The sequence below is a fragment of the Chitinophaga sp. 01L420 genome (genome assembly GCF_056399985.1).
Window position 1 is genome coordinate 57,672 of sequence record NZ_JBFTSK010000007.1, and the last position, 57,671, is coordinate 115,342.

Annotated in this window: 33 protein-coding genes and 4 tRNA genes (2 of these 37 cut by a window edge); 20 read left to right on the forward strand and 17 right to left on the reverse strand. The window is 42.5% G+C overall.

The annotated features are described in order from the left end of the window. From AC1DP6_RS09405 to AC1DP6_RS09420, 4 genes are all read right to left on the reverse strand, one after another. A tRNA-Phe gene (locus tag AC1DP6_RS09405) sits at positions 1–34 on the reverse strand; it reaches 41 nt to the left of the window's first position. 10 nt (positions 35–44) lie between these two features. Beyond that, positions 45–130, reverse strand: a tRNA-Tyr gene (locus AC1DP6_RS09410). Between the two features lie 207 nt (positions 131–337). Next, a tRNA-His gene (locus tag AC1DP6_RS09415) sits at positions 338–410 on the reverse strand. Positions 411–421: 11 nt separating this feature from the next. After that, positions 422–494 (reverse strand) — tRNA-Ile (locus tag AC1DP6_RS09420). A gap of 841 nt (positions 495–1,335) precedes the next feature. Here AC1DP6_RS09420 and AC1DP6_RS09425 point away from each other — a divergent pair. From AC1DP6_RS09425 to AC1DP6_RS09435, 3 genes are all read left to right on the forward strand, one after another. Beyond that, complete coding sequence (locus tag AC1DP6_RS09425) at positions 1,336–1,710, forward strand: response regulator (protein WP_477054595.1); 375 nt, start codon at positions 1,336–1,338, stop codon at positions 1,708–1,710. Between the two features lie 38 nt (positions 1,711–1,748). Next, a complete protein-coding gene (locus AC1DP6_RS09430) occupies positions 1,749–2,003 on the forward strand; it encodes a winged helix-turn-helix domain-containing protein (RefSeq protein WP_477054688.1) in 255 nt (84 codons plus the stop codon). Between the two features lie 107 nt (positions 2,004–2,110). After that, positions 2,111–2,386, forward strand: a complete 276-nt coding sequence (locus AC1DP6_RS09435) for a hypothetical protein (protein ID WP_477054596.1) — start codon at positions 2,111–2,113, stop codon at positions 2,384–2,386. Between the two features lie 51 nt (positions 2,387–2,437). Here AC1DP6_RS09435 and AC1DP6_RS09440 read toward each other — a convergent pair whose 3' ends face one another. From AC1DP6_RS09440 to AC1DP6_RS09450, 3 genes are all read right to left on the reverse strand, one after another. Next, positions 2,438–2,998, reverse strand: coding sequence for a hypothetical protein (locus AC1DP6_RS09440; RefSeq protein WP_477054597.1), 561 nt, complete (start codon positions 2,996–2,998; stop codon positions 2,438–2,440). A 45-nt stretch (positions 2,999–3,043) separates the two neighbouring features. Continuing rightward, positions 3,044–3,649 carry a hypothetical protein gene (locus AC1DP6_RS09445; protein ID WP_477054598.1) on the reverse strand — a complete coding sequence of 202 codons (606 nt, stop codon included), beginning with the start codon at positions 3,647–3,649 and terminating at the stop codon, positions 3,044–3,046. 84 nt (positions 3,650–3,733) lie between these two features. Next, positions 3,734–3,973: a hypothetical protein gene (locus AC1DP6_RS09450; RefSeq protein WP_477054599.1), complete on the reverse strand. Its 240-nt coding sequence runs from the start codon at positions 3,971–3,973 to the stop codon at positions 3,734–3,736. A 218-nt stretch (positions 3,974–4,191) separates the two neighbouring features. Between AC1DP6_RS09450 and AC1DP6_RS09455 the strand changes: the two genes are divergently transcribed. From AC1DP6_RS09455 to AC1DP6_RS09475, 5 genes are all read left to right on the forward strand, one after another. Beyond that, a complete protein-coding gene (locus AC1DP6_RS09455; protein ID WP_477054600.1) occupies positions 4,192–4,404 on the forward strand; it encodes a helix-turn-helix transcriptional regulator in 213 nt (70 codons plus the stop codon). Positions 4,405–4,733: 329 nt separating this feature from the next. Then, positions 4,734–7,646 carry a hypothetical protein gene (locus AC1DP6_RS09460; protein WP_477054601.1) on the forward strand — a complete coding sequence of 971 codons (2,913 nt, stop codon included), beginning with the start codon at positions 4,734–4,736 and terminating at the stop codon, positions 7,644–7,646. Positions 7,647–7,649: 3 nt separating this feature from the next. Next, complete coding sequence (locus tag AC1DP6_RS09465; protein WP_477054602.1) at positions 7,650–13,763, forward strand: DEAD/DEAH box helicase; 6,114 nt, start codon at positions 7,650–7,652, stop codon at positions 13,761–13,763. Next, complete coding sequence (locus tag AC1DP6_RS09470; protein ID WP_477054603.1) at positions 13,760–14,848, forward strand: PD-(D/E)XK nuclease family protein; 1,089 nt, start codon at positions 13,760–13,762, stop codon at positions 14,846–14,848. Before AC1DP6_RS09465 ends, AC1DP6_RS09470 begins: the two co-directional genes overlap by 4 nt. After that, positions 14,841–15,977 carry a DNA cytosine methyltransferase gene (locus AC1DP6_RS09475; protein ID WP_477054604.1) on the forward strand — a complete coding sequence of 379 codons (1,137 nt, stop codon included), beginning with the start codon at positions 14,841–14,843 and terminating at the stop codon, positions 15,975–15,977. Before AC1DP6_RS09470 ends, AC1DP6_RS09475 begins: the two co-directional genes overlap by 8 nt. A gap of 5 nt (positions 15,978–15,982) precedes the next feature. Here the strand turns inward: AC1DP6_RS09475 and AC1DP6_RS09480 are convergent, their stop codons facing one another. Beyond that, positions 15,983–16,717 (reverse strand): HNH endonuclease, encoded by a 735-nt coding sequence (locus tag AC1DP6_RS09480; protein ID WP_477054605.1) that lies wholly within the window; start codon positions 16,715–16,717, stop codon positions 15,983–15,985. A gap of 214 nt (positions 16,718–16,931) precedes the next feature. On the opposite strand from AC1DP6_RS09480, the gene AC1DP6_RS09485 reads away from it, so the two are divergent. The 5 genes from AC1DP6_RS09485 (at position 16,932) to AC1DP6_RS09505 (ending at position 25,161) form a co-directional block, all read left to right on the forward strand. Beyond that, positions 16,932–17,474 carry an RNA polymerase sigma-70 factor gene (locus tag AC1DP6_RS09485; protein WP_477054606.1) on the forward strand — a complete coding sequence of 181 codons (543 nt, stop codon included), beginning with the start codon at positions 16,932–16,934 and terminating at the stop codon, positions 17,472–17,474. Positions 17,475–17,523: 49 nt separating this feature from the next. Next, positions 17,524–18,651 (forward strand): FecR family protein, encoded by a 1,128-nt coding sequence (locus tag AC1DP6_RS09490; RefSeq protein ID WP_477054607.1) that lies wholly within the window; start codon positions 17,524–17,526, stop codon positions 18,649–18,651. 93 nt (positions 18,652–18,744) lie between these two features. Continuing rightward, the gene (locus AC1DP6_RS09495) at positions 18,745–22,275 is read left to right on the forward strand and encodes a SusC/RagA family TonB-linked outer membrane protein (protein WP_477054608.1); all 3,531 of its coding nucleotides are present in this window, start codon (positions 18,745–18,747) and stop codon (positions 22,273–22,275) included. 20 nt (positions 22,276–22,295) lie between these two features. Next, positions 22,296–23,672 (forward strand): RagB/SusD family nutrient uptake outer membrane protein, encoded by a 1,377-nt coding sequence (locus AC1DP6_RS09500; RefSeq protein ID WP_477054609.1) that lies wholly within the window; start codon positions 22,296–22,298, stop codon positions 23,670–23,672. A 10-nt stretch (positions 23,673–23,682) separates the two neighbouring features. Then, positions 23,683–25,161 (forward strand): TlpA family protein disulfide reductase, encoded by a 1,479-nt coding sequence (locus AC1DP6_RS09505; protein WP_477054610.1) that lies wholly within the window; start codon positions 23,683–23,685, stop codon positions 25,159–25,161. A 119-nt stretch (positions 25,162–25,280) separates the two neighbouring features. Here AC1DP6_RS09505 and AC1DP6_RS09510 read toward each other — a convergent pair whose 3' ends face one another. Further along, positions 25,281–27,128, reverse strand: coding sequence for an ABC transporter ATP-binding protein (locus AC1DP6_RS09510; RefSeq protein WP_477054611.1), 1,848 nt, complete (start codon positions 27,126–27,128; stop codon positions 25,281–25,283). Positions 27,129–27,516: 388 nt separating this feature from the next. Between AC1DP6_RS09510 and AC1DP6_RS09515 the strand changes: the two genes are divergently transcribed. The 3 genes from AC1DP6_RS09515 (at position 27,517) to AC1DP6_RS09525 (ending at position 32,617) form a co-directional block, all read left to right on the forward strand. Continuing rightward, entirely contained in the window at positions 27,517–28,983 is a 1,467-nt protein-coding gene (locus tag AC1DP6_RS09515) for a serine hydrolase domain-containing protein (protein ID WP_477054612.1), read from the forward strand. A gap of 82 nt (positions 28,984–29,065) precedes the next feature. Further along, a complete protein-coding gene (locus AC1DP6_RS09520) occupies positions 29,066–30,277 on the forward strand; it encodes a glycosyltransferase family 87 protein (protein ID WP_477054613.1) in 1,212 nt (403 codons plus the stop codon). Between the two features lie 63 nt (positions 30,278–30,340). Then, positions 30,341–32,617: a GH92 family glycosyl hydrolase gene (locus AC1DP6_RS09525; protein ID WP_477054614.1), complete on the forward strand. Its 2,277-nt coding sequence runs from the start codon at positions 30,341–30,343 to the stop codon at positions 32,615–32,617. A 114-nt stretch (positions 32,618–32,731) separates the two neighbouring features. Here the strand turns inward: AC1DP6_RS09525 and AC1DP6_RS09530 are convergent, their stop codons facing one another. From AC1DP6_RS09530 to AC1DP6_RS09540, 3 genes are all read right to left on the reverse strand, one after another. After that, on the reverse strand, positions 32,732–33,820 hold the full coding sequence (locus tag AC1DP6_RS09530; protein ID WP_477054615.1) for a family 10 glycosylhydrolase: 1,089 nt from the start codon (positions 33,818–33,820) through the stop codon (positions 32,732–32,734). A 58-nt stretch (positions 33,821–33,878) separates the two neighbouring features. Next, complete coding sequence (locus tag AC1DP6_RS09535) at positions 33,879–34,997, reverse strand: carbohydrate-binding family 9-like protein (RefSeq protein ID WP_477054616.1); 1,119 nt, start codon at positions 34,995–34,997, stop codon at positions 33,879–33,881. A gap of 163 nt (positions 34,998–35,160) precedes the next feature. Next, complete coding sequence (locus AC1DP6_RS09540; protein ID WP_477054617.1) at positions 35,161–37,209, reverse strand: M13 family metallopeptidase; 2,049 nt, start codon at positions 37,207–37,209, stop codon at positions 35,161–35,163. 152 nt (positions 37,210–37,361) lie between these two features. Between AC1DP6_RS09540 and AC1DP6_RS09545 the strand changes: the two genes are divergently transcribed. From AC1DP6_RS09545 to AC1DP6_RS09555, 3 genes are all read left to right on the forward strand, one after another. Then, positions 37,362–38,546: a DUF5009 domain-containing protein gene (locus AC1DP6_RS09545; protein WP_477054618.1), complete on the forward strand. Its 1,185-nt coding sequence runs from the start codon at positions 37,362–37,364 to the stop codon at positions 38,544–38,546. 155 nt (positions 38,547–38,701) lie between these two features. Continuing rightward, on the forward strand, positions 38,702–38,959 hold the full coding sequence (locus AC1DP6_RS09550) for a hypothetical protein (RefSeq protein ID WP_133807026.1): 258 nt from the start codon (positions 38,702–38,704) through the stop codon (positions 38,957–38,959). Positions 38,960–38,965: 6 nt separating this feature from the next. After that, on the forward strand, positions 38,966–39,214 hold the full coding sequence (locus tag AC1DP6_RS09555) for a hypothetical protein (RefSeq protein WP_477054619.1): 249 nt from the start codon (positions 38,966–38,968) through the stop codon (positions 39,212–39,214). Positions 39,215–39,247: 33 nt separating this feature from the next. On the opposite strand, the gene AC1DP6_RS09560 is transcribed toward AC1DP6_RS09555, so the two are convergent. Genes AC1DP6_RS09560 through AC1DP6_RS09580 form a run of 5 tightly spaced genes read right to left on the reverse strand, consistent with a single transcriptional unit; the run spans position 39,248 to position 47,209 of the window. Further along, positions 39,248–41,140, reverse strand: coding sequence for a monovalent cation:proton antiporter-2 (CPA2) family protein (locus AC1DP6_RS09560; RefSeq protein ID WP_477054620.1), 1,893 nt, complete (start codon positions 41,138–41,140; stop codon positions 39,248–39,250). Between the two features lies 1 nt (position 41,141). After that, positions 41,142–41,747, reverse strand: coding sequence for an NAD(P)H-dependent oxidoreductase (locus AC1DP6_RS09565; RefSeq protein ID WP_477054621.1), 606 nt, complete (start codon positions 41,745–41,747; stop codon positions 41,142–41,144). 49 nt (positions 41,748–41,796) lie between these two features. Further along, positions 41,797–43,647 (reverse strand): chloride channel protein, encoded by a 1,851-nt coding sequence (locus tag AC1DP6_RS09570; protein ID WP_477054622.1) that lies wholly within the window; start codon positions 43,645–43,647, stop codon positions 41,797–41,799. A 16-nt stretch (positions 43,648–43,663) separates the two neighbouring features. Next, entirely contained in the window at positions 43,664–44,584 is a 921-nt protein-coding gene (locus tag AC1DP6_RS09575; RefSeq protein ID WP_477054623.1) for a transglutaminase domain-containing protein, read from the reverse strand. A gap of 21 nt (positions 44,585–44,605) precedes the next feature. Further along, complete coding sequence (locus tag AC1DP6_RS09580) at positions 44,606–47,209, reverse strand: NACHT domain-containing protein (protein WP_477054624.1); 2,604 nt, start codon at positions 47,207–47,209, stop codon at positions 44,606–44,608. 631 nt (positions 47,210–47,840) lie between these two features. Between AC1DP6_RS09580 and AC1DP6_RS09585 the strand changes: the two genes are divergently transcribed. Then, on the forward strand, positions 47,841–57,671 hold the 5' portion of the coding sequence (locus tag AC1DP6_RS09585) for an Ig-like domain-containing protein (RefSeq protein ID WP_477054625.1). The gene runs 4,470 nt beyond the window's last position; 9,831 of the gene's 14,301 nt are visible here — the first part of the coding sequence; it begins with the start codon at positions 47,841–47,843; the stop codon falls past the right edge of the window.

Here is a 57,671-nt window from a genome sequence, read left to right on the forward strand (position 1 = left end):
CAAACCGCTGCTCTACCATTGGAGCTATACATCCGTTTTTTTAGTGTGAGTAGCAGGATTCGAACCTGCTAAGCCTGTTAAGGCGATGGTTTTACAGACCATTGCGACACTCCCGCTTCGCCGTACTCACTTTGGGGTTTCCTGCTTCTGGGTTAACATATTTGGGGTTAACCTCTTTTCGACAACACTCTTTTAGGGTTAACGTTCTTTTTTACAACATTCTTTACTGTTAGTGCTTTGGGAGTTAACACGTTTTCCGGTTAACAAATTTGGGGTTAACGCATTTTGGATGAACAAAATTTGGGTTAACAAACAGGGTTAACAACATTGGTTCTCGGGGTGCAGGCGGGGCTTGAACCCTGATCTTCCGGTTCACAGCCGGATATTCTCACCATTGAACTACATGCACCATTTTACAAAGTTGGCCAGACCGGATTCGAACCGATAACTCGCTGCATATAAGGCAGATGCTCTACCAGTTGAGCTACTGGCCGGTTTTTTTGCACAAAAAAAACCGGTCGTTTATAACGACCGGTTTTTACGTTGTGCATAAGCAGTTACTTATGTTCGTTGACACCTGGGTCGTTGATATTTTTTTGCATAGGGATACCATATCGATAACAGTTGTTTGTTATGATCACAGTTAAATCTTATGCTATGAGTATGCGTTTGCATGCTTATTTTTTTCGTTATAAATACAAATAAAAAGCCCCGCAATCTCTTGCGGGGCTTTTGTTATATTGAATTCGTTTTATCAACTATTCTGTAGCATAACATGCCCCGCACCTTGTATAGTCCTCCACGTGACTAAACCGGTTTTTTGTTTGTATGTGTAAAATTGAGCGGTACATGTTTTATGATTTTTTTAACAGTGCAAAGATGGATATATTTTTTTAATATCTCCAAATTTTTTGAAAAATATTTTTTAGCTAGATAAGTGAGGAGAATTGGTAATCACTTTTTTTCAGGAAGATGTGATCCTCTTATTTGTAATTTTCTGATGGTTTTTGTGAATGAATTCTCAATGAAATTAGAAGTGTTATTCAACTTGTATTAAGTGTTGCTTAACAAACCATTAACCGATGGATCCCTATCGGAATAGGTGTTTCAGCGTTTTGAAGTACATAAAATCTTTTTTGTTTAAAATCCAGCCTACTTAAATAATTACTCGCTTATTTTGGGTATTGGATTATTGTTTTGATAATCTTACAGTACACCAACCAATCGTAGGAGCGTCTAAAAAGATAAGAGCGGCCACTATCCGTATAGCATTCTCCGAATTGTAAAATGTGCTTTTTGCCGGGATTCATTTCTTTTACAACACAGTAACATCTTATGAAATATCGCATCCTGCATGCAGACGATGATACCCTTTTCTCCCGTATCGTAAAACAGGTTTTACAGCAAAATGGCTTTGAAGTGCACAGTGCATTTGATGGTGAAGAGGCATGGTTGCTTTTTAACCAGATGAGCTTTGATAGTTGTTTGCTGGATATCCAAATGCCCCATCTGGATGGAATCGGTCTGGGTGAGAGAATCAGAAATGCAGATAAACAAGTGCCTATTGTGTTTCTATCGGGTGAAGATCCTGCAATAGTAGCTGCGGAAGTATTTGGAAGAGGTGGTGGCAATGGCTACTTCACAAAAACACTCAACATCAAACAATTATCTGCCCTGCTAAATCTGCATCTTAATCAAAGAATACAATGAAGGATATAGGGATATTTAAACTTGACTTAAACAGTTTAATGCTTACCGGACCTCGAACTGAAACGAAGTTGTCGCCTTATATGTGTAAACTGTTGATTTACCTTTATGATAATGTTAATCGGACACTTAGTATGGAAGATATTCTGCTGAACGTATGGGGTGGAAAGGAAGGCGCAAAGAAGTCGCTTTACGTTTATATTCCCAAGCTTCGCGAAATACTTGAAGAAGATGACGGGCTCGAACTGGATAACGAATATGGCAAAGGTTATGGAATAAGAGAGCATAGAATTTAATACTAATCGTATGTTTTCCTAACCAAATATTTTCTTATATTCGATATCTGTTTCGTAGACCCAAAAGAACCGTTAGCCATATTTTTAAAAACTAAAAAACAAATACCATGAAACTCCACAGAACATTACATCATCCTGATGGAGGGCGTTCATTAGCAGAATATGAAATCAGAGAAAACAATGTTTTTACAACCATACACCATGCAAAGGGTTCCAGCTCCCTCCCCTGGTATGAGATCAGGGACAATAAGCTATATCCTACCACACATCATCCGGAAGGTAGAAGCTCCTTTCCCTGGTTTGAAATCACTGGAAATAGTATAAGCCCGTCAATTCACCATCCGAAAGGCTGGGACGGGTTGCCCTGGTATAAGATTATGTGAAATTAAGGAAGGGTTTACTGACGAGCCTGGCATTTATTTGTCGGGCTTTTTTTATGAATTTATGATCAGGTCATGTATGTCGGGGTGAGAGATGTTTAACCATTGAATGCACTTTTCCATATTTACATCAATGCCTTCATGAACCAGATCTACAAAGAGAGCGGGTATCCATGCCAATAATATAGGACCTTCAGAAGTACTAAAGAGGTGAAACCACGTATCGATAGGTGGGCAACTGTAATCGTCGAGAAAGCCATCTGTTTCATCGGTGGCTGCGCCATCAAATAAATTCCAGCCGATCATGAAGGCGAGTATCTTCCCTTCCTTGTCGATGTCCTGGTATGCGAAGTGACTTTCCTCTTTTCGTTTAAAATCCATCTGATAGTCAAAGGCGTCCGCTATCAACATTCCGGTTTTATCGCCATATGGGTCTTTTAGCCATTGCACCAGCGGAGATCTACCTGCTTCTATGTAATAGAACAGCCGTTGTTCATTTTCTAATTTAGGATTGATGCTGCGTAAGATAGCCTCCGGACCGTGCGTAGAATTAGCCATTTGCATTTCGCAATATAACTGAGTGAGGCCCAGTTTTTCTTTTATTGCGTCCATCATGTCGTGAAGCATAGGTGGTCTTAAGTTTCTTTAGAGTGAAATTTATTATCGCATGGTATCAGCCGACATTTCCGGATCCCAAATATCTAGCCATTGAATGCATTCTTCCGGATTTACATCAATGCCGTCATTAACAAGATGGGTGAAGAAAGCTGGAATCCAGGCCAGCAACAGACAGTTTGCGGGAGCATCAATATAATGAAACCAGGTATCTATTGGCGGAAAATTGTAGCTGTCCAGGATACCTTCACTAGCCTCGCCTGCAGCACCATCTACCAGGGTTAGATCTATTCTGCAGGCTAATATTTTTCCTTCTTTGTTAATCTCATTTTTTCTCTCTCCCTCGATACATTCCTTTTTAATCTTTAATTGGTAATCAAATAATTCCTGTATTAGTGTTTCATTTCCGTTTCGTATAGGATCTCTGCCCCACTCGGGGATGTTGAAATCCCCGAAAAAGGCTTTTGTGTAAGTGAATAATGGAGCCCCTCCATATTCGGGATTAATGCTTCTGAAAATAGCGGCGTTGTCAAATGTGGAATTGGCTAATCTGAATTTGCAATACTCCTGGGTGAGTCGTAAGTTTTCTCTTATGAGCTGATAGTCATGTGGCATGCTCAAACTTAATAAATAAGCATTGACCGCTTGCATAAAACCTCAGTATTCATACTTTCCGGAGACAATACAGCTCCTCCCTGCTTTATTGCGTAGCGGCCAATGCTTATTTACCTGGTATCAGGAAGCGATGACAAGCTGCTCATTTAATTGTTGACTGGATAATTTTGTAAGGCTAAGAAGGTAACTGGCGTCGAGGAGTCTTAGGAGTTCATGGTAGAATAAAAGCAAGTCTGCCCGGTGTTGGGCATTTTCGTATTGTGTGTCTTCTGCGGTGAGGGTTTCTGAGAGCCAAAGCCAGAGGCTTTCACGTGCAGTGGCTGGAGGGAATAGTTCGCAGAAGTGGTCTATGACGAGCATGGGATCTGTGGATTCTTGCTCGGATAAGTGGGGGAAATGTTTGAGAGGTTTGCATAACAATAGATTTTCTATTATGCTCAAATATATGATTAAATAGCTTTAAAGGCAGTATTTGAACTGTTTTAGTATTAGTAATTTGCTTTTATATGTGCAATTGATTGAATTATAATGAAAGTATAATACCTAAATTGAAGAGAATATGCTTTTAAAGCTTCATTATGAGTGATAAAGTATTCAATAGAATCAAGGCTGTACTGGCGGAGAAGGGAAAAACCAATAATTGGTTAGCAGAAACATTGAAGGTGAATAGGACTTCTGTTTCGAAATGGTGTACTAATAACATGCAGCCAACAGTGGAGACATTGTTTGAGATAGCGGAGGCATTAGATGTGGAGGCTAGGGAATTGTTGGTAATTAGAAAGATTAAATAAAATTTAAGAATTTAGTATATTGTGTTTACGTTAAAACTTCTTTTCTAAGCAGGTTATCTGTCTTATGAAAGAGTCCTCATGATAACTTAATCTAATTTATAACCCATGGATGAAATCACCTCAGAATACGATTTACCAGTACTAGCATAATTAAGATACTAGGTAATTTTCCCAATGCTGTTGCATAGAAAAATCTATTTCTATATGTAGAAGCCATTTAAGCTTTCAAAATTTTATCATATCATTTAGATGATTACCCTTTTTCAAGGTGCTGTGTTTTCATAGTTCTTGTTTCCATTAGCTATTTGGTTCTATTTAATAATTTTCATGTGAAGTATTTAGAATGGAATAATATTATTGCCTCACATTTCTTTGACTCGACCAAAGCAGGGTGTGAAGTGCTTTTGTATATAACTCAAGAAGAAGTAACAAAATTAGGAAAAGAAAATTTTAGCTTTTCTTCAGATGAGGAAAGTTGGAAGGACTATTGTAGGGCCGTTAAGGTCGGTTTGCGAGGAAATGGTATGTCGAGATCATTTTCAGAAAACGTTAGATATAGTATTGAGGAATGGAGTAAATATTGTAAGTGGATTTTCGAGCTTAAGAATCAGCATCCCTTTGAAATAGATGGAGTTTATGTCACTAATAAGGCTACAAGTATAACTTATCCCATTTTTATTGGGTTTATTCCTATTTTAATAATCCCACTAACTGAAAGTAAAATTGGTATTAGGGCTAATTCATATTATGACCCGCTTAATGATTTTTTGCATGTAAATAATATTTCCAGCAAGAAGGAAGGAACAAGTACTTTTGCTCAAATAGACCCTCTTTGGCGGCAGTTGGATAAATGGAGTAAGGAGTATTTTAAGACTGATTTAGGGTTGTTTACAGAAAGACAATTTGGAAATCCTAATTGGAAATATGTTGGAAAGATTTTCTCTCAATGCCTCCTTACTCCTAAGAATATTAGAGATATTTCTAAAGTTTTTTGGGAAGCAGATATTGCCCCGCATTCATTTATATCAGATAAGCGCCTGGAAGCAATATTATTAAATTATGGTGGCAAATGCGCGGGATTCAGCAACAAGCTTATGGAGATTGTCAGAGAAGATAATCATCCATTGAAAAAAATAGTACTTGATATAGTTAGGAGCCATTTTGAGAGTTGGGAAGGAGAGGTTATTCAGTATCAAGAAGATGGATATTTGATGAAACCTAAGTCAGGATGGATTTATAGCGTTTTGCTTTCATCATTTGAATTAGATTTTAGTAATGAAGAGTTAAATCATTCATACTATTTATATTCCAAGAATGACTTTCCGGAGGATTTGACTTTGAATGATCAGTTTGTTACGTATCTCTCAAATGGATTTTCTAGTGCAATAAAAGTACCATTTGATCAGAAAATTGAATGGAGAGATACCGATAATAAATGGAGAACGACCCCGACAAAGAATGACATAATTTTATATTCATCGGGGATGAATTTTGGATTGTCTGCTGATACATATATTGAGACTGAGACAATGAGCAGGTTGGCAAAAATGTATCTTATGTGCTCTTCTAGAAAGAGGGAGTCAATTGAAGAATGGGGATTGCATTTTGAGCCTAATAATTTCAAAAGATTGGATTATGATAATATTCCTAACGGGTTTTTATTATATCGATTTAATAATCCGATAATTGAACATAGTACGGAGGATGTGTTGAAGTTTTCTCCAGATAAAAAAATTGTATTTAGAGGGGGGCTTAAAATTTCCAATCGAGATTTTCTAAATTATTTTTTACCCAATATAGCAATAGTAGGTGCAGATGGTAGTGAAAGGATTTTTTTGGAGTATACTGAGTCAAAGGATAAAGTATATCTGACAAGAAGTGTATTAGTTCTAGATGAATTTATGCTCCCATCTGAAATGGCACTTGATAGCTTTTTTACTATTGGGAGTGACAATGAAGATTTGATAGGATCCAATATACCGTACAGAATTGTTGAAAGCAAATTCAATCCAAATGATATTATTGAAAGTGACCTGGTGAAAAGAAATAATAGAGGTGAAGTTTGCACGTCAAATGTGCCTTCTTATGTAAGAGGGAGTAATACAGTATACGACAATTGGCAAAGACAGGCGATATGCTTACCATATTTTTTCCCATCAGATTATGAAATGACATTTTTTAATAATGAAAGGGAGGATTATCTATTGTCAAATGGAAATCTAGTACTTGAGTACTTGACACAAATGAAAAGCATATGCTTTGAAAAATTCTCATATGTAATTGACCTAATAGCAAATAGAAGTGAGGTTTGGAAGAATGATAAGGGCTCTTCAAACCCAAAATATATTAAGCAACAATCAATAAATTACTATGACTATCTTGGCTTTTTAGACTATGATTATTCATTAGATAGAATTACTATTAATAAGCCACAAATAATATTGATCCCTTCTTCTAAGAGTGTTGAAGCTATTTTAATAGGTGGACGTATTAAAAAGACTATAGAACAGCTATCTAGTATTTGCGTTGATGAAAAGATACGTCTCCAGATTATTCCACAGCAAGAACAGCTAAATAGCTATTTGCTCCCGGACACTATTAAACTCATACCAGCTGATTGCAAGAATAGTTCTCAGGCATGGATGAAACTAAGGCGAATAGCAGAGAAATTGCATATTCAATTTAATGAAATCCAACGGCCTTATTGTCAACCTCAGATTGTTCAATTCGGATTACAGGATTTTAGTAATACTTTGATCGACTATAAAAATTATTTGCTGAATAATGCCCAAGGTTTGGATGGCGATATCGAGTGGGCTAGAAAAACGTTTAATATTGACGAGCTGAAATTTAAAAAAGATAGTGATCTGAAAATAGACAAAGAATTGTCATTTCATGAGTACTATTTCAATTATAAATTCAAATATATTATATGGATTGGTGGACGGAGTTATCAAGTAGACAGAAGTTGGGGTAAGTTTTTATTGCTAGCAGAGATTGGGAAAAATGTTATTTTTTATTCTAAAGAAAAGGAAATTCTCGCAATTCCAATAACGATTCAGCTACCAAGATTAATTGCTGAATCGATAATGCTTTTGAGTGGACAAGCTCCATATCTGAAGAGAATAGAAGTCAATAATAAGATGCATATTTATCAATTGTATCAAAATGTGCCCAAGCTTTTTGCGGAGAACTTATTCAAGAAATTTAATCAACAGTTACAAATTCATAATAGTTTATAGATCATGCGTAATCCCATTTACTCATTCGATATCATAAAGGATAATTTTATCAGATATGTAGAAACTGCATTTGACACTAAGTTTGATAGTGTTGATAAAGAGCGAAGAGATATATTGAATAGAGATAAAGTATTGTATCGGGAGCCGTGGATCGAACCTCTTCCAGATTATAAGTCAAGTGGAAAGTATATCTCATCCTTAAGTAAAGAGGATCTGGGAGATGCTTTAAATGATTACGAACTCGACTTATTTAAAGGGCTTGTTAAAACCGGATTATTTTCAGATTCCTACCCACTACACTTTCATCAAGCAGAAATGTTAAGAAAAGTAATGGGAGGAAAACACTGTATTATTACTTCTGGTACCGGATCCGGTAAAACAGAGTCTTTTTTGCTGCCACTGTTTGCGCAGTTAAGTAAGGAATTAGCTAGTTGGGGAAATTCTAAAGGTTGCAATAGTAACAAATGGTGGAATAATGAAAGTTTGAAGGACAAAGATATCGTATCACCTGATTTAGATTATGAACTATCCATCAATGTTAGACAAAGGCCTGGAGATAACAGGCCTCAGGCCGTCAGAGCGCTAATTTTATATCCAATGAATGCGTTAGTGGAAGATCAACTTACGAGATTGAGAAAATCTCTAGATTCTGACAATACGAGAGCTTGGCTTAAAGAAAATGCAAAGAATAATGCTATATATTTTGGACGTTATAATGGTAATACTCCTACCTCTGGCGAATTATTTTATTTTAAGGATGATGGATCTAAAGCGATTAACAAATTTAAGATTGGGCAATTGCGAGAAGAATTAAAAAAGGTTGATAATGAGTCTAGTAATGTAATTGATTTTTTTAATTCAGGTAATCATACTTCTACAAGTAGAGAGGATTTGCTTTCTTTTTTTCCACGATTAGATGGTGCTGAAATGAGGTGTCGTTTTGATATGCAAGTAGCGCCACCGGATATAATGATCACTAATTACTCAATGTTGAGTATTATGTTAATGCGTGATGTTGACGATGGCATTTTTAACAAGACTAAAGATTGGCTGTATTGTGAGGATGAATTTTCAATCGAATTATCGACGGAGCAAAAAGTAGAAGAAAGAAAGAACAGAATATTTCATTTAATTATTGACGAATTACATCTTTACAGAGGAACACAAGGAACAGAAGTCGCGTATCTATTGAAGCTTATACTAAGTAGATTGGGTCTTCATCCTGGACACGAGCAATTGAAGATACTTGCATCCTCAGCATCTTTAGATAGTGAAGATGAAAAAAGCCTGGAGTTTATTCAGGATTTTTTTGGGGTTACAAATGTCAAAGAATCATTTGAAATAATAGTAGGTGTTAATAATCCAATTGAAAAATTATCTAATAATCAATCATTACTGTTGCCTGTTTCTCCTTTTAAAGCGATAAAAGATGCTTATTATGATAACTGTGAAGATTTAAATAGTGATGGTTTTAAACAAGCATGTTACTCTTCTGCGCATGAATTGATGAAGTTTTCGATGCTCTCTATTGATGATCCTGATGAGATCTCATTGCTTCTGAGAGTATTGGTTGATAGAAAGCTAAGATTACGAGAACGCCTATATAAGGCTTGTTTAATTGAGAATAATGAGAGGGCAGTATGTTCTATTAGAGCTAATGGGGACAATGAATCAACGAATATTTTATCTGAAAGTATCTTTGGTAATACATCTTCTAACGAAGATCTTCGAGATGCTTTGGGAGGTCTTTTTATTTTGCGCTCCCTTTATGATATGCCTATTTATCAATCAATTGAAGGGGAAAATATTCAATCAAAGCTACCTAGGTTTAGATTTCATTTTTTCTTTAGAAATATCGAAGGCCTTTGGGGATCGTTGAAACCGGATGATAATGATAAGAAATATAATGATGAATTGCGTACGGTAGGACGCTTGTATCCGCAAGCACAAATAAAGTCAAATAAAGGTTATCGGGTATTGGAATTGCTATATTGTGATAGTTGCGGTACAACTTTGTTTGGTGGTAGTAGATTAAGAGTTGATGATTCAACCTTTGAATTGTTGCCGCTCAGCCCCAATATTGAGGGAATACCTGAAAAAACGCCACACAAATTGCTTGAGAGAAGAACTTACCAGGATTATGCCGTTTTTTGGCCAATGGGTAAACAAGATTTTGAGCCTCATGAGAAGCCACAGAAATATTGGCATCAAACTACAGTTGGCACTTCCATAGATCAAGTTCTGTTTAGAGCTCAATGGGTGCCTGCATGTATTAATATTTATTCGGGAGACGTTAAGGAGCAGCACACAAAATTTATTGAAGAACCTAATAATTGGATTAAGGGATACTATTTTAAAATAGTATCCCTTAATCAGCCGAATTTGGATATTGCTTATAATAGAAATAGCAGTAATGAAGGGACTCATAAGGCAACTCCATGTGTTTGCCCTGCTTGTGGGATTAATCATAGTAAGTGGAATAATGACTCTCCCAAAATTAAAATATCTCCTATAAGAGGATTTCGTACAGGTTTCGCGAAGTCTAGCCAAATGTTTGCAAAGGAACTGTTGTATCAATTACCCAATAATCCTGAAGAAAGGAAGTTGGTAGTGTTTTCTGATAGTCGAGAAGATTCAGCTCAAGTTGCCAATGGGATTGAAAGAAACCATTTTATAGATTTATTAAGGGAGTTATTAATTAAAGAACTCAATTATAGTCTAATAACGAAACTTAAAATCTTGACAGCTTTTAAAGGTGGAGATGGAGTTAAGGTTGATGAGTTCAGATCTACATATTCGAATTTGGTAGCTGAAGTAGAGGAGATTTGGGAAGATGCTAATACAAAGAGTACCACTCCTAAATCAACAGATAGAAAGAATGTTGCATTAAAACAGATTAAAGAAATTGAGGCCCGAATAATAAGAGTGAGAGACTTGGTGGAGTATACAAGTGGTCAAGATCTGGCGCCTTTAATAAAAAAACTTGTTGAATTAGGAATTAATCCAGGAGGGAATGATATCCGGTTACAAACAGCCCTGCATAATAATAGCGTTATTAAGTGGTATGATGTAGTTGACTTTGAAAATATGAAGTGGATAGATGGTGTTGATCCAAATTTTGTGCAAGAAATTAAGAAAGGAACTTTTAGTAAACTGGCTACGATGTTTTTTGCATCGCTATTCTATTCGTTTGAAAGCTCCGCTTTAGGGTTTTTAACAATTAATCCTGAAACGGATAAGTTGCAAGAATACGCTGATAAAGCAGGTCTTAGAAAGAATGATTTTCTTGATATTGTTAATTCGTCAATAAGGATATTAGGGGATAAGTATAAGCACAATCAAATTGATGATGAAAATTTCCCATTGCAAATAGTTGAGTATAAAAATCTTCCCATTTTATTAAGGGACTATATCTGGCAGGTGGGCAATTCACTTGGTATTGATCCTATTCAAATTGGGCAAAATGTTTTTAATCTACTAACCTCTTTGCGTATACTTAGAAGTGATACAGGTCTCCAATTTCAGGATTTGTATATAAAAGTATCTATAGCTACAGATAAAGTTTGGATTACTTCTAAAGGGAAGAGGGCGCACTTACACTTTTCAGGAGGATTTTGTACTCAAACAAAGAAGCATTTGGACAAAGATAGTAACATAAAATGCGAAGATATTTGGGATAAAAACTATATTTCATACACGGCAATAAAATTGAATAGACAGCCGATAAGGCTTCATTGCGAAGAACTTACTGGTCAAACAGATAATCAATTTCAAAGACAACGGCACTTTAGAAATGTTGTATTACCAAATGAAGGAAATGCATTGGTTAAGCGTATTGACTTATTAAGTGTTACAACGACTCTCGAAGTTGGGGTAGACATTGGTGCACTGCAAGCAGTTATGCTTGCAAATATGCCCCCACAAAGATTTAACTATCAACAAAGGGTTGGAAGAGCTGGGAGAAGGGGGCAAGCGTATTCAGTTGTTTTGACCTTTTGTAGAGGTCGAAGTCATGATGAATTTTATTTTTCAAATCCTCAAAGAATAACAGGAGATAGGCCGCCTACTCCCTTCTTGACCATGAAGCAGGAGCGAATATGCTTAAGATTAATAACTAAAGAGATCTTAAGACAGGCATTTAAGACTATAGATGTAAATGAGAATAATGATGAAGATAAGTCTAGTATACACGGTGTATTTGGAAAGGTCCATAATTGGAGTAATTATAAAGAGAAACTAGTTACGTGGATTAGTTCAAATGGATTTGAGATTGACTCAATTATTAATACATTACTGCCAATTCAGTTGCTAGCTGTAGCAGAAGATCTTCATTCATATTTTAGTGATACAGAAACGGGTAAAGGATTTATATCTAGACTTCAAACAGTCATAGATAATTCTGAAATACCGACTGATGATATTTCTCAAAAGTTTGCTGAAAGTGGCATCTTGCCTATGTTTGGAATGCCTACGGATGTTAAGAACTTATATCACGGGATTGCAAGAGATAACTCGATTCTAAAAATAGACAGACCTCAAGCAATGGCTATTTACGAATTTGCGCCTATGGCTCAAAAGACAAAAGATAAAGCTATATATCAATCAATAGGATTTACGAGTGAAATGATAGAAAGGAGGTCAAAAACTGGGAGTAAATTTGTTACTAACAAAGTGGATGATAAAACCGGAAATTCTCCCTTTTATCTGAGCAGATGGATGGAAAGGTGTAAGAAATGTGGGTATAATAAGACTTATGGAGAGAGTACTAAACCTACTAATGCTCAATGTCCGTACTGCGGAAATCCAGAGGCAAGTACTTATAGTGTCTTTGTTATTAAATCTCCAAAATCTTATAGAACAAATCTCCTCCTGGGGACAGATTCAAAAGATGAATCGGAGTTTATTACTAATAGACCTCCCATCTATGCTGATCATTCCACAGATGATGACTCAAAGCGGAATGAATTATATTGGGCGAATTGCAAAATTGTGATTTCTGATAAAGATGTTACCTGGCGCGTAAACTCAAATGGAGATAAACTATATAAAGGAAGTTATTGCGATATAACCAATTATAATAATGAATCTAAGCAAACTCATTATTTTTATAATCAGTGGGTTGCTGATGGCTTAAACTCTCCCTCCACGCCATCTAATGATAATCGAGTACTCTTCTCAAAGGGATTCTCTGAGGAGCCATTAGCAATTGCAATTAATAAGAAAACTGAAATTTTGAAGATCTTTCCCATTTCAGTTCCGCAGGAGCTTAACTTGGATATGTTTAAATTATCTGAAAATCCTAACTACATAGATCGGCAAAGCCTTGGAGTTAGAGCTGGATTCTATTCGGCGGCATTTATTTTGCAAAGAGTGCTTGCTGATTCTTTAGATATAGATCCAACAGAGGTGGAAATTGCAGACATAACAAAAGTTGAAATATTTGATACTATTAAAAAGAATGTTGCAGAAATAATAATGACAGATGAGCTACCAAACGGTTCTGGTTTTGTGAGACATTTATACAATAATTTTAGTGAAATACTGGATGAAACTTTAGCACCTCGAGGAGTAGGATCATATATTCAAAAGATTCATTCAGTCTCTCATAGAGCTAGCTGTGAAGACGCTTGTTATGATTGTTTGAAGGTATACAGGAATATGAATTGGCACAGTTTATTAGATTGGAGACTAGGTCTTGGTATACTGCAGCTGATTAAAAATGGAAGTTATAAATCGGGGGCGGATGGTCGATTTGTTGATTATACTGAATTGAAAGATTGGCTAGAAACAGCTTTCTCTTTAAGAGATCAATTTATTGAGAGTTTTTTTGTTACTAGCTCATCTAGCAAAGAGGAATTTGTTATTGATTTTAATGGAATTCCTGCCATTAAACATGGATCTCCTAAGCGTGGGAGAAGGAAGGTGATTTTGATTGTTCATCCATTTTGGAATCTGGAGAAGCCGGAAGAAGACGCATGGTATACTGTTGGTATGGCAGAAGCTCACGAATATATTTCTAGTAAAGGTGGAATTTCTGAAGATGATTTTGAATGCTTGGATACGTTTAATCTTCAAAGACGAATTGGGTGGTGTTATCAAAAAATAATGAATAAATGATCTATAGCATACCTTCATTTAAGATTCTTCCGTTAGCGAGGCTATCGGCCAGTCAATATTATTCAGTTACTCAGTGTCCTTACAAACAGGTATTGGCAAATTCATTGAGTCGTAAACATCTCCTGCCTAATAGTCCTAGCGCTTATTTGGGTAGCGTATTGCATAAAGTTATTGAGTTAATATCAAAAAATGTTATTGAGAACAATGAGCAATTTGAATTTTATTGGAAATTGGAAATAGAAAGAAAAGAAGATGAATTGAAAGCTTTGGGACTATCGCATTTAGTGCCACTAAAACATTTTGCTAATGATTTTGCATTAAAGAAGCTTCAAGTTAAGAATCTCATTAAAGGTAAACGATTAGTACATAAATCATTTACTTCGACGGCAAGAAAGTACCTTTCGGAAGTAGCATTAACAAATAAAGATAAAACAATTACAGGAACTGCTGATTTAATAACGCAAGATGGCGACTATATATCTATTGCTGATTTTAAGTCAGGAAACATATAYGAGATTCAACCTGGTGATGAAGGGGATCCAATTACTATCATTAAAAGGGAGTATGAACTTCAACTAAAGCTATATGCCTATTTATTTTACGATATGAATGGATTATTTCCTAGAGATTTGTATATCGTTACAATAGCTAATTTATATATAGAAATTATTTTTACTTTTGAGGAGTGCGAGAGAATATATTCTGATGCAATCACAACACTATCGTCGATTAATAAGATTATATCTGATGGTGATTTTGATAAGCTTGCTGTTTGTAATGCTACCAATTGTAGATCATGCTCTTGTAGACCTGCTTGTATTTATTATAGCAATTGGCATAAAGTAAATTACGCTCAGACAAGAGATTTGGCAGGCATACTTATGGACATTAATGTGTTTGGAAATGGCACTTTAGGGGTTGAGCTTATCGCAGATGATGCTAGATTTTTCGTAAATGGTTTTTCGGTTCAGATGAGAGGATTTTTTGCAAAGTTATTAGGCAAAGAAATTAAGCTTTTTAATTTGGTTAAGAATAGTAAATCATTAAACGCGACCTCAAATAATTTTACAGTTATATATGCCTAAGAACAATCATGAGTTTCCAATATTGTCCTTCTTTTCTGGAGGGGGCTTAATGGATATGGGATTTATTAAAGCTGGATTTGATATAATCTGGACAAATGAAGTTGATTTAAGATTCGCTGATTTTTATAAACAAGGAATAACATCGTGGAAGAATGGAATTGGGTTAGGAGAAGATGGTATTGAATATTCTATTTCCAATACAAAGTCTATAAAATTGATACCTCCAGCGCAAATAATTGCAGAGGCCTTTGGAAAAGAGGGCAAAAGGCCATTCGGAATAATAGGGGGACCTCCATGCCAAGACTTTAGCGTAAATGGTAATTTGAATGGTTTTAAGGGTGCTAGAGGTTCTTTAACAGATGCCTATTTGTATAAAATCCTTGAACTTCAACCTGCTTTTTTTGTAATGGAAAATGTGACAGGATTGATAAAAATAAAGAAAAATGCAGAACATTTCTTTGATTTACTAAGAATAATGAAGGATGATTTCTTGATTGATTGGGATGTCTTAAATAGCTTGGAATACGGGGTGCCTCAATCGCGTGAAAGGATTTTTGTAGTTGGAATCTTGAAAAAGATGTTTGACTTAGGAAATATAAATCATAATGAAGATGGCAAATGGTTTCCTTTTCATAGGAATACTAAATTTAAAAATCCGCAAGAGCTTTATAATTGGCCTGAATCAGTTTCATTTGGTTCAAAGGTTGAAGAGCCTGAAGGGATCCCATTGAGTCTTTGTGTTGAATCTTGTTTGGTAAAAGAGGGTACAGAAAATAATATTCCCAATGCAAATGAATATTTTAATTTGAAAGGAGATAAAAGAAGACTAAGGGGAATAAAGGAAGGCGAGACAAGCCGGAGGTCTTTCAAAAGACTCCATAGGTATAGGTATAGCCCTACTGCTTGCTACGGGAATAATGAAGTACATCTGCATCCATACCAGCATAGGCGTTTGTCTGTTCGTGAAACATTACGAATTCAAGGTGTGGAGGATTGTTATGTATTAACGACCAAAGGTTTACTATCAAAAAAATTTAAAATGATTGGAAATGGTGTTCCAACTCCTTTAGCTTTAGCATTGGCGACTAATTTGAAAGGATTTATTAATGATTTGACGATTTTAGACTAGATAGATTACAACGAATTAACTATTTCCTTTAATCTCTCTATTGAGGTTTTAGCCATATTCTTGTGCAACATGCGATGACAGTTTGAGCATACAAGGGCTAAATCGTTTAGACTTGTTCTTCGAGACGTTTTAATATTAGATAGGGGGACGCGATGGTGACATTCAATAAATCCTTTTCCAAGATCTCCGTAGGAGCTATGAAAATCAAAACCACATACTTCACACAGAAGCCTCCCTTTTTTCTCCAGTATATCTTCCTTTTTACGTTTAACAATTTGGGGAGATCTTTCTCTAAACTTATGAAGTTTATACAATATAGTACCTTCTTCTACGGAGTCTTCTAAGGTTTGTTCATCTTCTTCGATATGTAATATTTCCTCTTTTATCTCCTCACTATTTGTAATATTAATGATCTCTTTAACGATATTATTTAGTTGATCTCTTTTCTCAAAATATTCCTCGAATATTTCTTTATCCAGCTTAGAGCCTCTGGTCATACCCTTGCCATGGTAATTCTTCTTATCGAAAGGTAAAAAATTACTTAGTTTGAGAGCTACACCATTTGCATTCCTGAATTTTTCTTGATCTGGTCTATTTGATATAATCGGAAGGTCATTCAACAATTTACTTAATGCTATCACCTTGGGATTCTTTTTATCGATACTGCCTCTATCTGGTGAAAGATACAGATGGAGCGCAAGCAAGATTTCATCTCTATGCCACTTTGGATTGCGTTTCATATCACTACGATGTTTATTGGTACAGTACGTAAGCCTAGAAAATGATACTCCGGGTTTCAAATGTAAATAACGTATTACACGAATGGGTCTAATCAATTTGAAAATGATAAAGTCATTACTTCGAGTCAAATCTCAAAATGATAAACAAATATAAAAAATACCACCGAGATCCCCACAATTGCAAATCCCCCCTATTCTCCCTAAATTTACCCCAATGCATACCGGCGATCCACAACTCTCCCATCACCAACTAAAGTCATTATTTGACCTGCTATACCTGCGCCTATGCCGTTTCGCTGATCAAATCATCGCCGATTCCGCCGCTGCAGAAGACATCGTCCAGGAAGCTTTCATCAAATTCTGGCAACACAATGCGGATGTAAAAGATCTAAAAGCCATTAAAACATTTCTGTATGTGATGGTAAGAAACGCTTGTCTTAATCACCTTAAGCACCAAAAGGTGGTAAAGAAATTCGCGCAAACGCAGACGGAGGTGGCAGAAGAAGCTGCCGTGCTCAAAGCGGAAGTATGGGGAGAAGTGTATAGAGCGATTGCCTCTTTGCCGGAAGGTTGCCGTAATGTTTTCAAGCTCAGTTACCTGGAGGGGTTAAAAAACCAGGAAATCGCTGATGAGTTGAAGATTTCCATTAATACGGTAAAAACGCAAAAAGCCAGGGCATTAGAGTTATTAAAGCTAAGATTAAAGCCGGAAGCCTTTCTTGCATTATGTCTCCTCGTTTCAGAAAAATATTTTTAGGTCTTTCACCCATTTGCAATCAGTAGATTGTTTATAGATATAGTAGCACATGGAATCATACAACCACCTGTATCACACGTCCCGGTTAATAGTGAAGTATTGGGATAATACGTTATCTGAAGAAGAGAGCGTGGAGTTGGAGGCATGGATAGCTGAGAGTGAGGGTAACAGGTTATTGTTTGAAGAATTGAGTAAGGAGGAGGTGTTGAAGGAGGAGATGCAGGCAATGGGGAAATATCATCCGCAGCAGGCCTGGGATCGTATTGAGGGAGAGGTGATGGTGAAAAGGATGGTCCCGTGGGGACGGGTGGCCGCGGCCATGGCATTGATTGTGTTGGCTATTGGCGCGAAGTGGTGGTATACTAATAGTATGGAGCCACTGACGCCAGTGATCGCGAAAACGCAGCAGATGAAGGGAAGACCGGTGCTGATCATGGGTAATGGAGAGGAGGTTGTTCTTAACGGGACTAAAGACACGTTGTTAACAGAGCAAAGCGGTGCAAAGATCCGGCAGCAGGGCAATAAGCTGGCGTATAAAGAGGCCAGCGGACCGTTAGTATATAATACCCTGCAAATACCAAGGGGAATGGATTACAGTCTTACATTGAGTGACGGCACCCAGGTATGGCTGAATGCAGAGTCGTCATTGCGTTTCCCGGTACATTTTACGGAGAACAACCGGAGAGTATATCTTACGGGAGAAGCTTACTTCGCGGTGGCCGCTAATGCGGCGAAGCCTTTCAGCGTCACCGCCGGGAAGGTAGAAGTGGCGGTATTGGGAACGGAGTTTAATATCATGGCCTATGAAAATGAGCCGGCAGTGCAAACGGCTTTAGTCAGTGGCAGTATAAAAGTAAACACAACGATATTGCAGCCAGGCTGGGTAGGTGTTACGAGTAACGGGAACACCACTACGAAGCAAATGGATATCACTGCATTGACGGGTTGGAAAAGAGACATGTTCGTATTCAGGAATGATGATATCACTACTGTATTGCACCAGTTAGAGCGCTGGTACGATGTAACGGCAGTATATCCAAAAGGAAAAGCAGGTAGCCAGCATTTCACCGGCGCCATGAAGCGCTATGATAATATAGAACAGGTACTGGAGCTATTAAATCAAACTGGGGGAGCCAACTTTAAATTGAGTGGAAGACAAATAAACGTAGCATTTTAATCAACAACCAACCAGTGTAATTGTCAGAATGATACCCGGAACGTTACGGGTAGACGATTGTCATGCTCGCTGAGCCAAAATCTCTTGTAGTCAATGAAACGATTGTTCATATTACTGCTTTGTATGCAGTATATAGTGCCGCTATGCGCGCAGTCAGTCACGGCGAGCCTGCAGAATGTGTCCGCAGAGAAAGCATTTGCCGTTATTCAGCAACAGACCGGGTACGAGTTTTTATATAATAACGAGTCGGTAAAAAAAGCGGGGACTATCAACCTGTCAGTAAAGCAGGCAACGTTGGAAACGGCTTTACAGCAGTGTTTCAGCCAGATCCCTTTTACCTGGAAGGTAGTGGATAAAACGATTGTAGTAACGCCTAAGCCGGTAGCAGCCAACACAGCGTACGCCATCAGCGGTCGGATATTGTCGTTGGATAATAAACAGCCATTGATTGGCGCTACTATCCGCGTGAAGGGTACTGATAAAGGAGCTACCAGCAATAGCAGCGGCGCGTTTTCTATTACTACCGGGATGCAGCACCCGCTGTTACAGGTGTCATTCCTGGGGTATATTACTAAAGAAATCAGAGGAGAAGAGGAACAAATCATTTATCTGGAAGAAGATAAAAAGAAACTCAGCGAAGTAGTGGTCACTACGGGTTACATCACGCTCCCGAAGGAACGCGCTACGGGCTCTTTTTCGCAGGTAGATAAGTCACAGCTGGATAAACGCATCACCACCAATATCCTCGATAAACTCGAAGGTCTCAGTACAGGCTTGTCTTTTTCAAGAAGTGTGACGTCCGATAAGCCTAAGCTGAGCCTGCGCGGCCGCAGTACCTTGTTCTCTGAAGATCAGCCCCTGATTGTAGTGAATGGTTTCCCGATAGAAGGTGATCTGAATAGCATCGATCCCGATGATGTAGAAAGCATCACCATCCTGAAAGACGCAGCAGCGGCGTCTATCTGGGGTGTTCGGGCAGCCAATGGGGTGATTGTGATCACTACCCGCCAGGGTAAATTGAATCAGCGCCCTACAGTGGAAGCGAGAACAAATATTGTTTTTGGAAAGAAGCCTGACTACAGCCAGCTGCATTTAATGAGCACCAGTGATTATATAGATGCCCAACAAATATTGTTTAAAGCAGGTAGGTTTAATAACCTGTTTTCTGTTGGCAGCAGGCTCCCTATCCCGGAAGCAGTGCAGATCTGGAAAGACGAAAAAGACGGAAAGATCAGCAGCGACATCGCTGCACAAAAAGTAAACTCACTCCATAATATTGATATCCTGGATGATTATAGTCGCTTATTTACCAGGAACACTTTAACACAGCAATACCAGGTGAATGTGAGTGGCGGTGGTGAAAACATGCAGTATTATCTATCTGCAGGATATGATAAAAATGCCAACTACATGGTTGGCAACGACTATGAGCGCTTCACGCTGAATACCAGCAACACCGTTCGTGTAACAAAAAAGCTGGAACTCAGCATCGCAGGACAGCTATCTCAAGGCAATGCCACCAACCCTTTTGACGTAACAGGTAGTTCTGCTTTCGATATCATCAGCGGATCACGTAGTGCCACAAATGTAAGTGCCCAGATCCCTTCCCCCTACTCCAGGCTGGTAGATGATAACGGCAATGCGTTGAAAGTACCGTGGTTTTATAATGATGCATTTAAGAAACATGGATATGATCAGGGATTTCTGAACATGGACTACTCCCCGCTTACAGAGTACCAGCTAATGAATCGGCGTGTAAAAAGTATGGCCGTTAACGTTAGACTGGGAGCTAACTATGAAATCACCAAAGGCTTAAACCTGGATCTGAAATATAATCTGGAAAAGAATAACGGATCAGACAGAAATCTGCAGGATCAGAACACGTTTATGGTAAGAGACAATGTAAATCTCTTTTCAGAAACGATGCCTGATGGTGAGCTGGTACGGCATCTGCCGCTGGGAGATATTTTAACGCTGGTGAAGAATGATCTCACGGCGCAAACATTCCGGGGGCAGTTAAATTTCAATCATAGCTGGCGCCAAAAGCATGTAGTGGCAGCTATTGCAGGCGCGGAGTCAAGAGAAATTCTGAGAGAAGGAAACCGGCAGCGCCTCTTCGGTTACAATGATCATACGCTGCAATTTGCGGATGTGGACATGGTCACGCAATTCCCGAACTATTTCGGTTTCACCAATTCTATTGGTAGTGCGATGGGCGTAGGTATCCCTGTAACTTACATAAAAGATCGTTTCATTTCTTACTTTAGCAATGCTTCCTACACTTATCTTAATCGCTATACCTTATCCGCCAGCGGCCGGGTAGATGGCTCTAATCTTTTTGGCGTACAGCGCAATCGTCGCCTGAATCCATTGTGGTCAGTAGGTGCTGCGTGGCAGGTGCAGCGTGAAAAATTCTTTCATGCGGATTGGGTGGATATGCTGAAGCTGCGTGTTACCTATGGTTTCAACGGTAACATCAATAAAACAGCTACAGCTTATACTACGGCTAATCTCATGCCATCAGGTGAAAATGCCACTTCTTATATTCCGTATGCGAATATTATTAATCCTGCTAATCCTAACCTGCGTTGGGAAAAAGTAGGACAAGTAAACCTTGGGGTAGACTTCGCACTATTTCACGAATCGCTGAGCGGATCGTTGGAGTATTTCAACAAGCGTGCCCAGGATCTTTTTGGAAGTGCTTTCCTGGCGCCGTCTACTGGCTTTAATAGCATCAGCAGCAACATTGCCGCGATGCGCACCCATGGTTGGGAGCTGAAGCTGGACTCCCGTAATATCAGCACAAATAATTTCAGGTGGAACACCACCTTGATGGTAAGTGTAGCAAAAGATAAGGTGACCAAGTTTTATAATACCGGCAGTAGCATGAATCCTTCGCTCTTCCTGTTATATGGCGGCCGCGATGATGATGATCGTTCTACTTATCTGCCAGTGGAAGGATATCCCCTGTTTGGTCTCTGGGCTTACCCATGGGGTGGACTGGATGCAAAAGGAAACGCCTCCATCATAGGCCCTGACGGTAAACCTATCAGGGATCGTTTGGAGGCGGGACGCATCTATGATAACATTTATAAAATGAAATACATGGGTGCCGTAAATCCACCGGTATTCGGCAGCGTGGCCAATACCTTCTCTTATAAGCAGCTGAGTCTCACGGTGAATATCCTGTATAAACTGGGACATTATTACCGTGGCAGCGACCCGGGATATTTTACCATGGCGGCTATGTACCAGCGCGGCCCGGATATCTTTAAGGACCGCTGGAAACAAGCCGGTGACGAAGCGAAAACAAATATTCCGGCCTTTACTGGTGTAAGGACGCAGGATCGGACGAACAATGATTTGTACCAGTATTCAGATGTGAATGTGAATAAAGCAGATCATGTGCGCTTGCAGGATGTATTATTAAGTTACGACATCACCCGGCAAACAGTAGCCTCGTTGCCAGTGAACCGCATCACCCTGTATGCACAAGCCAGCAACCTGGGTATTATCTGGAGCGCAAATAAAAATGGAATAGATCCGGACTATGCACCACAAACATTTTCTTCAGTGATGCCGCCGGTGCGCACACTGGCAATAGGTGCCAAAGTAGGTTTCTGATCACATCAAACAATTAAGCAATGAAGAAGAGTATTTATATAGTATTTGCTTTTATAGTGGCGGCTTTGGCAGGTTGTAAAGATTACCTGGATATACAGCCTAAAGACAAACTCATTCCTTACGGCGTGGAAGATTTTCGTTTACTGCTCGATGATCAGTGGACCATGACGCTAACACCGGGCATAGGAGATATCATGACGGATGACTTGTTTTTAACGGAAGATCAATATGGAGATATACCACAGGATTACTTTCAACGTACCTACACCTGGAGTAAAGACCTCTTCGCTCCGGATGATGATATACGGGACTGGAGTGCGCCATATAAAATAATTTTTTACGCCAATACCATCAAAGAAGGTCTGGCAGCTAATCCGGCCGGATTGCCGGAAGCGCGTAACCAGGTAGAAGGGGAAGCAGATTTTTATCGCGCTTACGCCTACTTTAACCTGTTGAATACTTTTGCAAAACAATACAACGCTGCTACAGCAGATAAAGATCCAGGTGTACCTCTTCGCTTATCTTCTGATGTAACGGTGCCGGTTACACGTAATAGTATAAAGGATGTATATGCACAGATACTCATAGATGTGAATGATGCTATAAAACTATTGCCGGTAAAAGCAACGTATAAAACAAGACCATCCCGCGCCGCAGCCCATGCGCTGGCAGCACGTATTTACCTGCAGATAGGGGATTACGATCGGGCCATGGAACAGGCTACTGCTGGCCTGTCTCTCCAAAATACCCTGTTGGATTATAACAAGGTAGATCCGGAAAACAGCCCTTTTGATGCGGTATTTCCGGTTACCATTGTGAGCAATCCGGAAGTTATTTTTATTTCATCGACTACAGGGATATATGCGAAAAATAATTTTATCTCTCCTGATGCTTATCAGCTTTATGATAGCCATGATCTACGTACTTCTTTGTTTTTTAGAGAGATGCCGGATCAGGGCGACTATCAGTTTATCGGTAGCTATAACGATGGCGGCAGTACGAATGTGCCGAATCCTTTTTCCGGATTTTCAGTGGCAGAATTATATCTCATCCGGGCGGAATGTTATGCGCGTAAAAATGAAACCGGTAAAGCGATGGGCGATCTGAATACCTTACTGGTAAATCGTTTCGAAGTAGATGCCTTTCAGTCTCTAACGGCTGCATCTCCAAAGGAAGCACTGAAAATTGTACTGAAAGAGCGTCGCAAAGAACTGATCTTCAGGAACCTCCGCCTCATGGATCTCAAACGTTTAAATGTGGATCCGGAATACGCTGTAACGTTAACGCGCACACTGAATAATGAAACATTTACGTTGTCGCCAGGAGATAACCGATACGTTTTTCCTATTCCTGCAAAAGAAACTTCCGCCACCCACCTGGAACAAAACCCAAGGTAAATTATATATCATGCGAGTGATCATCTTTTTTCTCATAGCATTGATTACCTCATCGGTAGTAATTGCGCAACAAAAGGTAGATAAATCTGTTAGAAGTAGTCTTACTTTAACAGCCTTTCAAAAAAAAGGAAAATTCCGGATCGAACAATTATCGACCGCAAAGAATGCGGTGTTGCGAAAAGCACCACCAGCGGCAATGCTGCCATTAGATAGCCTGGATCATATTACCTGGACAACAGATATCAGTGAACCGGTTATTATTAATTTATTAATGATCGGCGAATCTGCTATGGCTTCGCAAAAAGTTTATCTGAACCCCGGCGACTCTTTAAGCCTCGTGTTTAATGATCAGGATACTACTGTCCATGATATAATGATGGATACACTTCACTCTCATGCGGGTACACTGAACAACGCGCTGGCCTGGTATGAGTATACTACCAGTGCTTACGGAAAATCCATGTCGGATAGTTTTGATGCTAAACAGGCGTCTCAGCCTTTCCTGGAACAACAGCTGAAGGCAATGGATAATGCATATGCAAAGGCACAGCAGATCGCCGGTAATAATAATTATCTGAAGGCATTGCATGCTCTCAACATGATCAATAACCGTTACTATTGCTGGTGGTATTATGATGAAAATAACATTGTACCTGCCATCCCTGCATCGCTGATAGGCGCGGCTTATGATGATAAGGCCTTTGGGCTGCTGAACCAGCCTGTTTTTACAACATATATTCTTCCGGGTGAAGTGAAAGCAGGATTCTTTTTTGTATACGATTGGATGCTCAAGCAACAATTTAAAAAAGAGCGTGCCGCTATCACAAATGATAGCGCTAAAATTGCTTTCCTCGGAAAAAAAGCATTGCAGCTAAGTACTTATGCTCCCTTCAAAGAACTGGTGCAATACTGGTATGTAAAGGATGTGTATTTCCCCTATGTGCAAAAAAGCCATTCCAGTTCGGAACTGACCCTTGCCCGCAAACTGGCTGCTGATGCCGCCCTGCCGGTGAAAGATACCGCCCTCCAGAATCGTTTGCAACAACTGATTGTGACCATGGGTAATGTGTTACCAGGCACGCCCGGCCTCAATTTCGCCCTGGAAGATCATAAAGGCAAAATCTGGCATTTCAACGACCTCAAAGGAAAAGTAGTATACATCGATGTGTGGACTACCTGGTGCGGCCCTTGCCGCATGGAAGCACCGCTCTTTGAGAAAATGGCAGCCGACTACGCAGGTAAAGAAGTAGTGTTTTTAGGTATTTCGGCAGATAGACCTAAAGATAAAGTTACCTGGATAGAAATGGCCGGCCATAAACAAACCTTACAACTGTATTCCGGCGAAAAAACAGCCTTTATGCAGTATTACCAGGTTCCTGGCTACCCTACTTTCCTGCTCTTCGACAAAGAAGGAAAAGTAGTTACCGCCAATGCTCCAAGACCCAGTTCAGAAGAGATCCTGAAGGCTGCTATAAATAAACTTTTATAAGCAGTTGATAGGGATATAGCAGGCGCACCTGCGTCCTGCTTGAAAGGGGGATTACCTCTTCTTTCCGCCATAGGTTTTCTTAAGAGGAGGCTGTCTCAAGATAAGGAGATGGCCTCTTCTTATTTATACCCTGCCGCCTGCAATTCAAATAACTCTGCATAACGTCCTTTCTTTGCCAGCAGCTGTTCGTGACTGCCGATTTCTACTAACGCGCCCTTTTCCAGTACCAGTATACGATTGGCCATGCGTACAGTAGAAAACCGATGCGAAATCAATACGGCCGTTTTATCCTTGGTGAGATCTGCAAAACGCAGGAATACATTGTATTCTGCGCGTGCATCCAGTGCGGAAGTGGGCTCATCTAATATCAACAGCTGGGCATCTTTCATGTAAGCCCGCGCCAGTGCTATCTTCTGCCACTCACCACCGGAAAGTTCTATGCCCTGGTTGAAGCGACGTCCAAGCATCTGCTCATATCCCAAAGGCATTTTTTCTATAAGCGGATAAGCAAGACTTTGTTTAGCCGCATCTTCAATCATTGGCTGGTTGCTGCTTTGCGCTATATTGCCCACTGCAATATTCTGAGATACCGTCATCTGGTAACGCTGGAAATCCTGGAATATAACGCCTACCTGTGTACGTAATTCTTTCAAATCATATTCGCGTAAGTCTACGCCATCTAATAAAATCCGGCCTTCCACTGGATCGTATAAACGAGAGAGTAGCTTCACCAGTGTGGTTTTCCCTGCTCCGTTCTCCCCTACCAGCGCCAGCTTTTCACCGGCATGCAAGGTGAAGTTCAAATGACGGATGGCCCATTTATCGGAGTTGATATATTTAAAACCTACATCTTCAAAAGTAAATCCCTGTTGTATAGGTTTCGGAAAGGTCCGCGGATGAATCGGCGCCACCATCTTAGGTTGTATCTCAAAATATTCAAACAGATCACGCAGGTATAAGGCACCCTGTGTAAGCGAGGAAAAGCGGATGAGTATCCCCTGGAAGGTTGATCGCAGCTGTCGGAATGATCCTGCCAGGAAAGCCAGGTCACCAATGCTGAGATGTCCGCTGATGGTTTGCATAATAATGATCACATAGGCGGCATAGTAGCCGCCAGCACCTAATACGGCAAACGCGGTTCCCCAGACAGACTCCCTTACCTGCAGCACTTTTTTATCAGTATAAAACTTATCGGAGATCGCCCGGAACCGGTTGATCAGGAAATTGGAAAGATCAAATACTTTCACCTCTTTCGCCGTTTCGTCGCTGGCGCCGAGGTAGCGGATATAGTCCAGCTCGCGCCTGTCGGAAGTTTGCCCCCAGGCTAATTTATAATACAGATCATTGAAATGCGACTCATTTAAAAACGCGGGTATCACGGCAAGCAGCAACAATAATATCAGCCACGGATTAAATAACACCAACCCCGCTGCCAGGAAAACAATAGTAATCATGTCCTGGACCTGGCTTAATACCTGTGCCAGCAGCACCGTTCGCCCGGAAGTTTGTTGACGCGCACGCTCCAGTTTATCATAAAATTCCGCATCTTCAAACTGGTCGAGATCCAGTGTGGCAGCATGTTCCATGATTTTTACGGAAGTATGGTTGGCGAAAAGATCACCGAGCAATCCATCCAACAGTGAAATCGCACGACTCAAAGCATCTGAAATAATCGCCAGCCCGAATTCAAACGCCACCAGCTGCCAAAGCCAGGTGCTGGAATGATGGGGATCTTTATTTAACTGTACTACCTGGTCTATGATTAGTTTACCTACATAAAGTAAGGATAATGGCATGGCGGATTGCGCCACTCTAAGTACACTGTTGGCTATCGTAAGACCAGGACTCGTTTGCCATACCATGCGGAAGAATGCCGGTAGGTTGCGTAACGCTGCCAGGCGCTCTTTAAAGGTTAATTTTTCGTCCTTGCCGGAACGTTTTTTTCTTGGGCTTCCCATTGCGCTCATGCAAGTAATTTACGAAAATTGTTTCTCCAAACCTGAAAGCCGCATGCTGGTTTGGAGAGAGCGACCGCATTCGATTTATACTTTCCAGTGTTTTTCAGATTATTAATCTCCGGTTGCAACGGACTATTTTTCCTGATCATCATATGCTTTTTAGAACCTGGAGTTTACCAGCTTGCTAAGTTTTTTCTTTACATTTGAGTTCATGTGAAAAAATCGGGTTTACTATGATTTTATTGATAAGTTCCCTTGTAATCTTCTGTAGTGTGGTGTTTGCGGGCGTTGTATACGCTATTAATGAGCAATCAAAACAATGGGCAAAGTCGGAAAATTAATACTGCAATTATACTGCAGCCACGAACACTAATTTAAGCCCAATCAATATTCTGTTATGCTGAAGTCTTTCCTGCCATGCGTTTTGCTGGCGTTAACTCTCCATGTTGCTGCACAAGACAATCGTAAAATGGAGCAGGTGGAAAATAACCTGAAGCCCTGGTTTCAGCCGGAAGGCGCACCTGCCATGGGTTTTAACATCTATGACCGCATGAAGGCATATAACATACCTTCTGTTTCTATTGCGGTCATCGACAACGGAAAAATTTCCTGGTCAAAAGCATATGGCCTGGCAGATGTGGCGGAAAATAAACCAGCTACTACGCAAACCATTTACCAGGCTGCATCTATCAGTAAACCTGTAAATGCTGCCGGGGTAATGAAACTGGTAGAAGCCAACAAATTGTCATTGGATAAAGATATCCGGGGCTATCTCAAAACCTGGAAATTTCCCGATAACCAGTTTTCAAATAATCAAACCATCAACCTCCGGAACCTGATGAGTCATACAGCCGGATTAAATGTGCATGGCTTTGGTGGGTATGAAGCTGGCACTCCCCTGCCGGATATAAACCAGATCCTTAATGGAGAAGCTCCCGCCAATAGCCCCAAGGTAGCTCCCATATATAAACCTGGTGAAAGAGTGGAATACTCCGGTGGCGGCACTACCATTATCAGGAAAATCATTGAAGATAACATTGATAAAGATTACGTGGGTTTGTATCAGAAGATGGTACTAACACCATTGCATATGACGCATAGTACCTTTGTACAGCCGTTGCCGCCGGCTCTGGCTGTAAATGCCGCCACGGCCTATAAAGAAGACGGAACGCCGTTGAATGGCAAATACCATGTGTATCCAGAAGTAGCACCAGATGGCCTCTGGACAACCCCTTCGGATCTCGCTACTTTCGCCATTGGCATACAGCAGTCGCTGGACAGCAGCAAACATAGCTTCCTCCGGCCAGCTACAGTACGAACCATGTTAACGCCCGTTACACCGCAGGAAAATAATGCCCTCGGTTTTTTTATTGAGACTACGGATACAGAAAAATTCTTTCAGCATAGTGGAGGCAACGAAGGTTTCAGATGCATGTTGTTCGCTGGCGAAACAAACCACCAGGGAGTAGCGGTGATGATCAATTCGGACAACGGCGGTATTTTAAGGGAAATTGTAAATGCAGTGGCAGAAGTGTACGGCTGGAAGAGCTTCTACAAGCCAGTCATCAAAAAGATAGTCACCCCTGCTGCAGATAGTCTCCGGGCGTACACCGGCAAATACCTGATCAAAGACCATGATCTGAACCTGTATCTGGAATTTGTTGTACAAAACGGTCTGCCCGGTCTGATCCGCTCAGATAGAAAGGTTTGGGAGCAGCTTTATTTTACAGATGAAAGCAATGCTTTCCTGCTTTCAGAACAGTTTAATTTCCGGTTTGTCCGCAATGCCAGCGGGCAGATAGCCCATATCGTTGTTTCAAATAGCAATGTCAGCATGACCGCCCAGAGAGTAACTGCAGAATAATTAAGGCCGCAGTAGAGGGATGTGCATTTCTGATGCGTCATACCTGCGTACTGTAGCTTATTATTATTTAGCAATTATTGATATGCGTGAAAAAAGGAATGTGCTGACTTATCTGGCGGAAAAGGAATGGCTAATCATGTCTTTATGGTTCGGACTGGCCTTCCTGGGCGCTGCCATGGAGATATCCAGGGGTAATATTAATAATTTCCTCATATTTAAGAACGTATTTTTCCACCTCATTCATCAGCAACCGTTATATATTCAATACCCCGCCGAATATTATGACGTAAATCTGTATGGCCCTGTATTCAGTGTCATGATTGCCCCATTTGCCGGTCTGGATACTCACCTCGGAGCCATGTTATGGGCAATGACAGGTGCTGCCGCACTTTTTTACGCTATCCGCCAGCTACCCCTTACCCGCATGCAGCAAAACATTATCCTGCTGCTATGTACCCAGGAGCTCATGGGCGCCAGCGGATGGTTCCAGCTAAACCAGTTTATAGGCGCTTTCATTATACTTACTTTTACTAATACGATCAAAGGAAAAGAGCTGTGGGCTACTTTCTTCATCGTATTAGGTACGCTTACCAAATTTTATGGCATCGTAGGACTGGCATTTTTCTTTTTCAGTCCTAATCCCAAACGCTTTATCGGCGGGCTAATTCTGTGGGGCGCGGTAATGTTTGCATTGCCTATGGCCATTTCTTCTCCTCAGTATATCATCAATTGCTACTTCGAGTGGTATGCGGCACTGGTACATAAAAATGCCCTGAACGTAGGTGACAACGCTATCTTCCAGGATATTTCAGCCGGAGGGTTTATCAAAAGAGTGTTTCATATTCCCTGGTTAAACAGCCTGGTAGTGCTGATTCCGGCAGTGATCTTATTCGGGTTGCAGTATACACAATTGAAATATCGCTACAACTCCCGTTACCGTTTATATATTTTATGCTCTACTTTAATGTTCCCGGTACTGTTTAGCAGCAGCTCGGAATCGCCTACCTACATCATTGCTATACCGGCCATCTGTATCTGGTACGTGATGCAGCCGGCAACTAAGTGGAATAATATATTTATCTTTTTTGCCATCCTGTTTGTGAGCTTCTCACATTCAGATCTGGTAACTCCCTGGGTAAGAAAAAATCTGGCGGTACCTTATGCCCTGAAAGCCTTACCCTGCCTGGTGTTGTGGTTAATGATCGCATATGAGATCTATACCCGCAAATTTTTGTTGAAAAAAGAACATGCTCCCGCGCCTGTACAGGAATTGGAGGCCATCGCCCATTTATAAAAAAATTAACTAAAAAAGTAATAATCAGGCCGTAAATTGCCAGATTATTAAAGGTTTTTGATTATGAACACGGGATTCAAGATAGGTGGCGCATTCGCGTTATCTGCAATGCTGTTTCACAGCATACAGGCAGATGCTCAGAAAAAAGAAACATTTGTTGAAAGTAAATCAGTCGCCTCAGTAGATCCATATATTGGCTCCGGTGGACATGGACACGTATTCTTAGGGGCCAGCGTGCCTTATGGCGCCGTACAAACAGGTCCTACCAATATCGTGAAGGGTTGGGATTGGTGCTCCGGTTATCACTATTCAGACAGTGTATTAATAGGCTTCTCTCAGATGCACCTCAGCGGCACCGGTATTGGTGACCTGGGTGATGTACTCGTAATGCCATATATCGGCAAGGTGAGAACTAACAGAGGTACACAGGAAGATCCTACTTCAGGATACGGATCCCATTACTCTCACAACCGCGAAACAGCCCGTCCCGGATACTATTCTGTTCAGCTGGACGATTACAACATCAAAGCAGAATTAACGGCATCAGAAAGAGTTGCTTTACATAGATATACTTTTCCGAAAAATCAACCTGCTAATATCATCATCGACCTGAAAGAAGGTATAGGCTGGGATGCACCGGTAGAAACATTTATCCGTCAGGTAGATGAATATACCCTGGAAGGCTACCGCTATTCCAAAGGCTGGGCAGAAGACCAACGCCTCTGGTTTGCTATCAAGTCATCTGTGCCAGTAAAACAATTCCTGGTATTTGATGGAGATACCAAACAATCAGGTAACTCCGTAAAGTCAAAAGCGGCCAAGGGTGTTATCTCCTTTGATAAATCTCCCGGCCAGGTAATGTTGAAAGTGGGTATCTCTCCGGTAAGCAGCGAAAATGCACTCGCTAATATCAAGGCAGAAATTCCAGGCTGGGACTTCACCAAAACAGTGAACAGCGCCAATGCCAAATGGGATAAAGAACTCTCTAAGGTAAAAATTGAAACGAAAGATGATGCTGCACGCCGTGTATTCTACACAGCCATGTATCATACCATGATTGATCCTGCTTTATTCAACGATCATGATGGCAGCTATCGCGGCACAGATAAAAAAGTATATACCAATCCCGGATTCGATAATTATTCCGTATTCTCTTTATGGGATATCTATCGTTCCTGCGCGCCTTTGAGTACCATCCTGCACCCTGAAAAGGTAAACAGCTTTGTGAACTCTATGCTCGCTATCTACAAACAACAGGGCAAGTTACCGGTATGGCACCTGATGGGTAATGAAACTAATTGCATGGTAGGTTATCATGCAGTACCTCCTATCGTTGATGCTTATCTGAAAGGCTTTACCGGCTTCAATGCAGAAGATGCATTTGCTGCCATGAAAGCTTCTTCTACCCGCGATGACCTGGGCGTGAAATACGTAAAAGAGTTAGGATACATCCCTGCTGATAAGGAATATGAATCCGTTTCTAAAGCAATGGAATATGCGATCGATGACTGGTGCATCGCCGCTATGGCCAAGAAATTAGGTAAAACAACCGACTACGAATACTATAAAAAACGTGCGGGCTACTATAAAAACTATTTCGATAGCACCATCCGCTTTGTTCGTCCGCGTATGAGCGATGGCAGCTTCAAAACACCTTACGATCCATTCAACTCCATTCATGAAAAAGGCGACTTCACCGAAGGTAATGGCTGGCAGTATACCTGGCTGGTACCACAGGATGTAGAAGGTCTCATTAACCTCATGGGTGGTGATGATGCTTTCACCCGTAAGCTCGATAGCCTCTTTATTGCTAAAGGCGATATGGGTGCAGAAGCCTCCAGTGATATCTCTGGTCTCATTGGTATGTATGCACACGGTAATGAGCCTAGTCACCACGTTACCTATATGTACGCTTTCTCCGGCTACCAATGGAAAACCGCTGAAAAGGTAAGACAGGTAATGAAAGATTTCTACTTCGATAAACCGGAAGGACTGGCCGGTAACGAAGATTGCGGTGCGATGTCTTCCTGGTATGTATTCTCTTCCCTGGGATTCTACCCTGAAAACCCTGCCAGTGGCGTTTATGTACTAGGCAGCCCGTTGTTTGATAAAGCTACAATCAATGTAGGTGCAGGCAAAACTTTCACCGTACAGGCAATCGGTAATAGTCCGGAAAACATTTATATCCAGAGCGTAACCCTCAATGGAAAGCCTTATAGCAAAAGCTTTATCACGCATCAGGATGTAGTGAAAGGCGGTACCATGGTGGTTAAAATGGGTAACAAACCTAACTACGACTTTGGTAAAGCAGCAGCAAACAGGCCACAGAATACATTATAGTCAACAGGGAATATACTCCCGGTGATATATAAAAAATCAGCGAAGACAGGTACCTTTTTCAGTATCGGTCTTCGCTATTTTTTTTATGAGATGGCCTTAAAATAAGGACAATGCTTATGCGCTCTCTCCCAGTATCCGCAACACTTCCGGCGTCACTTCTCCGAAAATGGAAACACCTGCAGCGCCATTCTGCACAGCTAATCTAACCGCTTCCGCCAGCTCGGTGTAGTTGCCGTGGAAGTCTGGTAAATAAAGACCTGCATATAGCGGGAACGCACCATGTAAACCCTTCACACCTTCTGCTACCGCATCTCCTATCCAGCTTACATTCTCCCGGTAAAATCCATGATATATCATGGGACATATGGCATTCAAAGGCCAGTTGGTCCAATCCTGCCGTACAATACGTTTGGCAATTTCCGGTGTAGGAAATACCGCTGCGGAAATAGGTTTCTTATGTTGTCTGGCTACCTGCGCCAGGTTGCTTACCACGTTGGTAATACGATCGTAACGGAACTTTCGCCAGGAAGGGCTTTGGTCCGGATGCTCCATCTGCAGCGGATCTACACCACTCTTTTCTTTATATGCATTGCGGCATTGATCACAGTAACAGAAGTCATATTCCGGTAATTCTTTCGACTGATCAATACCGTAATTACTCCACAGGTTCACTGGTAGTATCACATCGCAGTAACGAACATAGTCCAGGTGAATGCCATCTACATAATCCAGGCTAAGGATCTTTTCTACCTGGTCTTTCAGATAGTTAACTACTTCCGGTTTGCTGGGGCACAGCCAGCGGTAGTAATCTACATAAGGTGGATGATCAGCACAGGATTCCCCTTTACGGTTCCTGGCGTACCATTCAGGATGACTGGCCAGCAATTCTTTCTCGCCGCGGTTCATGGTCCACATCCAGCGGTGCGCTTTGATTCCATTCGCTTTCGCCGTTTTGAAATGCAATGGACTGTCAGCTTCAAACATGATATCCGTAATTCCAGCCTTTCTGTAAGCAGCATATCTTTGCTGCAATACAGCAGCGGTGTCTTTATGATCGGGATTGATCCACACGCGGTGCTGCACTGCCGTTTTCTCCAGTCTGGGCGCCTTTTTAGTGGCTGCCGCAGCGCTTCCAGGTAACAAGGGAGCTGTCAACGCCAGTCCTCCAATACCTAATGATTTAATAAAAAGACGTTTATCCATATCCGTTATTTGCTGTTTTAGATAACATGGTTTTCCTGGTGAATACGCAGGTAGCTGTTTATTTTCTATTACCCCCAATTCTTCCTTCCTGGTTAATACTCATAGTACCAGGAAAATTGCTGCCGGTAACGCTGGCGGTAAACTGGGAAGTAATTCCTTCCATCGTGAAGTTATATACCTGGCCGTTGGCGGTGGTTTCTTTTGCGGGCAGCTTCAATGCTTCGAGGCTGCTGGCATATTTGCCATTACTGTATTTGTATGCCTGTTGTGCATAATAAATACGCCACAGGTAAGCTTTGGCATCTTCAGATGCTGGTAGCTGGAAAGTAGCTTGTGCTTGGGTGGTAAACAACAGGTAGCCCCATCTTTCCGGCGCATGCATATTTATGATATCCTGCGGCGACCATACCCAGTTGTTTTCAGGCTTTTGCAACTTCACATATTCACCGTTCTTTATGTCGATATCCCATTCAACCCTTGAAAAGTTAATCCGCCATAAGCTGTTATCTGTGGGCTTTTGGTTACTGCCAAAAAAGCTGAGTGCACTAAATGGAATGGCCATTTCCACCGTCCATTCTTTGTCGGTGTCCTTTGCATTATTAAGTGTGCCGTTTACGTGTACGGCGGTGCGAATACCCTTGGTATCCCAGTTTAGCAGGGCTTCACCACCATTGCGGTAAGGTTTGCCCATATATAGGTCCATCACCGTATTCAGGGCATTGATTTCTATTTCATAATACCGATGTGTATCTCCATCAGGATCTATAAATACTTCAAAATCATTGTCATGGAAAATGATCGCGTCATGGTCGCGCAGCGTTGCCCATATATGCGGTTCCTGCAGCTCGGCGGCAACATAGAGGTACTTATCGTCCCACACCATCTTCACCCTGGTACGCAGCCGTGGTGTAGGTTTGGCCTTGCCTTCAATGTCCTCGAAATCTTCCGTCCAGTTAACCTGTTTCCATGCCGCTTCATCCAGCTTTCCATCAATTGCCACACTCCCTTTTGCCTGGTAGCAGATGTAATGCTTCGGTGTTCCGGTGAAGGGCTTAAAGGCATCAGAGAAGGTTTGAGCGGAACTACGATCTCCTGTTAAAAGTATACCTAACAGCATACAACCCAGGCTGGTTAACGATCTTATGGCCAGCTTAACACAACTACTTTCATTTTTCATCTTAAACACACTATTGAATAGCCCCTAATTTACGATAGGATTCCGGTTATTTTACCGGTGTAAGGGGCGGATGGAAAACTTTTTTAAAAAAAATAAAAAGGGCGAAGGCAAAGCAGTAATAGCTACCGCTTTGCCTTCGCCCATAAATATTTAAAGGAAATAGTTACCAGATCCGCACTCTCGTACTATCTGCTCTGTACATACCATCTCCTGGCTTAAGACCATACACTTCATAGAATGCATCTACATCACTAAATGGTCCATTCACCCTGAACTTAGCAGGAGAATGCACATCGGTGAGCACTTGTTTGGCCAATGCTTCTTTTTTAGTGTGGCCTAACCATCCCAGTGCATAGCCCATAAAGTAGCGCTGTGACGGGGTATAACCGGCAATTTTCTCGTTTTTCTTGAACTGTGCTGTTTTCTTGAAAGCTTCCCATCCAAGCAGTATACCGCCAAGGTCGGCAATATTTTCACCGAGTGTGGCTTTACCGTTGATGCGTAAGGTATCCACTACTACGTATCCATTGAATTGTTTCACCATCACGGCAGCACGATCATTGAATTTCCTTTCATCATCTTTAGTCCACCAGCTTTTCAGGTTGCCGGCAGCATCAAATTGACGGCCTTCATCATCAAAGCCATGGGTGATTTCGTGGCCAATGGTGGAAGCACCTGCATATCCGTATACTACGGCATCATCCAGTTCTTCATCGCGCTTGCCTGGAACCGTGAAGATACCTGCAGGCAACACAATTTCATTGTTGCTGGGGTTGTAGTAGGCATTGTACGTTTGTGGTGTCATATCCCACTCGGTGCGGTCTACTGGTTTGCCCAGCTTATTGATCTGGTATGCCAACCACCACTGACGCGCGGCTTGCATATTCTCATAGTAGGATTGCTCTTTGATATCCATCGCAGAAAAATCTTTCCACTTGTCAGGGTAGCCCACTTTCTTCGTGATCTTAGAAAGCTTGTATAGCGCTTTTTGCTTGGTACTATCGCTCATCCACTCCAGGTGTTCGATACGTGTTTTCAGTTCTGCACGAATTTCTTCTACCAGGTTTTCATATCTTTTTTTAGCAGTTGCATTAAAGAACTCTTTTGCAAAAAGTTGTCCCAGCGCCTCGCCTATAGCGCCTTCTTCAGCATCCAGTACACGCTTCCAGCGGGGCTTCTGTTTATCCTGTCCTCTCATCAGCGTACCGTAAAAGGCGAAGTCGGTGTTGGCAATTGTGTCGCTCAACATCTCGGAAGATCTGTTGATCAGGTTCCACTTCAGATAATTTTTCCAGGTGTCCAGTGGTTGCGACTTAAGGGCATTACTTAAAGCTGTATAGAATTCAGGTTGACCAACAATTACAGTATCTGCAAATTTGCTGATGCCCTGTTGCTTGATGAAATCAACCCAATCAACGCTGCTGGCAATTTTATTCAGGTCGGTCACCGCCATTTTGTGGTAGTTCGCTTCAGGATCACGCAGCGCTTCCAGTTTACGACTGGATTTAGCCAGTATCGTTTCCAGTGCTATTACGCCAGTAGCAGCCTTTTTAGCGGCAGTGCTGTCAAGACCGGTAAATTGCAGCATCTTCGCCACGTGCGCCGGATAAGCGTTTCTTATTTTAGTAGTGCGTTCATCTGTATTGAAATAGTAATCACGGTTAGGTAAGCCTAAGCCCCCCTGTGTAAACTGCACGATGATTAACTCACTGTTTTTTGCATCCTGTCCTATGGATAGGTCGCACATAACACCGGTTTGGTTGTGCTGTTTGGAAGCCAGTTGTACGAGTTGTTGCATATTCGTAACTGCATCAATGGCCTTCAGGCCTTCTTCAATAGGTTTGATCCCATCTGCATTGATTTTTACGGAGTCCATTCCGCTTTTCCAGAAGGCAGCTATCTTTTTAGAAGTAGCATCTGTAGGACTTTCTACCGCTTTTTCATTGATGGTGCGGAGACGTTTGTATAGTTCTTCCTGCACCAGGTTACCTATTCCCCAGGAGCTATATTCCGGTGGAATGGGATTACGCTTTATCCAACCGCCATTGGCATAATCAAAAAAGTCTTGGGCGGGATTAACGGTACTGTCTACGTTAGCGGCTACGGCATCGGGAGTAGCTTCGGTAGTGTCGGCACTTTTTGTTCCCTGGTTGCAGGCTACGAAACAAGCCATACTGGCTATACCTGCCCCGGTGAGGATGAATTTCATCATAAGCTGTAGAGAATTTTGTTGTCGGGAGAAAGGTAATTATTTTTTATCAACCTCCTTATTAAAAAGGGCTTAATGGTAGCAGGATAATTTGAAATAAAAGATCGTTTAATGTTGTATTTTGTTACGAAGTCAACTGCTTACCCATTACACTTATGATCAATAAATTAAAGTCCGGCCGTATTTTATCTATCGATGCATTTCGCGGCATCACTATTCTTGTCATGATTTTCGTTAATAGTGTAGCCGGCGTAAGCGGTATCCCTTCCTGGATGCAGCATGCACATGGTAATGAAGACAGGATGACTTTTGTGGATGTGGTATTTCCGGCGTTTCTTTTTATTGTAGGGATGTCAGTTCCTTTTGCTATCAACAGCCGGTTGGCGAAAGGTGATTCTTTCTGGAAATTACAACAACATATTGCGTGGCGCACATTAGGTTTATTGGTGCTGGGTGTTTTCATGGTGAATGCAGAAGAAGTAAATGCAGCTGCAACGGGTATGAATGGCGCGTTGTGGGCATTGTTATTTTATGCGTGTGTAATACTGGTTTGGAATGTATATACGTTTAAGCAGCCTTGGATCAGCTGGTGTGGGAAAGGTATAGGATTGGCAGGGCTAATTATACTGGGTATCATATACCGTGGCGGTGATGGTAGCGAACGATTAAGTCCACAGTGGTGGGGCATTCTGGGTCTCATAGGATGGGCTTACCTGTATGCATGTATTATTTATCAGTTGTTCAGAGGCAATGCCGGTGGCATTATGCTGATGATAGCTGTTTGTATTGGGTATTATGTATTATGTCAACGTCCGTTTATACAAAACAGTGGCTGGAGCTGGCTGGCAACGCAACAAGGTAATGCAGCACACACAGCTATTGTGTTGTGCGGTATGGTGCTGACCTTGTTTTATTTCGATGAAGAATTGGGCTTAACCGGTAGTAAATTATTTGCGCGGGTCACTGGTTTTTTAATCATCATTTTAATTGCTGCCTGGCGTTTACGGCCGGCGTATAAAATATCCAAGATTCATGCTACGCCCAGCTGGTGTCTGTATAGCGCCGCTATTTGTGTAGCCGTATTTTCCTTTTTATATTTTTTGATAGATGTGAAACATATCAATAAATGGACTGCCTTTTTCCGCCCTGCCGGATCTAATCCACTACTCACTTATATACTACCGGACATTGTTTTCTACGGCGTGCTGCTGGCTGGTATCGCTTTACCTGCTGTATTGGGAGAAGGATGGCCAGGTATGGCCTGGTGCGCCTTTTTCGCAGTGGCCATGCTTTTTGTAGTAAAAGGTTTAAACAAGCTGGGAATTCGTTTGCAACTGTAACAATCTTACCCAATACACCGTTTTAACGCTCGTAATGTAGAAATATATCTACGTGAAATACATTTGTATACCCGTGTATCGCGTAGATATGACATGGCATTTCGTTTGCCGCTGTCACTACGGATACAAGATTTTTTGTCCCAAAAAAGTTCCCCATGAAAAAAATCGCGGTAGTATTGGTGTTAGCAGGAGTGATTTTAGCTATCTTAGCGCAGTACGCCTACATCAACGACTGGGTGTGGTTTAAAGTATTCCATACACTCGGATTTATAGGCTACATATTTATCATCAGCGGTCTTGCTTATTTTTCCCTGTGGTTAATTCATCTGTTTTCCCGTGATGAAAAAAACAGGATAAAACGCTACTATCATCGCCATAGAGGGGATGCAGCAGCCAATACTGCGCAACGGTAACAGCATATGTCAGATATTTTCACACTCAAGTTTGAATACAAAGGTCATCCGCACATCCTGGAAGTGCAGACCGCACATCAGCAATATAAAACAATATATAAGGTAGCCATCGAAGAGCACGAAATTGTTTACGAACCTGATGAAGAAGGTTTTGTACGCGCCATCTCCAGCAAGCCGATGCATGATCATTTAAATGCAGTAGATGTGGGATTATTACACCGGGTAGCCGAACTCATTGTAGAACATATTCAGTAACACATCGTGCAGGAGGCGCAAATGGACAAACCATTACGCCTCCTCTCCTTTTTCTCCCCTGATTTCATCACGTAACGATTCAGGATCCCAGCCCTGTCCTTCATCCAGCCAGGTTTTCACGCGATCAGAGGAAATGAGTTTTTCCATTTCTTCAATGCGCTCTTTCATGGAATTGATATACTGCTTTTTATCATCGCGTAAGGCCGACAAGCCCTTTAATGTCCGCTCATCCTGCCGGAAAAAAGTACGGGCAGCCCGTTCACTCCTATAGGCCCGATTCCCCAACATGCGGAGGGCATCTACGCCTACCCGCAGGGAAGTATCTACGGTTTCGCGATAGATGTGCAGCACACCCAGATCCATCAACTCAAAAGTGTCTTCATTATTTTCGGCCCTTACCAATAATTGCAGATGCGGGAAATACCGCTGCGCGATCTTCACGATGTCACGGGTTTGCTCCGGATGATCCGTGGCAATGATCAGCATTTTAGCATCTTTGGCACCTGCTGCTGCCAACAGATCATAACGGGAGGCATCTCCATAATATACTTTAATACCCAGGTTATGCAACGCATCTACGCGGTCAGAATCCAGGTCCAGGATGGTGGCGTTGATGCCATTGGCACGTAGGAAACGGCCTGTCATACTGCCAAAGCGGCCAAAGCCAGCTATAATCACCGGATTCTTTTCATTGATTTCATCCGCTTCCCGTTCTGCGCTTACCTCCGATCTCGTGAAATAAGGCTGTATCACTTTTTCATACAACAACATAATCAGCGGCGTGAGCGCCATACTAATGGCTACCACGGCTGTCATCATTGCGGTCATCTCCGTACTCATCAGGTGCGTTTGGGAGGTGAATGACAACAGCACAAAGGCAAATTCTCCGATGTCCGCCAGCGCAAAGGCAAACAGCAAGTTTTGGTCAATATTCAGTTTGAATATTTTACCCAGTATCAGCAATACTATTCCCTTTAATGCCATGACACCCGCTACCAGACCAAAGATCAGCCAGGGCTGCGTCATGATTAACCTGAAATCTATGGAAGCGCCCACGGCAATAAAAAATAGGCCCAGCAATAAACCTTTGAATGGTTCAATATCACTTTCCAGCTCGTGCCGGTATTCACTGTTGGCCAGCACTACCCCTCCTAAAAAGGCTCCCAGAGCAGAACTCAGCCCCACCAGATTCATCAGTACAGCGATGCCAACTACCATCAGTAAAGCGGTAGCAGTAAATAATTCGCGCACCCGCGTACGGGCTATAATCCGCATCAGTGGTCGCACCAGGTATCTGCCGGCAATGATAATGATGGCTACTGCCCCCAGCACCACCAGCGTTTGTCCCCAGCCTGGTAAGTTCTCCCGCAGTGAAGGTGAATGAGCTGTCGTATCTGCAGCGGCATTGCCCGCCAATAAAGGGAAGACGGCGAGCATCGGAATCACGGCAATATCCTGGAACAGTAATACCGAGAAGGCACTCTGTCCTGCAGCAGTCCCCATCCACCCTTTCTCATTCAGTGTTTGTAGTACTATTGCCGTGGAAGACAGCGACAAGATCATGCCCAACGCCAGAGATGTATTCAGTGGTTGTCCTATCAGAAAGGCAATACCTGCTATCGCGGCCGTACTCAATATCACCTGCAAGCCACCCAGCCCCAGAATCGAAGCCCGCAATCGCCACAACAGTGCCGGCTCCAGCTCAATACCAATCAGAAACAGCATCATCACTACACCGAATTCCGCGAAATGCATAATGTCTTCTCCTTCTCTCCCTATAAAACCAAGTAAAGAAGGGCCTATGATAATACCCGCTATCAGGTAGCCCAATACTGCACCCAGCCCCATTTTCTTGGCAAGAGGCACAAATACAATGGCCGCCGCCAGGTATACCATCGACTGAAATAGTAAGGAATGTTGATCCATATTAACGGGTTTGTGCGGGAAGTTGAAGTATTTGATTCAGGTAATCCAGTCCGGGTAATGGGGCCAGGTCAGTTTTTTTATCACTTAACCGCTCCAGCACCCGCCCCAGTTCTTCGGCATCTTCTTTTATATCAGAAAGATCCTGTCGATGTACGCCATAAATTACAAATGGCGCCACATATTGCATATTACACAACTTAGCTGTTTGTGAAAATGGTAACAGGAAATCATGTATCGTATGACCATGATGCCCATCCGGATGATACGATTGTTCAGATCCACCGGCACTGATGATGTTGCCAAAATACTTTCCCTGCAATGCTTTGCCGGTATGGCCATATGCCCAGCCATGCTCCAGTACAAGGTCTATCCATTGTTTTACAATGGCAGGTGCACTATACCAGTAAAAAGGGTGCTGCATCAATATAATATCATGCTGTTCCAGCAACTTTTGCTCACGGGCTACATTTATATCCAGGTCAGGGTATTGCTCGTACAGATCATTAAAAGTAACACCCGGTATATTTTTAATAACACGCAGCAACTGAGTATGCACCCTGGATTTCTCCAGCGCAGGATGTGCAAAATTTATCAGAACTCTGGCCATTGAGTAGTTGGGTATTTTAGAATAAAAATAGACCATCTGCAGGAACAAATTATCCTTCAGAATATTCCTGTAATAATAACCGGTATTTATTGAGAACACTGGATTTGGAAATAAAGCCGATCAGCCGCTTATCCTGCACCACCGGCAGATTCCACGCGTTAACTTCATCAAACTTTTTGATCACCTGGTTGATATTATCTTTTAAATTAACCACCGCAGGGGGCGCCTGCATCAGTTTCTTAACGGTAACAGTGTCATATAGTTCCGGACTAAACATGATGGGCCGGATGTCATCCAGCGTAATAATGCCTTCAAACAATTGTTGGTGATTGATCACCGCAATAATATTACGACTACCCTCTTTTACCAGCTCAATCACCTGCCGCAAGGTCGCGTCAATGTTAATGAGTTGTACGTCTGTTTCTACCAGGTCGTCCATTTTCAGGAGTAGCAGTATGTTTTTGTCGTGTTCTCTGGTAAATACTTTACCGTCTTTTGCCAGTTCTTTTATTTCTGGTGAGATGGGAGAAAACCACTTTGCCATCAAAAATGAGATCGTGGAAACAATCATCAGCGGAATAAACAGGTCGTATCCTGAGCTGGATTCAGCGATCAGGAAGATGGCGGTAAGTGGAGCATACATTACACCTGCCATTACACCTGCCATACCCACAATCACCAGGTTGGTAACCGGGATGTCCGTCAGTCCCATCTGCTGACATACCATCGCATAAAAAAATCCGAGGAACCCGCCTGCAAATAGTGATGGCGCAAAGTTTCCACCATTACCACCACTTTGTATAGTCACAGATGCAGCCAGCGCTTTCAATAAACATACACAACCGGTGAACACCAGCAACATCCAGCTTTGTATGGGCAGATACCGGAAAAAACTGTTTTGCAAAATGGCTTCGCCATTGCCGGAAGCAAGTGATTTTACACTGGTATAACCCTCTCCGAATAAAGGTGGTAAGGCCACACAAAGTGCCGATACCAGTACTCCGCCCAATATAGCCCGCTGCAGGGCTGTCCACTTCAGGCGATGAAAGAAATGTTCTATTTTTTGTGAGATGACTACATAATAGCGGGCATAAAAGCCACTGAGAATGCCCAGGGCTATATAATAGGGTACGTTGTGATAATTGAAGGCTACACGGGATTCAAAATGAAACAAGGCTTCTTCCTGTAAAATAATCTTCGACAGCAAGCTGCCACAAACCGCTGCTACTATCAATGGCATGAAATCCGAAAACACTACGCCTGTTAATAATATTTCAAAGGCAAACATCATCCCGGCTATCGGCGCATTAAAGGCGGCCGCTATACCCGCCGTGGCGCCCGCAGCCAGTAACAGGGTACGTTCTTTATAACCAAGTTTGTAAGTACGTGCATAATTAGAACCCAACGCAGCACCGGTCACAGCAATCGGACTCTCCAATCCCGCAGATCCTCCCAGCCCCACCGTAATGGCACTTTGCAATATCTGGGAATACATTTTTACGGGCGGAATAAGGCTGGAGTTTTGTGCTATTTCATGTAATATGGCGGGAATTCCTTTTCTTGATTGTCCTTTGAAAAACCAGATCACCATCAGCGTGGTCAACACAATTCCCAGGAAAGGGAACACCATATAAAAAATGATCTGTGTACTGAAATGAACTTTGTAGGTGATAACATAATGTATATAATGGACCAGGCTTTTCAAAATCACTCCCGCTAAACCAGCACTGCATCCCACTAGTATACCGGAAAGCAGGAGAAATTGCTGCCGGTTCATCTTGCTGTGTAACCAATGTAGAATCAGCTCGTAGCTCTTGGCACTCTTTAAACTATACTGTTCGAAGTCCTTTTTAAATCGAAAAAAGCTATGATACTTCCGGAGGCGGGTAAATTGACTCATGTGACAAATTTAAGGATCAGAGCTCAATCAGTGCATAAACTTTATCGTTCATGTATGGTCCACCCGGATGACGGGCAGTATAATCCAGGTTAATCCAATACTCCCCTTTCAGTTCGTGATAATATATTTCGGTCACCATGGGCTTGGGGAAAAGCGTGATGATGGCTTGCTTCATGATTTCAAAATCTTCGCGGTCGCCGCAGTAGAGTTCCGGATAGGCATGTCCTTTCACCAGCACAATACGGCAACGGGCACCGATAGACTGTAAACAGGAGGTCATTAATATGGAGTGGTCATCGCAGTCGCCGCCTAAACCATTTTCTATGGTTTCCTGTGGTGTGGCAAAATATTCATCACGCCGGGAGTCGAGTACATATTTAAAGTGGCTGTTGATATAGCGAAACAGGGAAAGGAACCGGGTTACTTTCCCGTATTTATAAAAGTATTGGTCATAATAATCCAGGGAATGTTTTACGGAGAAATTACGGACCACGGAATCCTGGAAGTTGATTTTTTCCCGCATACCTCTGACCGTTTTATCGCGGTAGCTCTCTACCCTTCTGGGGTAAAGACTGAGGATATCCAGCTGCTTGCTGTCTTTGGCGCCAAGGTTTCCCTGCACCATCCCCTTATAGTCGTTGATGACATTGTTGAAAGTATAGCGGTCGGTATATTTATTAAATACCATTACGCCACAAACCAATAAAAACACGGGAATAATAAGTGGTCTGAATATCCAGCGAAAGAGGAATACCACAAAAAAGCTCAGGACTACAGATGCCAGCAGGTCCACATGCCAACCATTGGCCACCAGCGGTGGAACAAAGCGGTTGATGTAGGGGGCCAGGAGTAATAAAGTCAACAGGCTCAATAAATTGAGCAGTAACAACTGTCCCCTCGAGTATTTGCTTTCGTCAATGGCCATTATGCTACGCAATAAAGCAAAATTATGCCATAATCACCTAGCAAAATTCGAAACAGCTTGTTTAAAGGAGGTACTTTTTCTGATGAGCTCTATTTGCTGTACGGTATCATTTTTCTGTTTATCCATCTGCAGTTGCTGATAGATCTTATTCAACAGACCAAAATTCATTAGTGCCAATACTTTGAAATCCAGTTTTTGTGCATTTTCCACGGCAGTTTCAGCAGTACGGATGGCCTTATTAAATTCATGTTCATTAAAATAAACACCGGCATACAATAGTTTCTGAACAGATTCGAGGTACTTACCACCGAAATAGTCGGCGGAGTATTTTTTAATGACCTGGTCGGTATGTCTGCAAATACGTGCAGCCGATGCCGTTTGTCCCAGTCCCAGGTAGGCTTGTGCCTGCCAGCAGAGCAGCATCAGACGTAGTGAATCTGTTTTGCGATGTTGTAAAGAAGGATATGTTTCAAATATACGGGTGGTAAAACTGAGGAGATGTTCGTTGTCTTCCAGCAGGGTAAATACAATGCCCATATTCCGGAACACAATTTCCTGTGGTTCTGAAATTGGTTTTTTACCACCACTGGTGCCGGTCCAGTAACGGAAATAATTGTAGATCTTTTCCCTGATATCTTCATTCACAATACCAAACTTGAGGAATTCGTAAATGAACAATTGTATTTCATAAGGAGTTACCCACAGTTCATCTTCAAATTCGTCTGCAGCATATATCTTTTTAATATTGTTAAGCTCTACTTCACATTGCTCTGCATCCAGTTGCAGCAGGGCCATGGTGAAAAGTTTGCTCCGGATTTTAAGTTTATCTTCCCGGGCTTCCGCCAGTCCCAGCAGCGCCGTTAGCACCTTCCGTTTTCTGAAATGAATAAATTCATCACTGATGAAAGGGCCAATTGGATTCTTTTTAAAGAAGCCTGCCGGGAAGATAGATTTCAGTTCTCCCTGGTTATTACCATCATGCTGGTAGTGTAGTACAAGGTATTCCAGCAGATGGGATTTTTCTATATTGGATAATGGTAAATGCAACATTTTGATGATCCCATCTATCTGTGCGTGGTTGATGGCATAGCGTAACAGCCATCTGAATACGCCAATACGATAGGGTGATTGCGGCAAATGATCCAGTATAGCCATGAGCAATCCTTCATTTATTTCCTGGCCATTCTGTTTCAGGTAATGCATGGCCACAAAATATTCGAGCAACATGGTATGGGCGAAGCGCACCTTCACATTGAACATGATTTCCTGGCTCAGATTTTCTTCCACCAATATATTATCTGCCAGTAATTCTTTATAGGCAGGAAATAGTTCAGCGTTTTGGGTGAGTAGCAGGTTTTTGTCTGTATAGATCCCGGTTCTGCCAAGATCTAACAGGGTCAATAATTTCTCAATGATTTTTATTTTGAAAGAATTGCTTTGCGAGTTGAACACACGGTTTTGAATGAATCGCGAAACAATTTCGAATAGGCTGAGGTGTTCATCTACAAATGTCTGATCAGGACCGCTGTTTAACTGGCAGAACAACTGCAGATAATATGGATACCTTAACTTCTGCAGAAAATTTTCAGAGAATAACCGCACTGTTGCGGGGTCAAACTGATGGTTATATAATATGGACTTCACTTCCTGCTCCGTTAGCCGGGGCATATTGATATTGGTTTCTTCGTCCATTTCGGCGCCGAGGTACCAGTAACGCCGGAAGGCGGGGTATTGTTGGGAGTGCTGGAATATTTCCGCCCAGGTACTGCTCCGGATAGAAAGGATCACTTTCACCCATGGGTACAGATCGTTGGAGTATACGAAGTCTTCCAGCTTTGAATATAGCAAACGGAGTTTTTCACCTGCTACTGCAATTTCATCGAAACCGTCTATTATTAATATAAGGCGTCCTCCTTTTTTGTCGAAGTGACTGGAGAAGTATTCCCGGAAGTTTTCTCCGTTGCCCAGGTTCATCTGGTTGTCCAGCCAGGTGGAGAGTGAAAATCCTTTGAGTAACAGGCTACCGGCGGCATGTGCATGAATAAACCAGCAAACATCTCTTTTATACCGGGCTTCTTTCCCAAACCAGCAATGTTCTGCCAGGTGTACGAGTGCAAGCGACTTACCCCAGCCGGAAGGAGCAATTAAAGCGGTGGCCGCATAATCGCTTTCCAGGAACTTTTCGATATGTGCATTGCAGAATGGCCGGTGTACGGTGTACGGGTAGGCTATGCCAGAGCGGTTTTTGAGGGTGAGGATGGTGTAATGGGAAACAGCATCCGCCTTGCTTTTTAAGYCAAGCCATTTCGTGGTGTCAAATACCGGAACAGTAGCGGTTTCAGTAGAAGAAACCGGCTCATTATTGAGCATCCTGTAATGATGTTGCTGAAAATCTTCCCAGTCTTTATACTGACAGTATTGCGAAAGTGTATTTAAGGTGTATCTGGAGAAGCTGTGTTGAGCCACAGCAAAACCAAACACCCTTTTGAGCGTAGTTTCGCTCACCAGTTTCGTGGTGTCATCCAATATGGACTGAGAGAGATGTTTGCAATCTCCTGGTAGTATGACTTCAACACCGAACCTGCGCAAAACTTCATTCTGCAAGGTGACGATAAAGTCATAGGATAGATCAATCATAGGGGACAATAAAATGGATTTTCGAATTGTCGGTACTAGTTTAAGTACGTATGCTATTTGCGTTTAGATTTTGCAAAGAGCGAATGAACAAAATGAACAGAAGACATTAAATTGAATTATATATATAAATTAAAATAATAAGATTTGCGCGCTCTATAATTGTTAGATGAATATCATATATAAATATGAGTGGTACAATATAATATTATTATATAAAATATATTAATATATTATTTTTTTGTGTTGTAATTGTGCGGTAGTATTTCACAATTATTTTGCTGTGGCTGCTTAAAAAAAAGAAGTTCTTACCATTTGGTAATCTGATCAGAGCAAATTCCGCTTCAATTATCGCATTTCGATAATTTGAAATGAACGAAATGAACGGGATAAATGCATATTGAACAAAGTGAACCGTGAAAAAATAATGAATGAAAAGACCCTTCCGTAAACCACCCCTTAAATATACATTCGTAGCGTTTTTGTAACATTCTTTTAACAAATAACCGCAAGGAAGCATACTTTTTTATCAACCAGTATCCTTTCCCCAAGACATTCCTAACCTACCTGCCTCCAATAGAGTTTTGTTGTATCGCAATGAAACTGAACAATTTTTATTCAAATATTTGATGCTATGCATTCAAAAGCTACTCCTAATAGCCCTTTTACTGCTCTTTTTTGTCTCCCTCACCCAAAGGGAACGGCTACTGTTAAAACCAGTCTCGCTTATACCTGTCGTGGAGCCAGTTCGCTGGCCTGGAAAAGTCTGCTGGTATTACTACTCCTTTTTGGTATAAGCGCTAAAGAGAGCTCGGCGCAGACATATACGACAAGAGTATATGCCAACACCCAGGTGAACAGGGCATCCGGATTGTGCCTCGGCTGTAATGTAGCCAGCCCCGGCCAGGCGGTAGACGGCAACCTGAATACGGCATCAACTATTAATACTTTGATAACCCTGCTGGGAGCTACGGAATCTCAGGACCTGATTTTCCCTGCTCCTGTAACTAATAATGCTCCTGCAATAGTAAAAATCGGATCTGCCGGCAACTTGGGTGGTCTGGTATCATTGCAGTTGTTAGGAGGTGTATATGTACAAGCTTTTAACGGATCCACTCCCGTTGGAGATACTGCATTTGCAAATGAGGCAACATTAACACTCCTTGCCAGCGGTAATCAGGCAGAAATATTCCTGGTTGCTCCAGGAGTAACTTATGATAGAGTACGTGTAACTGTGGATGGTGGATTGGCCGGTGTGGCAGGCAGCATAAACGTATTCTCCGCTTATTATAACGTACCCGCTGTCAGCACCATCGCCTGCGATGTACCCATTGATGTCCTTTCCGGCGTTACTGGTTCTATCGGAGCACTGGGAAGTGTAACGAACCCTGCACAGGCAGGTGACGGTATTATAACTCCCGCAAATTTTGCTACGCTGTCCAGCGCAGTTGGTCTGTTAAACAGCAGCGCCCAGGTAACAGCTGTATATCCCGGTCTTTCTAAACTCGGAGATTCTGTTCGGATAGTGATGTCTATCCCATCTTCTCTCATTACATTACAGGTATTAGGCTCCGTTAAAATCATTACATACAACGGACCTACTGTAGTAGATAATATCACCGCATCCAGTAACTTCCTGAACCTGACTTTGCTTGGAGATGGAAGCGGATTGCAATCACTTTCTTTTCAGGCTTCCGCACCTTTCGATCGAGTTGAGGTGTTGCTAGGTTCAGTCCTCGCAGGAGCGCTATCGACTCTGCGGGTGCATGAAATACAGCGATACCCGGCAGGTCCGGCAACGAACAGTGGGGTACTACGAACCACCTGTTTGAATTCGGCGATTACCTTGAATGTGACTAGTCCCGATCCTGGACTTACTTATACCTGGTACGACTCTACCCAAACTACAGTTGTTGCTTCCAATAGCACCAGCTACAGCCCCCCGGTGAATGCCATCGGAACTTTCCGCTATTATGTATCCGCTAAAAGATTGAATTGTTCTACAGAATCGGCCAAAACACTGGTAACTGTAAAAGTGAACAACTTCGCAACTGCTGCAGATATTACGGTACCGGCAAATACTGCTTCCTGTCCCGGTGATACGGCCAGGATCACTCCTACTTCTACTACCGCTAACACAAAGCCGGTATTCAAATGGTATAAAGATGCTGCCAAAACCACCGCTATCACAAATGGTCTGGTGGAAGGCGCTGTAACATACACTATCGATACTACTGGCAGATTATCTATTACCGGTCTAGCGGTTGGTACTTATAACTATTTTGTAAGTGTAACAGATAGCAATCATTGTGAAAATGCAGCGAATACACTCAAACAAGCGACTGTAACAGTAGGCACCGGCCCAGCTCCGGCATCGGTAGCGCCAGCCTTCTCCGTTCCAACCGGTCAGACAGTAACCCTGACCGCAGCTCCGGTTCCCGGCGCCACTATTGTTTGGTACAGTGATACCACCCAGGCATCTATTGGTTCAGGTACTTCCTTCCAGGTAGGACCGTTCAGTACACCTGGTACCTATACTTTCTACGCAGGTGTACGTCTTACCGGTGGTTGCGAATCTTATCGCGTGCCAGTAGTCGTAACAGTTACAGGTCCGGTAACTACCGGAGGATGTAATGTTCCTAACAGTCAGGTAACAGGAACTACCCTGGGTTGCGTACTGTGTAGTGTGGATAATCCAACCAACGATATTGATGTGAACCCGAACAATTTCACCCAACTCAATCTTCCAGTAGGATTGTTGGGTGGATCGGTTTATCAGCAACTGATATTCCCGGCCATAGGTGCAGCAACAGACAGCATCCGGATAGAACTTGGCACAAGTGCTCCACTCGCCAATGTAAGTCTGCTCGGAGGTACTATCATTACTATCGCAAATGGTACCACGGTTATAAGAAGAGATACGCTCTCCCAGCTGCTGACCTTACGCTTGCTGAGCAGTACACGCTATAGCGTAAGCATCCCGGCAACCGGACCTTACGATCGTGTGCAAATCCTCATGACCGGCACCCTCAATTTGCTGAATGCATTGCAGATATATGGTGTGCGCGCTGTAGGTGCAAATCCGACGATTACACCAAATGGCTTTACTACCTGTGTTGGTTCAACGGCAACTTTGTCCGTAACACCAGCCGCCGGCACAAGCGTATTATGGTTTGCGGATTCTACTACCACCACCTCACTGAGTAATCAGCCTACCTATACTACTACCGCATTAAATACGCCTGGTAAAGTGACTTACTTTGTACAGGTGGTAGACGGTTCAGGTGCCAGTGTATGTAACAATCCGGAAAGGATACCAGTAGTGGTAACCGTTAATCCTTTGGGAACTGCTGCAGATATTACACTGCCGGATACTACCACCACTTGTGGTAGTGCTGCTGCTGTGATTACACCTACAGCTGCCGGTGTAACCGCACCTGTATTCAAATGGTATGCAAATGCCAATAAAACCACTCCAATCATTAACGGTACCGTTATAGGTGCTGCTACATTTGCAATAGACAGCACCGGTAAACTCAGCGTTACTGGTCTGGCTCCTGGTAATTATACCTATTATGCAAGTGTATCCGGTACCAACCGTTGTGAAAATGCAGCAGGCAGCCTGAAAGCAGCTACTATCAAAGTAACCAGCACACCGGCTCCTCCTACATTGATACAAACATATACTGTCACCACAGGATTACCACTTACATTAGTGGCCTCCCCTGCCCCGGGTGCTACCGTATTATGGTACAGCGATACTACCAAAGCTTCCATTGGCAGTGGTAGTTCTATCACGCTGCCTCCATTTAGCACACCAGGTGTCTACAAATATTTTGCTGGTGATAGCTTGCCAGGTGGCTGTATTTCTAACCGCCTGTTAGTAACCGTTACCGTAACTGGTCCGGTAATCCCAACCAGTTGTAATGTACCAACCAGCCAGGTAACAGGAACTACCCTGGGTTGTGTACTGTGTAGCGTGGTAAATCCAACCAACGATATTGATGCAGATCTGACCAACTTCGCCCGCCTGAATATACCGGTAGGCTTACTCGGAGGCTCTGTATTCCAACAACTGATCTTCCCAGCTAATGGAGCAGGAACAGACAGCATCCGCTTCGATTTGGCATCACCAGGTGGATTAGCAGATGTTTCATTGCTCGGTGGTGCAGTGATAACCGTATACAATAACAACACAGTTGTAAGCACACATACCTTATCACAATTACTTACTTTAAGATTACTGAGTGGTACCCGTTATACCGCATCAGTAGCAGCAGGTGGCGCCTATAATAAGGTAGAAGTAAAACTCACCGGTGTAGCTAATCTGCTGAACTCACTGGATATATATAATGTACGCGCAGTTGGACCAAATCCAACCATTACCGCGAGCAACGTAACAGTATGCGCTGGTCTGCCTGCAGTGTTTACTGCTACCCCAGCAGCCGGAACCACCGTTCAGTGGTATAAAGATTCTACTGGTGGTGCTTCTCTCAGCAACCAGCCTACTTATACTACTGATAGTCTGAAAACAGCAGGCACCTTTACTTACTACGTACAAGTAGTAGATGGTACCTGTCCAAATCCAGAACGTATACCAGTTACTGTTACTGTAAACCCACTGGGTTCACCAGCAGACATTACAGTAGCTGATACCACCACTACATGTGGAAGTGCAACCGCAGTGCTGACACCAACAGCCGCCGGTGTAACTACACCCGTATTCAAATGGTATGCAAATGCAAACAAAACAAGTCCGATTATAAATGGTACTGTAATAGGTGGTGCTACCTTCACGATCGATGCTTCAGGTATTCTGCGTGTAACCGGTCTTACTCCAGGTAATCACACTTATTATGTAAGCGTATCAGGTACCAACCGTTGTGAAAACGCGGCAGGCAGCCTGAAAGCAGCTACTATCAAGGTAACCAGTGCACCGGCTCCTCCTACATTGGTTCAAACATATACTGTCACCACAGGATTGCCGCTGACTTTAGTAGCGTCTCCTGCTCCAGGTGCTACGGTAGTATGGTATAGCGATACCACCCTGGCTTCTATTGGCAGTGGTAGTTCTATTACACTGCCTCCATTTAGCACACCAGGTGTCTATAAATATTTTGCTGGTGATAGCTTACCAGGTGGTTGTATCTCTAACCGCCTGCTGATCACTGTCACTGTAACTGGTCCGGTAATCCCAACCAGTTGTAACGTACCAACCAGCCAGGTAACAGGAACAACCCTGGGTTGTGTACTGTGTAGTGTAGTGAATCCAACCAACGACATCGACGCAGATCTGACCAACTTCGCCCGCCTGAATATACCGGTAGGCTTACTCGGTGGTTCTGTCTTCCAGCAACTGATCTTCCCAACCAATGGTGCAGGAACAGACAGCATCCGCTTTGATCTGGCTTCACCAGGTGGACTGGCAGATGTTTCCTTGCTCGGTGGTGCAGTGATAACCGTATACAATAACAACACAGTTGTAAGCACACATACCTTATCACAATTACTTACTTTAAGATTACTGAGTGGTAGCCGTTATACTGCAACAGTAGCAGCAGGTGGCGCCTTCAATAAGGTGGAAGTGAAACTCACCGGTGTCGCTAATCTGCTGAACTCACTGGATATTTATAATGTACGTGCAGTAGGACCGAATCCAACTATTACCGCGAACAGCGTAACGGTATGTATTGGTCAACCAGCAGCACTCACCGCTACCCCAGCAGCCGGAACTACGGTTCAGTGGTATAAAGATTCTACTGGCGGTGCTTCTCTCAGCAATCAACCTACTTATACTACAGATAGTCTGAAAACAGCAGGCACCTTCACTTACTACGTACAAGTAGTAGATGGTACCTGTCCAAACCCAGAACGTATACCGGTTACCGTTACTGTAAACCCACTGGGCTCACCAGCTGATATTACTGTAACAGATACTACAGCAACCTGCGGCGGAAGTGCAGCAGTACTGATTCCAACAGCAGCCGGTGTAACTACTCCAGTATTTACATGGTATGCAAATGCAAACAAAACAAGTCCGATTATAAACGGTACCGTAATAGGTGGTGCTACTTTCACCATCGATGCGGCTGGTAAACTTACTGTTACTGGTTTAACACAGGGCAGCCATACTTACTATGTAAGTGTATCCGGCACTAACCGCTGTGAAAATGCAGCCGGTAATCTGAAACCTGCTACAATCAATGTAACAGGTGCACCTGCTCCGCCTACCGTTGTACAGAGCTACACCATCACCACAGGATTGCCACTCACTTTAGTGGCATCCCCTGCTCCGGGTGCTACAGTAGTATGGTACAGCGATACCACAAAGGCAGCAATAGCCACAGGTAATTCAATTACATTGCCGCCGTTTACAAATCCGGGAGTATATATTTATTATGCAGGCGATAGCCTGGCGGGGGGCTGTTTATCCCGCCGCCTGCCAATCACCATTACAGTAACTGGTCCGGTGATACCAACCAGCTGTAATGTGCCTACCAGTCAGGTAACAGGAACTACCCTGGGATGCATACTGTGTAGTGTAGTGAACCCAACAAATGATATTGACTCTGTCAATAGCAACTTCACCCGTTTGAATATTCCAGTAGGTTTACTGGGCGGTTCTGTATTCCAGCAACTGATCTTCCCAACCAATGGTGCAGGAGCAGATAGTATCCGTTTCGATCTGGCTTCACCAGGTGGATTGGCAGATGTTTCATTGCTCGGTGGTGCAGTAATAACTGTATACAATAACACCACAGTTGTAAGCACACATACCTTATCACAATTACTTACTTTAAGATTACTGAGTGGTACCCGTTATACCGCAACAGTAGCAGCAGGTGGCGCCTTCAACAAGGTGGAAGTGAAACTCACTGGTGTTGCTAATCTGTTGAACTCACTGGATATTTATAACGTTCGTTCAGTAGTACCGGATCCCACAATTACAGCTAAGAGTGTAACGATCTGCGCTGGTCAACCTGCAGTATTAACAGCTACTCCATCAGCTGGTACCACTGTTCGCTGGTATGCAGATTCTACTTCTCCGGCTATACTCAGCACACTCAGTACATTTACTACTGATACTCTGAAAACAGCAGGCACATTTGTTTACTATGCGCAAGCAGTAAGTGCAAGTGGTTGTGCTAATCCTAATCGTATACCGGTTACTGTTATCGTTAATCCGTTAAGCAACGCGGGCAACATTACAGTAGCAGATACTACTATTGCCTGCACCAGCAGTCCTGCAGTACTCACACCAACAGCAACAGGTGTTACTGCACCAGTATTCAAATGGTACAAGGATGCTAATAAAACATCGCCAATAACAAATGGTCTGGTAAATGGTGCAGTAAGCTACGCGCTCGACAGTACTGGTAAACTGACTATCACTGGTCTGACAGCAGGTAACTATACTTACTATGTAAGCGTATCCGGTACCGGTCAGTGTGAAAACCCTGCAGGTGCACTGAAAGCAGCAAAAGTACAGGTAGTAACCGCTCCTGCCGCACCTGTAGTAACCGGAGATGTAGTAGTACAAACTGGTGTGAAAGCCACGTTGTCAGCTACACCGGTAATAGGTGGAAATGCTACTATCGTATGGTATAGTGATTCAACTTCCACCATACCAGTAGGAACAGGTGCTTCTATCCAGGTAGGACCATTCAATAATCCAGGTACATATACCTACTACGCAGCTATCCAGATTACAGGCGCCTGCTCATCTGCACGCGTACCTGTACATGTGGTGGTAACAGGACCAGTTATTCCGTCTCCGGATTGTAACGTTCCAACCAGCCAGAATTCAGGAACTACGCTGGGTTGTATACTATGTAGCGTAAATGGACCTACAAATGATATTGACAGCCTTCAGACAAACTTCACCAGATTGTCTATCCCTGTAGGATTACTGGGTGGATCAGTTTACCAACAGTTGATATTCCCGAACCCAGGTAAGGCTACCGACAGTATCCAGATTCGTCTGGCTACCTCTGTGGGACTGGCTGATGTAAGTTTGCTGGGTGGTACGCTGATTTCATTGTACAATAACAATACGCTGGTTAAAGCAGATACATTATCCAGACTGCTTACTTTACGTCTGCTCAACGGACAGCAGTTTGCAGCCACTATAACAGCACCTGGTGCTTACGATCGTATAGAAGTAAGATTGACAGGTGTACTTAATCTACTGAACTCAATTGACATCTATGGCGCACGGATCTTCTATCCTAAACCAACTGTCAATACAACTGGGGCAAGTGTTTGCATAAACAATAAAGCTACCCTCTCCGTAACACCGGCAGCTGGTACGTTTGTGCGCTGGTATGCTGATTCTACCAGCACTACTGTATTAAGCACACAGGCTACTTATACTACCGATACGCTGAGAACAGCAGGAAAAATCACTTACTATGTAGCGGTACTCGGGGGACCTAACAACTGTCCAAACCCAGAACGCATCCCGGTAAGCGTGACCGTGTCTCCTGCACCAGCAGTGCCTGGAGCTCCGGCTACTGTTAATATTTGTCCTGGTTCAGATGCAGTATTGCAGGTAACTAACCCTGACCGTCAGCTCAGGTATAACTGGTACAATGTAGCAACAGGTGGTACCAAGCTGAACACAGACAGTGGTTTTGTATTCAGAGTACCTGCGGTTAGCAGAGATACCATCTTCTACGTAGAAGCAGTGAGCAGCTGTGGCGCAGCGTCTGCAAGACAAGCCATCAGTGTTAAACTGTCCACTTCTTTAAGTGCGCCAACCGTTATTCCAAATCCGGATTCAGTGGTGATCGGTACACAGGGTGTACTCACAGCTACTTCCAATGCGGCAAATGTGATCTTTAAATGGTATGGTAGTCAGGCTGGCAATGACAGTCTGTTTACAGGACCAGTATTTACACCGCCAATCAGTAACACACTGGGTACGGTTACTTACTGGGTAGAAGCGGCGTTAACGGGTGGTACAACCTGTAAGTCAATAAGAGTGCCTGCAGTGGTGGTAACAATACCTGCTGGTCCGTTCACGCAAGTGCCTTGCGAAGGTGCAACTACTCAAACAATTGGTGGCAGCGGATTGCTGATACTGGGCAATGTTTACAATCCTGCCCTGTCAGTTGATAACGATGCAAGCACCGCATCTTCCCTGGTCATCAACCTCGGTGCACTGAATGCACAGGTATGGCAGAGAGCTAAATTCAATGGAGTATCTTCTCTGGGTGATACAGTAAGAGTATTACTTTCTAATCCAAGCCAGATACTTTCTGCAGCAGTATTAGGCGGTGTTCAGTTAACCACTTATAATGGTAACACACCTGGTGATTCTGTGGCAATAAACAATCCGCTTATTAAACTCACACTCCTGAATAACAGTAAACAAGCTATCGTCGAATTCGTACCAACGAAAGCATTTGATGCAATAGAAGTGAAACTGAAATCAGGTATAGTAGGAGCATTAACAACAATAGACTTTAACTACGCACAACGTGCACTGGTAGCGCCAAAAGTACAGGCTGCCCAGGTAACAGTTTGCGCAGGAAATACGGCAACATTGAATGTGCAGGATCCTGTAGCAGGAATTACTTATCGCTGGTACAACAGCAACGGTATTTACCTTACAGGAAAAGATGGCGTATCCCTTACTACTGGCACCCTCACCAAGGACACTACCTTCTTTGTGGAAGCGTTCAGAAATGGTTGTGCAAGTAAAGGACGTGCAAGAGTAGATGTGAAAGTAACTGCAGCACCAGCAGCTCCACAGGTACAATCTGCCAATGTGGATGTATGTACCGGTTCAGATGCGGTACTCGCAGTAGTCAATCCAGTGAAAGGTTACACCTACGCATGGTACAACGTGGCAGCAGGTGGTACTAAGCTGAATACAGACAGTGGCTTCACTTATAAAGTGGTGAACGTAACTGCTAAGGCAATCTACTATGTGGAAGCTAAGAACGACAGCTGTAATACAGTATCTGCTACAAGAACTGCAGTAACTGTTAACACTGCCACGGCATTGGCTCCGCCTACTGTATCTCCAACAACAGATACTGTGGTAGTAGGTCAGCAACCAGTGTTCAGAGCAAGTGCGGCTTCCGCAAATGCACAGTTCTTCTGGTTCGCCAGTCAGACAAGTACTGATACCTTATTTAAAGGATCAACATTTGCGCCTCCGGCATCTAATGTAGTAGGCACTATCACTTATTGGGTAGAAGCAGCCCTGCCGGGAGCAGCTACCTGTAAGTCAGCAAGAGTAGCGGTGAATGCGCTTACTGTTAACAGCAACCTGGATATCGTGCCTTGCGAAGGCGCAACTGGTCAAACGATCGGTGGATCTGGTTTGTTAATACTCGGTAACGTTTATAACCCAGCCCTTGCCGTGGATAATAACAAAAACACCGCTGCTTCCCTGGTTATCAACCTCGGCGCAGTTAACGCCAGCGTATTCGAAAAAGCAACATTCACTGGTTTG

What these genes read in the sequence shown, in the direction of transcription:
- AC1DP6_RS09515 (WP_477054612.1), top strand. Translation starts at nt 27,517, where the DNA reads ATGCTGAAGTCTTTCCTGCCATGCGTTTTGCTGGCGTTAACTCTCCAT.
- AC1DP6_RS09490 (WP_477054607.1), top strand. Translation starts at nt 17,524, where the DNA reads ATGGAATCATACAACCACCTGTATCACACGTCCCGGTTAATAGTGAAG.
- AC1DP6_RS09560 (WP_477054620.1), bottom strand. Translation starts at nt 41,140, where the DNA reads ATGGATCAACATTCCTTACTATTTCAGTCGATGGTATACCTGGCGGCG.
- AC1DP6_RS09450 (WP_477054599.1), bottom strand. Translation starts at nt 3,973, where the DNA reads ATGCTCGTCATAGACCACTTCTGCGAACTATTCCCTCCAGCCACTGCA.
- AC1DP6_RS09500 (WP_477054609.1), top strand. Translation starts at nt 22,296, where the DNA reads ATGAAGAAGAGTATTTATATAGTATTTGCTTTTATAGTGGCGGCTTTG.
- AC1DP6_RS09425 (WP_477054595.1), top strand. Translation starts at nt 1,336, where the DNA reads ATGAAATATCGCATCCTGCATGCAGACGATGATACCCTTTTCTCCCGT.
- AC1DP6_RS09555 (WP_477054619.1), top strand. Translation starts at nt 38,966, where the DNA reads ATGTCAGATATTTTCACACTCAAGTTTGAATACAAAGGTCATCCGCAC.
- AC1DP6_RS09565 (WP_477054621.1), bottom strand. Translation starts at nt 41,747, where the DNA reads ATGGCCAGAGTTCTGATAAATTTTGCACATCCTGCGCTGGAGAAATCC.
- AC1DP6_RS09430 (WP_477054688.1), top strand. Translation starts at nt 1,749, where the DNA reads ATGCTTACCGGACCTCGAACTGAAACGAAGTTGTCGCCTTATATGTGT.
- AC1DP6_RS09455 (WP_477054600.1), top strand. Translation starts at nt 4,192, where the DNA reads ATGAGTGATAAAGTATTCAATAGAATCAAGGCTGTACTGGCGGAGAAG.
- AC1DP6_RS09475 (WP_477054604.1), top strand. Translation starts at nt 14,841, where the DNA reads ATGCCTAAGAACAATCATGAGTTTCCAATATTGTCCTTCTTTTCTGGA.
- AC1DP6_RS09485 (WP_477054606.1), top strand. Translation starts at nt 16,932, where the DNA reads ATGCATACCGGCGATCCACAACTCTCCCATCACCAACTAAAGTCATTA.
- AC1DP6_RS09480 (WP_477054605.1), bottom strand. Translation starts at nt 16,717, where the DNA reads ATGAAACGCAATCCAAAGTGGCATAGAGATGAAATCTTGCTTGCGCTC.
- AC1DP6_RS09540 (WP_477054617.1), bottom strand. Translation starts at nt 37,209, where the DNA reads ATGATGAAATTCATCCTCACCGGGGCAGGTATAGCCAGTATGGCTTGT.
- AC1DP6_RS09545 (WP_477054618.1), top strand. Translation starts at nt 37,362, where the DNA reads ATGATCAATAAATTAAAGTCCGGCCGTATTTTATCTATCGATGCATTT.
- AC1DP6_RS09465 (WP_477054602.1), top strand. Translation starts at nt 7,650, where the DNA reads ATGCGTAATCCCATTTACTCATTCGATATCATAAAGGATAATTTTATC.
- AC1DP6_RS09440 (WP_477054597.1), bottom strand. Translation starts at nt 2,998, where the DNA reads ATGATGGACGCAATAAAAGAAAAACTGGGCCTCACTCAGTTATATTGC.
- AC1DP6_RS09520 (WP_477054613.1), top strand. Translation starts at nt 29,066, where the DNA reads ATGCGTGAAAAAAGGAATGTGCTGACTTATCTGGCGGAAAAGGAATGG.
- AC1DP6_RS09530 (WP_477054615.1), bottom strand. Translation starts at nt 33,820, where the DNA reads ATGGATAAACGTCTTTTTATTAAATCATTAGGTATTGGAGGACTGGCG.
- AC1DP6_RS09535 (WP_477054616.1), bottom strand. Translation starts at nt 34,997, where the DNA reads ATGAAAAATGAAAGTAGTTGTGTTAAGCTGGCCATAAGATCGTTAACC.
- AC1DP6_RS09525 (WP_477054614.1), top strand. Translation starts at nt 30,341, where the DNA reads ATGAACACGGGATTCAAGATAGGTGGCGCATTCGCGTTATCTGCAATG.
- AC1DP6_RS09550 (WP_133807026.1), top strand. Translation starts at nt 38,702, where the DNA reads ATGAAAAAAATCGCGGTAGTATTGGTGTTAGCAGGAGTGATTTTAGCT.
- AC1DP6_RS09435 (WP_477054596.1), top strand. Translation starts at nt 2,111, where the DNA reads ATGAAACTCCACAGAACATTACATCATCCTGATGGAGGGCGTTCATTA.
- AC1DP6_RS09445 (WP_477054598.1), bottom strand. Translation starts at nt 3,649, where the DNA reads ATGCAAGCGGTCAATGCTTATTTATTAAGTTTGAGCATGCCACATGAC.
- AC1DP6_RS09570 (WP_477054622.1), bottom strand. Translation starts at nt 43,647, where the DNA reads ATGAGTCAATTTACCCGCCTCCGGAAGTATCATAGCTTTTTTCGATTT.
- AC1DP6_RS09510 (WP_477054611.1), bottom strand. Translation starts at nt 27,128, where the DNA reads ATGAGCGCAATGGGAAGCCCAAGAAAAAAACGTTCCGGCAAGGACGAA.
- AC1DP6_RS09495 (WP_477054608.1), top strand. Translation starts at nt 18,745, where the DNA reads ATGAAACGATTGTTCATATTACTGCTTTGTATGCAGTATATAGTGCCG.
- AC1DP6_RS09505 (WP_477054610.1), top strand. Translation starts at nt 23,683, where the DNA reads ATGCGAGTGATCATCTTTTTTCTCATAGCATTGATTACCTCATCGGTA.